The 54930-nt window shown below is 71.5% G+C and carries 54 protein-coding genes and 1 riboswitch (2 of these 55 cut by a window edge); of the genes, 26 read left to right on the top strand and 28 right to left on the bottom strand.

Going from position 1 to position 54930, the window contains the following annotated elements:
* Together AA0Y20_RS05060 and AA0Y20_RS05055 are read right to left on the bottom strand one after the other, a co-directional pair.
* On the bottom strand, positions 1-156 hold the beginning of the coding sequence (locus tag AA0Y20_RS05060) for an MIP/aquaporin family protein (RefSeq protein WP_274178264.1). 597 nt of this gene lie to the left of the window's left edge; 156 of the gene's 753 nt are visible here — the first part of the coding sequence; its start codon is at positions 154-156; its stop codon lies off the left edge, out of view.
* Positions 157-256: 100 nt separating this feature from the next.
* Positions 257-1975 carry a glycerol-3-phosphate dehydrogenase/oxidase gene (locus AA0Y20_RS05055; RefSeq protein WP_412937835.1) on the bottom strand — a complete coding sequence of 573 codons (1719 nt, stop codon included), beginning with the start codon at positions 1973-1975 and terminating at the stop codon, positions 257-259.
* 121 nt (positions 1976-2096) lie between these two features.
* On the opposite strand from AA0Y20_RS05055, the gene AA0Y20_RS05050 reads away from it, so the two are divergent.
* Positions 2097-3077 carry a sugar-binding transcriptional regulator gene (locus tag AA0Y20_RS05050; protein WP_412937834.1) on the top strand — a complete coding sequence of 327 codons (981 nt, stop codon included), beginning with the start codon at positions 2097-2099 and terminating at the stop codon, positions 3075-3077.
* Between the two features lie 9 nt (positions 3078-3086).
* Here AA0Y20_RS05050 and AA0Y20_RS05045 read toward each other — a convergent pair whose 3' ends face one another.
* From AA0Y20_RS05045 to AA0Y20_RS05035, 3 genes are all read right to left on the bottom strand, one after another.
* Positions 3087-3878: an energy-coupling factor transporter transmembrane component T family protein gene (locus AA0Y20_RS05045; protein ID WP_412937833.1), complete on the bottom strand. Its 792-nt coding sequence runs from the start codon at positions 3876-3878 to the stop codon at positions 3087-3089.
* Positions 3875-5392, bottom strand: a complete 1518-nt coding sequence (locus tag AA0Y20_RS05040) for an ABC transporter ATP-binding protein (RefSeq protein ID WP_412937832.1) — start codon at positions 5390-5392, stop codon at positions 3875-3877. The genes AA0Y20_RS05045 and AA0Y20_RS05040 overlap by 4 nt, the downstream gene beginning before the upstream one ends.
* Before the next feature lie 2 nt (positions 5393-5394).
* Complete coding sequence (locus AA0Y20_RS05035) at positions 5395-6033, bottom strand: ECF transporter S component (RefSeq protein ID WP_412937830.1); 639 nt, start codon at positions 6031-6033, stop codon at positions 5395-5397.
* Positions 6026-6135: riboswitch (TPP riboswitch) on the bottom strand. (Overlaps the previous gene by 8 nt.)
* A gap of 37 nt (positions 6136-6172) precedes the next feature.
* Between AA0Y20_RS05035 and AA0Y20_RS05030 the strand changes: the two genes are divergently transcribed.
* On the top strand, positions 6173-7525 hold the full coding sequence (locus tag AA0Y20_RS05030) for a D-alanyl-D-alanine carboxypeptidase family protein (protein ID WP_412937829.1): 1353 nt from the start codon (positions 6173-6175) through the stop codon (positions 7523-7525).
* A 24-nt stretch (positions 7526-7549) separates the two neighbouring features.
* Here the strand turns inward: AA0Y20_RS05030 and AA0Y20_RS05025 are convergent, their stop codons facing one another.
* Both AA0Y20_RS05025 and AA0Y20_RS05020 read right to left on the bottom strand, forming a co-directional pair.
* Positions 7550-8473 carry a DnaJ domain-containing protein gene (locus AA0Y20_RS05025; RefSeq protein WP_412937828.1) on the bottom strand — a complete coding sequence of 308 codons (924 nt, stop codon included), beginning with the start codon at positions 8471-8473 and terminating at the stop codon, positions 7550-7552.
* Positions 8474-8573: 100 nt separating this feature from the next.
* A complete protein-coding gene (locus tag AA0Y20_RS05020; RefSeq protein WP_412937827.1) occupies positions 8574-9644 on the bottom strand; it encodes an enoyl-CoA hydratase/isomerase family protein in 1071 nt (356 codons plus the stop codon).
* 86 nt (positions 9645-9730) lie between these two features.
* Here AA0Y20_RS05020 and AA0Y20_RS05015 point away from each other — a divergent pair, with 86 nt between their 5' ends.
* Both AA0Y20_RS05015 and AA0Y20_RS05010 read left to right on the top strand, forming a co-directional pair.
* Positions 9731-10663 (top strand): ATP-binding cassette domain-containing protein, encoded by a 933-nt coding sequence (locus AA0Y20_RS05015; RefSeq protein WP_412937826.1) that lies wholly within the window; start codon positions 9731-9733, stop codon positions 10661-10663.
* Positions 10660-11481 (top strand): ABC transporter permease, encoded by an 822-nt coding sequence (locus AA0Y20_RS05010; protein ID WP_412937825.1) that lies wholly within the window; start codon positions 10660-10662, stop codon positions 11479-11481. Before AA0Y20_RS05015 ends, AA0Y20_RS05010 begins: the two co-directional genes overlap by 4 nt.
* Here AA0Y20_RS05010 and AA0Y20_RS05005 read toward each other — a convergent pair.
* From AA0Y20_RS05005 to AA0Y20_RS04980, 6 genes are all read right to left on the bottom strand, one after another.
* Positions 11448-11867 carry a hypothetical protein gene (locus AA0Y20_RS05005; protein WP_412937824.1) on the bottom strand — a complete coding sequence of 140 codons (420 nt, stop codon included), beginning with the start codon at positions 11865-11867 and terminating at the stop codon, positions 11448-11450. The genes AA0Y20_RS05010 and AA0Y20_RS05005 overlap by 34 nt on opposite strands.
* 81 nt (positions 11868-11948) lie before the next feature.
* The gene (locus AA0Y20_RS05000; protein WP_412937823.1) at positions 11949-12749 is read right to left on the bottom strand and encodes a uroporphyrinogen-III synthase; all 801 of its coding nucleotides are present in this window, start codon (positions 12747-12749) and stop codon (positions 11949-11951) included.
* 228 nt (positions 12750-12977) lie between these two features.
* Complete coding sequence (locus AA0Y20_RS04995; protein WP_412937822.1) at positions 12978-13244, bottom strand: hypothetical protein; 267 nt, start codon at positions 13242-13244, stop codon at positions 12978-12980.
* Entirely contained in the window at positions 13234-13644 is a 411-nt protein-coding gene (locus AA0Y20_RS04990; RefSeq protein ID WP_023952744.1) for a phage holin family protein, read from the bottom strand. The genes AA0Y20_RS04995 and AA0Y20_RS04990 overlap by 11 nt, the downstream gene beginning before the upstream one ends.
* Position 13645: 1 nt before the next feature.
* Positions 13646-14005, bottom strand: coding sequence for a hypothetical protein (locus AA0Y20_RS04985; protein ID WP_112616169.1), 360 nt, complete (start codon positions 14003-14005; stop codon positions 13646-13648).
* Between the two features lie 94 nt (positions 14006-14099).
* Positions 14100-15533, bottom strand: coding sequence for a protoporphyrinogen/coproporphyrinogen oxidase (locus tag AA0Y20_RS04980; RefSeq protein ID WP_412937821.1), 1434 nt, complete (start codon positions 15531-15533; stop codon positions 14100-14102).
* Between the two features lie 7 nt (positions 15534-15540).
* Here AA0Y20_RS04980 and AA0Y20_RS04975 point away from each other — a divergent pair, with 7 nt between their 5' ends.
* From AA0Y20_RS04975 to AA0Y20_RS04965, 3 genes are all read left to right on the top strand, one after another.
* Positions 15541-15939, top strand: a complete 399-nt coding sequence (locus AA0Y20_RS04975) for a hypothetical protein (RefSeq protein ID WP_412937820.1) — start codon at positions 15541-15543, stop codon at positions 15937-15939.
* A complete protein-coding gene (locus AA0Y20_RS04970; RefSeq protein ID WP_412937819.1) occupies positions 15936-16514 on the top strand; it encodes an HhH-GPD-type base excision DNA repair protein in 579 nt (192 codons plus the stop codon). The genes AA0Y20_RS04975 and AA0Y20_RS04970 overlap by 4 nt, the downstream gene beginning before the upstream one ends.
* 96 nt (positions 16515-16610) lie before the next feature.
* On the top strand, positions 16611-20201 hold the full coding sequence (locus AA0Y20_RS04965) for an endo-1,4-beta-xylanase (protein ID WP_412937817.1): 3591 nt from the start codon (positions 16611-16613) through the stop codon (positions 20199-20201).
* 101 nt (positions 20202-20302) lie between these two features.
* Here AA0Y20_RS04965 and AA0Y20_RS04960 read toward each other — a convergent pair whose 3' ends face one another.
* Positions 20303-21691: a glycine--tRNA ligase gene (locus AA0Y20_RS04960; protein ID WP_412937816.1), complete on the bottom strand. Its 1389-nt coding sequence runs from the start codon at positions 21689-21691 to the stop codon at positions 20303-20305.
* A 140-nt stretch (positions 21692-21831) separates the two neighbouring features.
* On the opposite strand from AA0Y20_RS04960, the gene AA0Y20_RS04955 reads away from it, so the two are divergent.
* Both AA0Y20_RS04955 and AA0Y20_RS04950 read left to right on the top strand, forming a co-directional pair.
* The gene (locus AA0Y20_RS04955) at positions 21832-23250 is read left to right on the top strand and encodes an SPFH domain-containing protein (protein ID WP_412937814.1); all 1419 of its coding nucleotides are present in this window, start codon (positions 21832-21834) and stop codon (positions 23248-23250) included.
* Positions 23251-23403: 153 nt separating this feature from the next.
* Complete coding sequence (locus tag AA0Y20_RS04950; RefSeq protein WP_412937812.1) at positions 23404-24210, top strand: SDR family oxidoreductase; 807 nt, start codon at positions 23404-23406, stop codon at positions 24208-24210.
* A gap of 47 nt (positions 24211-24257) precedes the next feature.
* Here AA0Y20_RS04950 and AA0Y20_RS04945 read toward each other — a convergent pair whose 3' ends face one another.
* Positions 24258-24989, bottom strand: coding sequence for a GNAT family N-acetyltransferase (locus AA0Y20_RS04945; RefSeq protein ID WP_412937810.1), 732 nt, complete (start codon positions 24987-24989; stop codon positions 24258-24260).
* Between the two features lie 75 nt (positions 24990-25064).
* On the opposite strand from AA0Y20_RS04945, the gene AA0Y20_RS04940 reads away from it, so the two are divergent.
* The 6 genes from AA0Y20_RS04940 (at position 25065) to purU (ending at position 31381) form a co-directional block, all read left to right on the top strand.
* Positions 25065-26462 (top strand): MFS transporter, encoded by a 1398-nt coding sequence (locus AA0Y20_RS04940; protein WP_412939706.1) that lies wholly within the window; start codon positions 25065-25067, stop codon positions 26460-26462.
* 20 nt (positions 26463-26482) lie between these two features.
* The gene (locus AA0Y20_RS04935; protein ID WP_412937809.1) at positions 26483-27976 is read left to right on the top strand and encodes a peptide MFS transporter; all 1494 of its coding nucleotides are present in this window, start codon (positions 26483-26485) and stop codon (positions 27974-27976) included.
* A 21-nt stretch (positions 27977-27997) separates the two neighbouring features.
* Positions 27998-28267 (top strand): hypothetical protein, encoded by a 270-nt coding sequence (locus AA0Y20_RS04930; protein WP_412937807.1) that lies wholly within the window; start codon positions 27998-28000, stop codon positions 28265-28267.
* 102 nt (positions 28268-28369) lie between these two features.
* The gene (locus tag AA0Y20_RS04925) at positions 28370-29563 is read left to right on the top strand and encodes a cobalamin-independent methionine synthase II family protein (protein ID WP_412937805.1); all 1194 of its coding nucleotides are present in this window, start codon (positions 28370-28372) and stop codon (positions 29561-29563) included.
* A 166-nt stretch (positions 29564-29729) separates the two neighbouring features.
* Complete coding sequence (locus AA0Y20_RS04920) at positions 29730-30365, top strand: alpha/beta fold hydrolase (protein ID WP_412937803.1); 636 nt, start codon at positions 29730-29732, stop codon at positions 30363-30365.
* A gap of 143 nt (positions 30366-30508) precedes the next feature.
* A complete protein-coding gene (gene purU / locus AA0Y20_RS04915; RefSeq protein ID WP_412937801.1) occupies positions 30509-31381 on the top strand; it encodes a formyltetrahydrofolate deformylase in 873 nt (290 codons plus the stop codon).
* A 40-nt stretch (positions 31382-31421) separates the two neighbouring features.
* Here the strand turns inward: purU and AA0Y20_RS04910 are convergent, their stop codons facing one another.
* The 5 genes from AA0Y20_RS04910 to AA0Y20_RS04890 are packed head-to-tail and all read right to left on the bottom strand — an operon-like array spanning position 31422 to position 37992.
* Positions 31422-32294 (bottom strand): hypothetical protein, encoded by an 873-nt coding sequence (locus AA0Y20_RS04910; protein ID WP_412937800.1) that lies wholly within the window; start codon positions 32292-32294, stop codon positions 31422-31424.
* A 31-nt stretch (positions 32295-32325) separates the two neighbouring features.
* Positions 32326-33123 carry a MerR family transcriptional regulator gene (locus AA0Y20_RS04905; protein WP_412937799.1) on the bottom strand — a complete coding sequence of 266 codons (798 nt, stop codon included), beginning with the start codon at positions 33121-33123 and terminating at the stop codon, positions 32326-32328.
* Positions 33124-33181: 58 nt separating this feature from the next.
* Complete coding sequence (locus tag AA0Y20_RS04900; RefSeq protein WP_412937798.1) at positions 33182-34105, bottom strand: serine hydrolase; 924 nt, start codon at positions 34103-34105, stop codon at positions 33182-33184.
* A gap of 46 nt (positions 34106-34151) precedes the next feature.
* On the bottom strand, positions 34152-36149 hold the full coding sequence (locus AA0Y20_RS04895; RefSeq protein ID WP_412937797.1) for a M13 family metallopeptidase: 1998 nt from the start codon (positions 36147-36149) through the stop codon (positions 34152-34154).
* 46 nt (positions 36150-36195) lie between these two features.
* The gene (locus tag AA0Y20_RS04890; RefSeq protein ID WP_412937795.1) at positions 36196-37992 is read right to left on the bottom strand and encodes a lipase family protein; all 1797 of its coding nucleotides are present in this window, start codon (positions 37990-37992) and stop codon (positions 36196-36198) included.
* 126 nt (positions 37993-38118) lie between these two features.
* On the opposite strand from AA0Y20_RS04890, the gene AA0Y20_RS04885 reads away from it, so the two are divergent.
* Together AA0Y20_RS04885 and AA0Y20_RS04880 are read left to right on the top strand one after the other, a co-directional pair.
* On the top strand, positions 38119-39435 hold the full coding sequence (locus AA0Y20_RS04885; protein ID WP_413332121.1) for an MATE family efflux transporter: 1317 nt from the start codon (positions 38119-38121) through the stop codon (positions 39433-39435).
* Between the two features lie 84 nt (positions 39436-39519).
* Complete coding sequence (locus tag AA0Y20_RS04880; RefSeq protein ID WP_412937793.1) at positions 39520-40029, top strand: hypothetical protein; 510 nt, start codon at positions 39520-39522, stop codon at positions 40027-40029.
* 18 nt (positions 40030-40047) lie between these two features.
* Here AA0Y20_RS04880 and AA0Y20_RS04875 read toward each other — a convergent pair whose 3' ends face one another.
* Positions 40048-40689, bottom strand: coding sequence for a TrmH family RNA methyltransferase (locus AA0Y20_RS04875; RefSeq protein WP_412937792.1), 642 nt, complete (start codon positions 40687-40689; stop codon positions 40048-40050).
* 38 nt (positions 40690-40727) lie between these two features.
* On the opposite strand from AA0Y20_RS04875, the gene AA0Y20_RS04870 reads away from it, so the two are divergent.
* Positions 40728-41366 (top strand): metal-dependent transcriptional regulator, encoded by a 639-nt coding sequence (locus tag AA0Y20_RS04870; protein WP_412937791.1) that lies wholly within the window; start codon positions 40728-40730, stop codon positions 41364-41366.
* A 6-nt stretch (positions 41367-41372) separates the two neighbouring features.
* Here AA0Y20_RS04870 and AA0Y20_RS04865 read toward each other — a convergent pair whose 3' ends face one another.
* Complete coding sequence (locus AA0Y20_RS04865; protein WP_412937790.1) at positions 41373-42335, bottom strand: SDR family NAD(P)-dependent oxidoreductase; 963 nt, start codon at positions 42333-42335, stop codon at positions 41373-41375.
* Between the two features lie 42 nt (positions 42336-42377).
* Between AA0Y20_RS04865 and AA0Y20_RS04860 the strand changes: the two genes are divergently transcribed.
* Both AA0Y20_RS04860 and AA0Y20_RS04855 read left to right on the top strand, forming a co-directional pair.
* Positions 42378-43187, top strand: coding sequence for an HAD-IIA family hydrolase (locus AA0Y20_RS04860; protein WP_412937789.1), 810 nt, complete (start codon positions 42378-42380; stop codon positions 43185-43187).
* Positions 43188-43299: 112 nt separating this feature from the next.
* Positions 43300-43485 carry a hypothetical protein gene (locus tag AA0Y20_RS04855; RefSeq protein ID WP_412937788.1) on the top strand — a complete coding sequence of 62 codons (186 nt, stop codon included), beginning with the start codon at positions 43300-43302 and terminating at the stop codon, positions 43483-43485.
* A 32-nt stretch (positions 43486-43517) separates the two neighbouring features.
* Here AA0Y20_RS04855 and AA0Y20_RS04850 read toward each other — a convergent pair whose 3' ends face one another.
* A complete protein-coding gene (locus AA0Y20_RS04850) occupies positions 43518-43928 on the bottom strand; it encodes a RidA family protein (protein WP_412937787.1) in 411 nt (136 codons plus the stop codon).
* A gap of 76 nt (positions 43929-44004) precedes the next feature.
* Between AA0Y20_RS04850 and AA0Y20_RS04845 the strand changes: the two genes are divergently transcribed.
* Positions 44005-44415: a winged helix-turn-helix transcriptional regulator gene (locus tag AA0Y20_RS04845; protein WP_412937786.1), complete on the top strand. Its 411-nt coding sequence runs from the start codon at positions 44005-44007 to the stop codon at positions 44413-44415.
* Positions 44416-44772: 357 nt separating this feature from the next.
* On the opposite strand, the gene AA0Y20_RS04840 is transcribed toward AA0Y20_RS04845, so the two are convergent.
* The 3 genes from AA0Y20_RS04840 to AA0Y20_RS04830 form a co-directional block, all read right to left on the bottom strand.
* Positions 44773-45864 carry an alkene reductase gene (locus AA0Y20_RS04840; protein WP_412937785.1) on the bottom strand — a complete coding sequence of 364 codons (1092 nt, stop codon included), beginning with the start codon at positions 45862-45864 and terminating at the stop codon, positions 44773-44775.
* A gap of 167 nt (positions 45865-46031) precedes the next feature.
* Complete coding sequence (gene pyrE, locus AA0Y20_RS04835) at positions 46032-46610, bottom strand: orotate phosphoribosyltransferase (RefSeq protein ID WP_412937784.1); 579 nt, start codon at positions 46608-46610, stop codon at positions 46032-46034.
* A gap of 53 nt (positions 46611-46663) precedes the next feature.
* Entirely contained in the window at positions 46664-47158 is a 495-nt protein-coding gene (locus AA0Y20_RS04830) for a metallophosphoesterase family protein (protein WP_412937783.1), read from the bottom strand.
* Positions 47159-47371: 213 nt separating this feature from the next.
* Between AA0Y20_RS04830 and AA0Y20_RS04825 the strand changes: the two genes are divergently transcribed.
* From AA0Y20_RS04825 to AA0Y20_RS04815, 3 genes are all read left to right on the top strand, one after another.
* Positions 47372-48211 (top strand): exodeoxyribonuclease III, encoded by an 840-nt coding sequence (locus tag AA0Y20_RS04825; protein ID WP_412937782.1) that lies wholly within the window; start codon positions 47372-47374, stop codon positions 48209-48211.
* A 73-nt stretch (positions 48212-48284) separates the two neighbouring features.
* Positions 48285-49571, top strand: coding sequence for a sensor histidine kinase (locus tag AA0Y20_RS04820; protein ID WP_412937780.1), 1287 nt, complete (start codon positions 48285-48287; stop codon positions 49569-49571).
* Positions 49568-50263: a response regulator gene (locus AA0Y20_RS04815; protein WP_412937778.1), complete on the top strand. Its 696-nt coding sequence runs from the start codon at positions 49568-49570 to the stop codon at positions 50261-50263. The genes AA0Y20_RS04820 and AA0Y20_RS04815 overlap by 4 nt, the downstream gene beginning before the upstream one ends.
* A 9-nt stretch (positions 50264-50272) precedes the next feature.
* On the opposite strand, the gene AA0Y20_RS04810 is transcribed toward AA0Y20_RS04815, so the two are convergent.
* Both AA0Y20_RS04810 and AA0Y20_RS04805 read right to left on the bottom strand, forming a co-directional pair.
* Positions 50273-51604, bottom strand: a complete 1332-nt coding sequence (locus AA0Y20_RS04810) for a glycosyltransferase 87 family protein (protein ID WP_412937776.1) — start codon at positions 51602-51604, stop codon at positions 50273-50275.
* Between the two features lie 73 nt (positions 51605-51677).
* Entirely contained in the window at positions 51678-53489 is a 1812-nt protein-coding gene (locus AA0Y20_RS04805; protein ID WP_412937775.1) for a glycoside hydrolase family 15 protein, read from the bottom strand.
* Positions 53490-53682: 193 nt separating this feature from the next.
* Between AA0Y20_RS04805 and AA0Y20_RS04800 the strand changes: the two genes are divergently transcribed.
* Both AA0Y20_RS04800 and AA0Y20_RS04795 read left to right on the top strand, forming a co-directional pair.
* Positions 53683-54579, top strand: coding sequence for an ABC transporter ATP-binding protein (locus tag AA0Y20_RS04800; protein ID WP_412937774.1), 897 nt, complete (start codon positions 53683-53685; stop codon positions 54577-54579).
* Positions 54576-54930 carry the 5' portion of an ABC transporter permease gene (locus AA0Y20_RS04795; RefSeq protein WP_412937773.1) on the top strand. It continues 734 nt past the right edge of the window, so 355 of the gene's 1089 nt are visible here — the first part of the coding sequence; its start codon is at positions 54576-54578; its stop codon lies beyond the right edge, outside the window. Before AA0Y20_RS04800 ends, AA0Y20_RS04795 begins: the two co-directional genes overlap by 4 nt.

Here is a 54930-nt window from a genome sequence, read left to right as displayed (position 1 = left end):
CAGACCCCAGCCCCAGTTGATCATCAATGTCCCGCCGCCGAGGCCCTTCGACTTGGCGAGGATGACGTTGGCGACCACGCCACCGCCGAGCAGGAGCAGCATCGCCGTTCCCACGAGCTCTGACACGAAGTAGAGCCCGAGATTGATGTCGTGCATGTCAGCGTCGACCTTTCTGCAGAATCATCGCGGGCGACGTCGCCGCGCGAGAGGGTGGCCCGAGGGTGATCCGGCGTCGGGCCTCGCCGGGTCGATCGGCTCAGGCGTCGAGCGGCGCCAGGTGCGACGTGCGCACGTCGATGCGGTGAGCGTCCTCGAGCGCCTGCGCGGCCTCATCGGCCTGGCTGCGCACGGTCTCGGCGTCCCAGCCGAGGACGGGCGCGGCCGCTTCGGCGACCTCCGCGAGCGTCTCCATCGAGACGCCCCCGACGAAGGCGATCGAGGTGCGGCGCAGCAGCAGATCCATGAGCGTGACGACCTCTTCGCGCTCGGCGAGGAACGCGATCTCCTCGACCGAGTAGCCCGGGGCGTGGGCGAGCTCCTGCTGCGCGACGGGGAGAGCGGCCAGCACCTCCTGCGCGTAGGTGCCGTAGCGCTCCAGCATCCGATCGGCGAACTCCGCGGAGTGCGCGCCGCGGTGGGCCTCGATCCAGCGCCGACGCTGGGCGACGCTGCGGGGGTACCCGGCACCGCCCCCGATCGCGAGGTCGGTTGTGGCGACCCGGCGCGGACGCCGCATCAGGCCGAGCACGTCGGTGGCGAGGTGCTCCGCGAGCGCGCGGAACGTCGTCCACTTGCCGCCGACGAGGCTGAGGACGGGGATGTCGCCGAGCCGGTCCTTCTCGATCCGGTAGTCGCGCGAGACGAACCCGGGGGCGAGGTCGTCATGTCGCGGAAGGGGTCGGATGCCGGAGAACGTGTAGACGATCTGCGACCGGTCGACGGCGATGTCGGGGAAGACCTGCGCGATCAGATCGAAGAAGTAGTCGATCTCGTCGTCGGTGCAGACCGTGGGGCGGCTCGGGTCGGCGTCGATGTCGGTCGTCCCGACCATGACCCGGCCCTTGAGCGGGTAGATGAGGACGATGCGGCCGTCGGCGGCCTCGAAGAAGATCTCGTTGCCGCCGGTGGCCTCGAGCAGCGACGTGTTGTCGAGGACGATGTGCGACCCCTTGGTGCCGCCCATGAAGCGCGTCGGCGAGCCGAGCGCGGTGTTGGTCAGGTCGGTCCAGGGTCCGCTCGTGTTCACGACGACGTCGGCCGTGAACGGGAACTCCTCGCCCGTGACGTCGTCGCGGATGATGACCGACGACCCGTCCGCCCCGACGACGGGGGCGTAGTTGGCCGCCCGCGCCGAATCCTCGCGGACGCCGTCGCGCAGGACGTCGAGAGCGAGGCGCTCGGGGTCGTGCATGGAGGCGTCGTAGTAGGTGGCGGTGTAGCGGAACCGCTCGTCGAGGTCGGGGAACTGCGCCCGCGAGCTGCGACGCCCGCGGAAGCGATGACGCGGCACCGCTCCGCCGTCGCGCGAGAAGGTGTCGTACATGATGAGGCCGACCTTGATCAGCAGGGCGCCGCGCTCGCGCGGCTTGCCGCGGCCGTGCGTGACGAGGAGGCGGAACGGCGCCGCGAGGATGCCGGAGAAGGTGCGGTGGATCGGGATGGTCGTCGGCAGCGGCTTGACGAAGTGGGGAGCGTTGCGCACGAGCCGGTTGCGCTCGGTCACCGACTCCTTTACGAGGCGGAACTCGCCGTTCTCGAGGTAGCGGACCCCGCCGTGGATCATGTGGCTCGAGGCGGAGGAAGCCCCGCTGACGTAGTCGCCGCGCTCGACGAGGGCGACGTCGACCCCCTGCAGGGCGAGGTCGCGGAACGTCGCGATTCCGTTGATGCCACCGCCGATAACGAGCACCTCGGCATGGGGGCGCTCACGCAGGGCTCGGATGTTCGCTCGGGTGGTCGGCGTCGACTCGGTCATCATGCATCCTTTTCCACGGCTGTCCCGATCTACACTGGGGTCCACCGCACGAATGCGCAACGGTTATGCACGAACGTGCACCGACGACGCGGGGATGCACGAACGTGCAGGACGGATGACGATGAGCGCGGACGCCGAGGCCGAGGCACGGACACGCGACGCGCTGCGCGCCGCCCAGCTGTACTACGTGCAGGACCGCACGATGGACCAGATCGCGGCCGAGATGACGCTCTCGCGCTCGTCGGTCTCGCGGCTGCTCGCCCACGCCCGCGAGATCGGGCTCGTCGAGATCACCGTGCACTCCCCCCACGAGGCGAACTCGGTCGTCGCCCGCCGCCTGTCCGAGCGCTTCGGCATCTCCGTTCACGTCGTCAGCACGCCGCCGCGCACGAACGACGCGGAGCGACTCGAGCGCACCGCGCGGACGGCGGCCCACGTCCTGTCGTCGACGCTCGATCCCGACGCCAGCATCGGCATCGCGTGGGGGGCGACGGTGTCGGCGATCGCCCGCCACCTGCCGACGAAACGGCTGCACGACTCGCAGATCGTGCAGATGAACGGCGCCGCGAACGAATCGACCTCCGGCATCTCGTACTCCGGCGCGATCCTCGAACGGTTCGGGCAGGCGTTCGGCACCGACGTGCAGCAGTTCCCCGTCCCGGCCCTGTTCGACGACCCGCTGACGAAGCAGCTGCTCTGGCGCGAGCGGTCGATCCGCCGCGTCCTCGACGCGCAGTCCCGCGTGCAGGTGTTCGTCTTCGGGCTCGGCTCTCCCCACGCCGACGTCCCGTCGCACGTCTACGCCGGTGGGTACCTCACGGGCGAGGATCTGCGCTCGCTGCTGCGCGACGGCGTCGTCGGCGACTGCGCGACGGTGTTCTACCGCATCGACGGCTCCGCGACCGGCATCGAACTCAACGCGCGCTCGAGCGGGCCGTCGCTCGAAGCGATCCGCCGCATCCCGCGTCGCCTGTGCGCGGTGTCGAGCCTGACCAAGCTCGACGCGCTGCGCGGCGCCCTCGCAGCCGGCCTCATCACCGAGCTCGTCGTGGAAGAGGCCCTCGCCCGCCGCTTGGCGGAGACGACGGTCGGAGCCGCCTGATCCTCGAGCTCAGGACGGGCCGAAGATCGGGTGGAAGGCGCCGACCGCGACCGACACCGCGATCGCCGTCGCTGAGATCGCGAGCCCGCCGACGATGATCGCGACGTCGGATGCCGCGAGCCGCGACTCTCGCGCCCACGTGCGGCGACCGGGCGCGCCGAAGGCCCGAGCCTCCATCGCGGTCGCGAGCGCGGAGCCACGCCGGATCGCCAACACGAGGAGGGCGAACGCCATGCCCAGCGTGCGCCGGAGCCGACCCGCGTCGGCGACGCCACGGGCACGGCGCGCGAGCGCGAGCGCACGCCAGTCCTCGGCGAGCAGGCCGAGCATCCGCATCCCCGCGAGCCCGCCGATGACGAACCGTGCCGGCAGCCTCAGGATCTGCGCGAGCCCGTCGGCGAGGTCGGTCGGGTCGACGGTGATGAACAGCACCACGGCGGGCAGGCCGATCGCCAGGACGCGGAGCGCCGCCGCGAGGCCGAGCGCGAGCGACCCTTCGCTGACATGCACGAACGCCCAGGAGAAGACCTCGGCTCCGCTCCGCTCCCCGTAGAGCGAGATCGTCACCGCGGCGGCGGGGGCGGCGATCCACAGCGGCAGTGTCCGCGCCCAGAACCGCCGCCACCCGACGCCCGACGCGAGCAGAATCGGCAGTTCGAGAAGCAGCGCGACGCCCGCGGAGACCGGGTCGATCGTGATGACGAGCGGCAACGCGATGAGGAGGGCCGCCAGCAGCTTCGCGACGGGATTGAGCGTGGCGACGCCGCGGGTCGGCGTCGCCACCGGCGCTGCCGACGTCATGCCGTCACCCCGGCCGGGGCCGCCAGCGAGAATCGGCGGGCCGCGAGCGCATCGAGCACGCCCTCGTCGTGGGTGATCGTGACGACACCGAGGGGCCCGCGGTCGTCGACGCCGTCGCGGAGGGCGGCGATGATCGCGACGAGCTCCGCCCACGTACGTGCGTCCTGCCCGTAGGTCGGCTCGTCGAGGACCACGATCCGGGGACGTGCCGCGAGCATGGCCGCGACGGTCAGGCGACGCTTCTCACCACCGGACAGCGTGTACGGATTGGCCGCGGCGAGCGAGGCGAGCCGCAGCCGCTCGAGCAGCTCGTCGACGCGCCCGGCGATCTCGCCCGCCGGCACCCCCAGGGCTCGGGGCCCGACCTCGAGCTCGTCGCGCACCGTGGAGCGGAGGATCTGATGCTCGGGCTCCTGCAGAACGGTTCCGATGCGCGTCAGCAGAGCGGTCGAGGTCCACGCCGCGGGGTCGCTGCGTCGCCGTCGCCGCGACCGACCCGCGAGCGAAGCGCCTGCCGTCAGGCCGTCCGCCGCGCTCACGGCGCCGCCCTGCGCGGGCAGCAGCCCGGCGAGCGTGAGCCCGAGTGTCGACTTGCCGGCGCCGTTCGGCCCGACGACACCGAGCACTTCACCCGCGCGCACATCGAGGTCGAGCGGTCCCGCGGCGGGCGAGGCGGCGGCGCGTCCGACGACGAGGCTGTCGGCCGACAGCAGGGTGTCGCCGGGCGAGGCCACCGGGCGCAGCGGGAGAAGCGGACGGATGCCGGGCACCCACACACCTGCCGCCGCGAGTTCCGGGCCCCGTTCGGTCAGCACCGTCCGCGGATCGCCGTCCGCGACGACACCGCCGCCGGGGGCGAGCACGATCACGCGGTCGACGAGCGGGAGCCACGCGTCGATCCGGTGCTCGATCACGACGAGGGTGGCCCCCGTGGCGTCGAGCGCTCGGGCGACGGCATCCCGCACGTCGATCACGCCCTCGGGATCGAGGTTCGCCGTGGGCTCGTCCAGGAGCACGGCGCCCGGCTGCATCGCGACGACGCCGGCGAGCGCGAGGCGCTGCTTCTGCCCACCCGACAGGGCCGCGGTCGAGCGATCGAGGGGAACATCGAGCCCGACGGCGTCGAGAGCAGCGCGCACCCGACGCCAGATCTCGTCGCGGGGCACACCGAGGTTCTCGCACCCGAAGGCGACGTCGTCACCCACCCGCGCGAGGATCGTCTGGCTGTCCGGGTCCTGGAGGACCAGCCCGACACGGCCCCGGGCATCGGATGCCGGCCGGCCGTCGACGAGGAGCGCACCCTCCTGTTCGCCCTCGTCCGCCCCCCCGAGGACGCCCGCGAGGCCCTGCAGCAGCGTCGACTTGCCCGACCCCGATGCCCCGAGCAGCAGGACGCGTTCACCGGCCTCGATCCGGAACGAGGTCTCACGCGCCGCCCACGCACGACGTGTCGCGTAGCGCCACCCCCATCCGCGGGCCTCGAGGGCCGCGGATCGCACCCCGGCGTCGCCCACCGTCAGACGCGGGTGGCGGCTTCGCGTCCGGCCGCGAATCGGCTGAGGGCTCCCGTCCGCGCGAGGGCGCGCGTGATGAGCCAGCCGCCGAGGCCGGCGATGACCGCTCCCGAGACCGTGGTCGAGGCGATGTAGACCGACGTGAACAGCGTGTCGGCACCGGGGTACCAGAGGATGCGGTCGTTGATGCCGCCCGCGAGACCGGCGCCGGCGCCCGCGAGGAGCGCGACCGGGAGACGCCACGACGCGTAGAGGAAGACCAGGAAGATCAGCTCCGCGCCGAGACCCTGGACGAGACCGGAGACGATCGTCAAGGGCCCCCACTGATTGCCGACGAGCGCGGAGATCACGGCAGCGAGCAGTTCGGTGTACAGCGCCGCGCCGGGCTTGCGGATGATGAGGCCGCCGAGCACGCCGGCGATGAGCCACGGCCCCGCGAGCAGGCCCTGCAGGCCGGGAAGCAGCGGCGTCAGCGCGGCCGACGGCCCCTGGTAGGCGACGTTCCACAGCAGGAACACCGCGGCGCACGCGACGCCGATGACGCTCGCGATGACGATGTCGACGACGCGCCAGCGGAAACGGCCGGGCGCTCGCCCCGGTCGACGACCGGTGGACTCGGTGGTGGACGCAGCAGTGTGCATTCTCTCTCCTCCCTGCGCCGGCATGATCCGGATCAGGTTCGACGGTCGAAGCGTGGATCGCTTCCTCTCAGCCCGGCTCACCGGACTCCCGTGGTTGTCGATGAAGTATATCGGCGCGCACGCGCTGTACGTTGGGCGGGTGACATCTCCCGACTCGCGCGTCGCCCTCGCGTGGGTCGACGACGATGCCGTTGCGAGCGGAAGCGGTCGTCGTGAGGCCGCCGCCTCCGCCGGCCCCTACGCGCTCGCTCACGCCGAGCTGCTCACCGAGCGCCCCCGACGCTCCGCGGCGCCGGCCGTGATCTCGACGCTGGCGGTGGTCCTCCTCGCCGCGGGCGGGTACACCGGCGCGACGCTGCTGTGGCCGCTGGATGCCGTCGCCCCCGACGTCCTGCCCGCCGCCATCACGGCTCCCGCCGCAGGCATCGCTCAGCCGGCCTGGCCCGCCGAGGGCGCCGGCGCCACCGCCGTCGGCGGCTTCTCGGCCGTGTCGGCGTCGTCGGGCGAACCGGAGTCGATCGCGAGCATCACCAAGCTCGTCACCGCGCTCGTGGTCCTCGACCGGATGCCGCTCGCCGAAGGCGATCAGGGACCGGAGTTCGCCTTCACCGCGGCCGACCGACGGGAGTACCGCGCGTACCTGGCCGACGACCAGTCGGCACTCGACGTGCCCGTCGACGGAGTGCTGACCCAGTACCAGCTGCTGCAGGGCGTGCTGATCGGTTCGGCCAACAACTACGCCGACCGTCTCGTGTTCGACCTCTGGCCCGACGAGGAGGCCTACGTCGAGGCGGCGAACGCCTGGCTGCAGGCGCACGACCTCGGCGGCGTCATCGTCGTCGATTCGAGCGGCATCGATCCGGAGAACACAGCCTCACCGGCATCCGTCATCGCCCTCGCCGAGACCGCGATGTCGAACCCGGTCATCGCGGGCATCGTGGCCCAGCGCTCCGTCGAGCTGCCGGGTGCCGGGTTCGTCGAGAACACGAACGCCCTGCTCGCCGATCCCGCCGTCGTCGGGGTGAAGACGGGCAGCCTGTTCGGCTCGTACAACCTCGTCGCAGCCGAAGACACCGACGTCGACGGGATCAACGTCCGCGTGTACGCGACCGCCCTCGACCAGCCCGACGACGAGACCCGCCACTCGGCGACGGCTGCGCTGCTCGATCGCACGATCGCCGAGATCGCTGCCTCCCCGTCCCTGCCCGCGGGAACCGTCGCCGGCACCGCGACGACCCTGTGGGGGGCGACGTCCGAGATCGTCACCGAGTCGGACGTCCGTGTGGCGCTCTGGAACACCCAGTCGTCTCAGGCTGCGGCGAGCGTCGAGGTCGGCGACGCGCGCGACGCGGGCGACCGAGCGGGCGAGCTGACCCTCACCGGACCGCTCGGCTCGGCGACGACGACGCTGCGCCTGACCGCGGACATCCCGGATCCCGACGTCTGGTGGCGCCTCAGCCACCCGCTGCAGCTGTGGGGCCTTGCGGGCTGACCCCCCGCCGCGCGAGCACGAACATCACACGAATCGCACCGTCTGCTGCAGGCGGGTGCGGACGTCGAAGAGCTCGTTGCCGCCGATCTCGCGTGCGCCGGCGACCCCGCGACGGAGCACCGTGGCCAACGCCGAACGTCCCACCACTGCGACCGCGAGACCGCGCACCCGGCCGAGCTCCTCAATGGCCTGCACGACGTCGTCGTCGGGCAGCACCACGATCGCGCCGCTGAACTTCACCCGGGCCGCGCGACTGAGGGCCCGCGCCCGATGCACGAGCGTCGCGATCGGCGAGTCGACGCCCTCGCCGATCAGCTCGCCGCGCCGCGTGCGGACGGGGGCGCCGAAGTCCTCCGACAGCACGGCGTACAGGCCCGAGGGACCGAGCACGACGTGGTCGAGCTTCACGTCGGGGTCGCGGGGGTCGGCGGCGACGTCGTGCCAGACCGTGTAGCCCATCCCGAGGTCGGCGACCACGCGCGCCGTCGCCTCCTCGGCGAGCGCATCGGCCAGCAGGCGTCTGATCTCGTGCGGCGCCGTGCGGACGAGGGCGGGGTCGTACGGATCGTCGAGAGGTGCGCCGCGGCCGACCCACTCCCGGATGAGGGTCAGATAGCGCTCACGGCGCCATCCGCCGGGCTGACCGAAGGAACGCGCCCGCGGTCGCGTGTCGGTGGGACGCTGCGGCGGCCGCCACGTCGCGGCGTCGGGCGAGAACGACGGGGCATCCGTGAAACCGTGACCGCGGTCGTACGCGGCGCGCGCCGCAGCGGTGCCCACGAGGTCCCAGGCGCGCTGCACCTGAACGAATTCCGCGGCATCCCCGCCGGTGTCGGGATGGGTCTGCCGGAGCCGCAGCCGGTAGGCGCGGCGAAGCTCCTCGTCGTCGGCGTCGGGCGCCACCCCGAGCACGTCGTACGCCGAGGCGGACAGCGGACTGTCGAACACGAACCCTCCCTCGCGCGTCGCGGCCCCGGGACGGCGCGGACGCACAGCATCCCGAGACTATTACCTCGCCGCGCACCGCGGCCCGGGCGGCCGGGGGAACTCAGTCAGTCCATAGGACGGGTGCGGGCTCGAAGGCGAAGGCCCGCGTGACGATGTCGGGGTCGAGCTCGTCGCGCGACGCCGGCGACCACGACGGCGCCCCGTCCTTGTCGACGAGTCGCGCCCGGATGCCCTCGACGAGGTCGGGCTGCGTCGTGGCGAACCACAGCACCAAGCCGTACTCCTGCGCCAGGACGGCTCGGAGCTCGTCGCGCTCGCGCGCCGCGCGGACGGCCGCGAGCGTCACGGCGAGAGCGGTCGGCGGGAGGGAGTCGAGCAGGTCGGCCGTGGCGCGGGCGTCCGCCTCGTCGCGCTCGCGCAGCCGCCCGATGATCTCCGCGACGGAGTCGGCGGAGAAGGCATCGTCGATCCACGCCCGCGCCGCCTCCAGCCGGGCGGGCCCCGCGGTCTCGTCGAACAGCAGGACGAGCTCGGTCGCCGTCTGCGGATCGGCACGGCTGACGAGGGCGTCGCGCAGGTCGTCGAGCCGGTCCGAGGGAACGAGGTGGTCGGCGAACCCGGCGTAGATCGCGTCGGCGGCGTCCATCGACTCGCCGGTCAGAGCGAGGTACTCCCCCACGCGTCCCGGCGCGCGGGCGAGCAGCAGGCTGCCGCCCACGTCGGGCGTGAAGCCGATCCGCACCTCGGGCATCGCGAGGCGCGACCGTTCGGTCACCACCCGCACCGCGGCATGACCGGCGAGCCCGATGCCGCCGCCCATGGTGACACCGTCGGCGAACACGACGACCGGCTTCGGGTACGACGCGATACGGGCGTTGAGCGCGTACTCGGCCCGGAAGAAGTGCGCGGTCTCGGCCACGTCGCCCGCGACGATCTGGTCGTACAGGCCGCGGACGTCGCCGCCGGCGCACAGCCCGCGCTCACCCGCCCCGTCGAGCAGGACGGCATCCACACCGGGGTCGCGCTCCCACGCGTCGAGAGCCGCGGAGAGGCTCTGGATCATGCCGAGGTCGAGCGCGTTGATGGCTCGCGGCCGGTCGAGCGTGAGGTGTCCGAGGGCGCGATCGACACGGGCCCGGACACGCGAATCGGATGCAGCGGCGTCGGTCACCCTCGCCACGCTACCGCCCGGAGTTCGCGGTGAACGCGGCGTGTCGGGCAGGATGGGAGCCGAACCACCCGGCGAGAGGGGGCGCGATGGCGGACGGACAGGTGCTGGAGTTCACCGACGTGGCCAAACGTTTCGGTCCCGTCGCGGCGGTCGACGGCCTGACGGCACGGGTCGAACCGGGCGTGGTCACGGGCTTCCTGGGCCCCAACGGCGCCGGCAAGACCACGACGCTGCGCATGCTCCTCGGCCTCATCTCGCCCACGTCGGGCTCCGCGACGATCGGCGGACAGCGCTACCGCGACCTGGAGCACCCGCTGCAGACCGTCGGCGCCGTCCTCGAGTCGTCGAGCTTCCACCCCGGCCGATCGGCTGCGGCGCACCTGCGGGTCTACGCCCACGCGGCGGGCATCGCCGCCTCCCGCGTCGACGATGCGCTCGGCATCGTCGGTCTCGGCGATGTCGCCGGGCGCAAGGTCGGCGGGTTCTCGCTCGGGATGCGGCAGCGCCTGGGTCTCGCTTACGCCCTGCTGGGCGACCCCGGGGTGCTGGTCCTCGACGAGCCGACGAACGGGCTCGACCCCGAAGGCATCCGCTGGATCCGCCGCTTCCTCCGCGACCTCGCCGCCGAGGGCCGCACCGTGCTGGTCTCGTCGCACCTGCTCGCCGAGGTCCAGCAGTCGGTCGACTCGCTCATGATCATCACGCGCGGACGCCTCGTCTACCAGGGCGGCATCGAGCACGTCGTCCCGCAGGACGAGATCGCGACCGTCGTCGACGCGGAGGACCGCGACGCGCTTCGTCGGGCCCTCTCCGAGGCGGGGTACGAGAGCGACGAACGTCGCACGGGTCTCGCCGTACGCGGTGCCGATGCCCCGACGGTCGGACGCATCGCCGCCGACGCCGGCATCGCTCTGATCGCCCTGCAGCGCAAGGGTCCGGCGTTCGAGGAGGTCTTCCTCGAGCTCGTCAGCGGTGCGCGCGTCCACCCGTCGGCCGAGAGCAGCGAGGAGACGCGATGAACCTCGTGAACGCGACCCGATCGGAACTGACGAAGCAGTTCTCCACCTCGGTCTGGTGGGTGCTCCTGATCGTCCTCGTCCTGTACATCGGCGGAACGGCCGGCGGCATGGCCGCCGTCTTCGCGGCGGGCGAGAACGGTTCCCTTCCCGGCACGACGTCGCTGCCCACCGGGCTCGGCGACCGGCTGCCGAGCCTCATCTACGGACTCGCGACCGCGATGGGATACGTCTTCCCCCTGGTCGTGGGGTCGCTGCTCGTGACCGGCGAGTATCGCCACAAGACCCTCACACCGACCTTCCTGGCCACGCCCCGACGCGGCGTCGCATTGTCGGCGAAGATGCTCGCGGGCGTCGTCATGGGCCTCGTCTTCGGCGTCGCGGCCGTCGGCTCGACGGTCGCCGCGGGCGGCGGGATGCTGGCGCTGTTCGGCGTCGACCCGCAACTGGGACGTCCCGAGACCTGGGCCTTCCTCGCGCGCATGCTGCTCGCCCTCGTGCTCTGGGTGCTCGTGGGCATCGCGCTCGGCACCCTCATCCGCAACCAGATCGCCGCGGTGGTCGGCATCCTCGCGTTCACCCAGTTCGTCGAGCCGATCGCTCGCGTGGGCGCGAGCATGGTCGAGGGACTCGCCGACGTCGTGCGCTTCCTCCCGGGGGCGGCGTCGGATGCGCTCGCGGGTGACAGCATCTACGCCGCGATGGGCGGAAGCGCCGGCCAGCCCCTGGAATGGTGGGCGGGCGGACTCGTGCTCGCCGGCTACGCGGTGGTGTTCGCCGTGATCGGCTACGCCGTGTCGTGGCGGCGCGACGTCGCCTGATCGACCAGGTCGACGACGTCGGCGGGCTCGTCCTCGACGTCGAGCCGCAGCGCCCGAACGAGCGCGACCCCGTGCCGGGTCGTCAGGATCAGGCGCTGGAACTCGTCGTCGCCCTCGAGGTCGACGACCACCGACGGCCGGCGACGTCGCACGAGCACGAAGTCGGTACCGCCCGCCGACTCGAAGGAGCCCGCCGCGATGACGGCGGGCACGAGAAGGCCCGGACGAGGCACACCGCGCAGCCACGACCACGCGTCGTCCGTCAGCTGGACGCGGACGATGTTCTCTCGCGAGACCGAGACATTCCGCTGCCGGAATGCCGCAGCACGCTCGGTCGCCAAGAGCACGACCTCGAGCTGTGCGGAGTCGAGCAGCAGGGTGACCATGCGATCCAGTCTGCCAGTCGCACACTCACGAAATGCTTACAGACCGGCAACGATCGTGGCCGGGGTCGTGTGCGGGTCTCGTCACGACGCGGGAGCGTCGGGTGCCGGTGACGGCTGACGTGCGATCGCCTCGATGAGCGAGGAGATGGTGGTCTCCGCGGCGACCACATCGACGCTGAGACCGAGCTTGCGCGCGTCGCGCGCCGTGCGCGGGCCGATAGCCGCGATCAGGGTCGTCGGCGGGAGCTCGGGGAACTGCTCGCTCACCTGCTCGGCGACCGAGCCGCTGGTGACGAGCACCGCGTTGATGCGCCCGCTCGCGACGTCCGCGGCGATGCGGTCGGTGACCGGGACGCCGACGGTCCGGTAGGCCACGACGCTGCGGACGTCGTGTCCGGCCTCGACGAGCATGCGCGTCAGCACGGGCTTGGCGACCTCGCTGCGCAGCGCGAGCACGCGCGTGGGTTCGGCCTCGATCGCGAGGATCTGCTCGGCGAGTCCCGCGGCCGAGTCGTCCTCGTCGGGAACCAGGTCGACGCGGTACCCGACGGCCGTCAGCGCGGCCGCCGTGGTCTCGCCGACGGCCGCCACACGCGTCTGCGCCGGGATCTCGGCGCGATAGGCGTACAGGACGTCGACGGTCGTCGCGCTGGTCAGGGTGATCCAGTCGAAGGCTCCGGCCGCGAGTTCGGCGAGTGCTCCCTCGAGGTCGGCCACGTCGGTCGTGGGCGCGAAATTCACGAGCGGCGCGATGACCGGCGTGGCTCCGTGGGAGCGGAGGAGAGCTGCGACCTGGTCGCCCCAGGGGCCCCCGCGGGGCACGAGCACACGCCACCCCCGAAGGGGCTTCTGCGGCTCGGCGGGGCCGGGATCGACATGCATATGGTGGCTCTCGTGAGGCGCGACCGCCCCCGGAAGAGCGGCCGACGCACGTTCCTTGTCCGGGCGGTGCAGGCCCGGATCCGCAACATCGGCAGCATCCGCTCCATTGCCGCTGCCTCGAGTCCGAGCATACTCCGCTACGGACGCGAGGCGGCGGCGGGAGGTATCGATCCGGACTCGGTTGACCGAGAACGGATCACCGCTCGCGCGATGTGCGAGCGGACGGGGTCAGCGGGCGATCAGCCGCGCGATGCCCCAGACCACGGCGCCCACGGCGACGGCGACGCCCACGGCTGCCGCGGTGGCACCGGCCGGGTTGCGCTGCGCATACGCACGCGCCTCGCGGCTTGCGCGGTCGGTCGCGATGACGGCCCGCTTGGGGAGGTTCGCCTTGTGCTCGATCGCGGCGAGCGCAGCCTTCAATTCAGCGCGCGCCTTCTCGACCGGGTCGGTGATGCCCAGCGGCACGGCGGTGTCGGGGACCTCAGAACTCATCGGCCACTTCCTTCACGATCTTGGCGTCGGTGGAGATCGCCTGAGCGGGGTTCTGTCGCGAGCTCAACCGCTTGAAGCGGAGGAGCCCGAGCACGGCGAACACGGCCGCGATGACGAGCAGAATGCCGATCACGATGAGCGACGCGGCCCACGCGGGCAGCCACGACGACAGACCGATGATCGCGAAGGCGCCGATCGCGGGGATGGTCCAGAAGAGGAAGAACAGGGCGACGATGAACCAGACGCCGCCGAGGCCGGCATCCTTTCCGGTCTTCTTCGCCCACGCCTTGGCCGAGTCGATCTCGGCGACGACGAGGTTGCGGACCAGTTCGGGAATCTCACCGATCAGGGTGAACAGGCTGTCGTCGGCGCGGTCGCGGAATCCGCGGGGCGTGCTCATCTCAGCTGTCCGCCACGGCGCTCGCGTCGGCGACCTTGCGTGCGTCACGCTCGGCGGCCTTGCGCACGTCGCCGGCAGCCTTCTCGCCCTCGGCGACAGCCGCGTCGAGCTTCTCACCGGGGGTACCGCTCTTGCTCGCGGCCTTCACGACCTTCTTCGCGCTGTCCCAGACGACGCTGGGGACGGCGAGAGCGGCGGACTTGCCGAGCTCGGTGACCTTGCCCACCTGCTTCTGCACGGGGTCGAGCTCCCAGACCTGCTGGGCCTTCTCTTTGATCTGCTCGTAGCGCTGACGCCCGGCGCGTGCCCCGAGCACGTAGCCCGCGGCGAGTCCGACGGCGATGCCAATCTTGCCCCTCATGGGGTCTCCTCACGTTCGACGTTGCTGCGTGGTCCCAGGCTATCGCCGTATGCCGCCTCAGGTATCCACTCCCGTAACCCGGCGGAGCCGACTATCATGCCGGATCGACCCCGTGCCACAGCACCGCGTGACGGGCGCGATCGGCCTCGGTGGCGGCGTCGGATGCGACACGCTCGAGGCTGTTTCCCGAGAGCCAGCCGCCGACGAGGGCGAGGCCGGGCAGCGACCGGGCTCGCTCGCGCACGGCATCCGCCGCCTCGGCGTGGCCGAGCAGCGTCCCGGGAGCCGCACGCGAGTAGGTCACGCGGGCTGCGGCGCGCACGGCATCCGCATCGACCGCGACGCCGAGCAGATCGGATGCCGCCTGACGCGCCGATGCGACGACCGCACCGTCATCCGCGTCCGTGTACGGCAGCGTGACGCGCAGCACCTCGTCGCCTTCGGGCAGCTGCTCGCGAAGCCCGCGCCACGTCTGCGAGACCGGACGCACCGAGGCCGGCGCCTCTCCTCCGCCGATCACGAGCGATCCGCGCGCGGGCAGCGTGACGCCGCGGAGGCGCAGCATGACCACATCGAGCGGGGCGGGGCGCGGCTCCGCGCTCGGCGGCAGATCGACGTGCGGGGCGAGCAGGGAGCGCGCGGCATCTTCGTCACACGCCATCACCAGCAGGTCGGCGGAGAGCGGGGCGGTCTCCTCGCCCGCGGCCTCGACGATCCAGGTCCGGCCGTCGCGGCCGATCGTGATGACGCGGGCGCCCGTGCGCACGTCCACGTCGTAGTCGGCGAGCCGGGCGACGAGACCGTCGATCAGCCGGTGGAGCCCGCCGCGCGGGGCGCGGCGCTCGGGTGGGGCCGATCGCACCGTCTGGGCGACGGCGCCGCTGAGCGAGCCGGTGCGCGTGAGGGCGGGGTTCAGGCCTGGAGCCGCGGCGTCGACGTCGATGAACTCCGGGGCGACGCCGTGAACGGCGAGGACGTAGGGCGCGACGAGCCGGTCGCGCACGCGCTCTCCCATGCGCGACTCGACGAGCTCGCCGAGGCTGCGGCGGCGGCCGACGGTGAGCGGCGGCCGCAGGCGGTCGAGGTACGCCCGCCACGCCCCGCGCATCTCGATGTGGCGACGCACGTCTTCGGCCCACGGATTCGCGGGGATGCCGAGCACGGTCTCGGCGGGAGCGGGCGCCGCGCCCTTCGGACCCGCGGCGAGCCAGAGCCGGTCGTCGCGCGCCGTCTCGACCTCGCCGGCCAGCCCGACCTCGTCGATGAGTGCAGCTATGGTCTTCGACGTCGCCGGGTACGCATCCGCCGCGGCGTCCACCGTGATGTCGCCGAGGACGACCCGGTCGAGCGAACCGCCCGCGTGCGGGCCGGCCTCGAGCAGCGTCACCGTCAGACCGAGCCGCGCGCACTCCAGCGCGGCGACGAGCCCGGCGATGCCCCCGCCCACCACGACGACGCGGGTGTCCTGGGCGTGCGTCACGAGATCCGTCATCCCTCCATCCTGCCGCCTCGCGGTCGATGAGAGCATGGATGCCATGAGCCTGCGCCGGCCGCCCCGAGACCCGCGATGGGACGACGACGTCCGTGAGGCGATGAAAGGTCGATCGAACTTCACCGTGAACGCACCGATCACGCTGATCGCCGCCTGCCTCTGGGACTGCGGCGAGGACGAGCTCGCCGATCGTGCGCTCGCGATGAGCCCCGACGACCACGCGGCCATTCTGCGCATCGCCGCCGTCTACGAGGATCCGCGCTACCCGCTTCCGGTCGAAGGACAGAACATCACGCACCGGCATGTCAACGCCCTCGCGGCGATCGCCTATTTCGAGGGCCGACTGCGGCCGCTCGCGCGCAACCGGAGCCGCCCGCGCAGCGCACGACCGGCCCGGTTCGACACGCATCCCCCCGCCCCGCACCACGAAGGAGAGGCATGAGCCTGCACATCACCGACGACGCCGACGCCGATCGGCTGCTGACCGAGAATCCGCTCGCCCTCCTGATCGGGATGCTGCTCGACCAGCAGATCGCGATGGAGACGGCCTTCACGGGACCGCTGAAGATCCGCGAGCGAGCGGGCGCCGTCGACGCCGCGACGATCGCCGGCTACGACCCCGAGGAGTTCGTCGAGGTCTTCCGGCAGACGCCGGCCGTTCACCGGTTCCCCGGGTCGATGGCGGGCCGCGTCCAGACCCTCTGCCAGACGATCGTCGACGACTGGGGCGGCGATGCCGCGGCGATCTGGACCTCCGGCGACCCGGATGGAGCGACCGTGCTGAAGCGGCTCAAGGCGTTGCCCGGGTTCGGAGAGCAGAAGGCGAAGATCTTCCTCGCTCTGCTCGGCAAGCAGTACGGCTTCACCGGATCCGGTTGGCGCGAGGCGGCCGGCTCCTACGGTGACGAGGGCTCGTTCCGCTCGGTGGCCGACATCGTCTCTCCCGAGTCGCTGACGAAGGTGCGCGAGTACAAGCGCGCCGCGAAGGCGGCCGCGAAGGGCGCAGCGAGCTCCTGATCAGCGCGGTTTTCGAAAAAGCTGGCGGAAAGCGGCGGATATGTTTGAGTAGTCGACATTCCGTTCCCCCGGTCTGCGCAAAGGAGCGCTTGAACCATGCGAATTCGTCGACCCCGAATACTGGCAGCCGCGGCGACCGCGGCCCTCGCCGCACCGTTACTCGTCGCGACGGGAGCCACCGCCGCCCCCACCGCAACACGCACCGTCGTCGCCAACGACTTCTCCGCGCCGACGCTCGGCGACGCGCTCACGCAGAGCGGCGGTGACGGCTCGACCCTCGACTTCGCCGACGGAGCCCTCGTGGTGCAAGGCCGCGACGCCGACTACGTCGGCATTCAGACGGCGCCGGGGGTCCTCGAACCCGAGACGACCTACACCGTGAGCGCCCGCGTCCGGCTCGCGCCCGGCACACCCGACACCCAGGCGCGCTGGGTCGGAGTGCCCGGGTACACGTGGATCGGTGACACGACGGTCTCCGCCGACGACTGGACGACGGTCACCGGCACCTGGACGTCGCCCGCGACCACGGAGGCCGTCAGGCTCTACCTCGGCACCGCCGACATCGCGGATGCCGCGCCCTACACGTACCTCGTGGACGACGTCACGATCACCGCCCCGGACGGCGACCCGGGCACGGATCCGGGCACGGCACCCCAGACCCCCGGCACCGTGCTGATCGAGAGCACGTTCGACGACGGCGCCCTCGGCGCCTGGCTGCCTCGCGTCGGTTCGAGCGGCGCCGGCCCGACCGTCCAGGTCGTGCCGGGCGGAGCCGACGAATCGTCGCACGCGGCTCTCGTCACCGACCGGACGCACGAAGGCGACGGCATCCTCCTGGATGCCACCGACACCCTGCTCGCAGGACAGACCTACGCGTTCTCGGCGGCCCTGCGCTTCGCGCCCGGCGCGGACCCCGGCCAGGGCCTCACCGTCTCGATGCGCACCGACGACGGCGGCACGGTCACCTACACCAACCTGCTGCAGGCCGAGAGCGTCTCGGCAACCGGATGGACGACCGTGGCCGGCAACATCACCATCCCCGGTTACGACGCCGCGGCCGAGCTCTACATCGAGGCCCGCTACAACTCGGGAAACACCTCACCCTTCCTCGTCGACCAGATCCGGATCGCGGTGCCCGAGACCGGCGCAGGCGACCTCGATCTCACGCCGCTGAAGGACACGACCGACTTCCCCGTCGGCGTCGCGGTCGACCAGCGCGAGACCAGCGGAGCGGCATCCGACCTGCTCCGGCACCACTTCGACCAGATCACGCCCGAGAACCACATGAAGGTCGAGGCCTGGTACGACGACCAGCAGCGGTTCCAGCGCCACCCGCAGGCCACCGCTCTGCTCGACTACGCGGCCGCGAACGACCTGCGCCTCTACGGGCACGTGCTGCTGTGGCACGCTCAGACCCCCGACTGGTTCTTCCAGGATGCGTCGGGGCGCGAGCTGACCGACGCCCCGGCCGACAAGCAGCTACTGCGCGACCGGCTCGCCACGCACATCGACGATGTCGCACGGTCGATCGCCGACGACTACGGCCTGTTCGGGTCCGAGACCAACCCGCTCGTCGCGTGGGACGTCGTCAACGAGGTCATCTCCGACCAGGCGACGCCCGACGGCCTGCGGACCAGCCGGTGGCACGACATCCTCGGCGAGGAGTTCATCCACCTCGCCTTCCAGCTCGCCGACCAGGCGTTCAACCGCGACTACGCGGCCCCGGGCTCGGATCGCCCCGTGAAGCTGTTCATCAACGACTACAACACCGAGCAGGACGCCAAAGGAACGCAGTACGAGGCCCTCATCCGCCGGATGCTGGATGCCGGGACGCCGCTCGACGGGGTGGGCCACCAGTTCCACGTCTCGATCAACACCCCCGTCAGCGCTCTCGAGAACACGCTCGACCGGTTCGCCGGTCTCGGCCTCATGCAGGCGGTCACCGAGCTCGACGTCACGGTCAACCCCGCCACGGACGCGAACATCGCACGGCAGGGCTACTACTACCACGACGCGTTCGAGATTTTCCGCGAGTACCACGCCGGGGCGCCGGCATCCGAGGGGCTCTACTCGGTCACCGTCTGGGGTCTCACCGACGCGCGCTCGTGGCGCTCGGAGCAGGCGCCGCTCCTGTTCGCGAGCGACCTCGGCGCCAAGCCCGCGTTCTACGGCGCGATCGGCCAGGACGACGGCCTGCCGCCGCTCGTGACGACCGCGGATGTGTTCCGCGGCGACGTCGACCTCGACGGGGCGATCGTCGATTCCCCCGCGTGGCGCAACCTGCCCGAGCATCCGCTCACCGGCGACGCCGGCGGCTTCCAGACGCGCTGGAGCGACGACCATCTCACGCTGCTCGTCCGGTCGAACGTACGGCCGGAACGGATCGAGTTCACGTACGGCGACGACCAGGCCGTCTTCGGCACCGGCGGCGACCTCGCAGGACGGACCGTCGAGGCCGAGGGCGCGTTCTCCTCCGTCGTCCGGCTGCCGCACCCGGCGACCCCGACCGTCGGATCCACCGCCGCATTCGACGTCCGCGTATTCGGTGCCGACGGCCTCGCCGGATCGTGGAACTCGGCGGGAGCGACGGGCCAGCTGACCTTCTACGAGGAGCTGTCGTACCTCGAGATCCCCCGGACCGACGAGATCACGGCCGACACGGTCGACGCGGTCGTGGACGACGCCTGGGCGGCCGCTCCGCGGATCGCGACCGCCAAGCGGGTCGAGGGCGACGCCGCCGGCGCCACCGCGACGGTTCGCGCGCTCTGGCGCGACAACGTGCTCCACACGCTGTTCGAGGTCGTCGACCCCGAGATCGACACGTCGAACAGCGATCCGTGGAACCGCGACGGCGTCGAGATCTTCCTCGACCTCGGCAACACGAAGAGCGGCGCTTACGGCCCCAACGACACGCAGATCCGCATCACGGTCGACGGCGACGTCACCTTCGGGACCGGCAACGAGGCACTCCAGCGCTCACGGCTGCTGGCGAGCGCGACCACCCGCACCGACGACGGCTACATCGTCGAGGCGGCGATCGACCTCGTCGGCCAGTCGGGCGGACAGAGCGACGTTCCGCTCGGTGGCGCGGGCACCTTCCAGGGCTTCGACGCGCAGGTCAACGACGCCCGCGGCGGCTCGCGCTTCGCCGTGCACACGTGGGCCGAGCCGACCGGCACCGGCTACCAGACCACGTCGCGATGGGGTGTCATCCGCCTCGCAGAGGCCGCGACCGAGCCCGGAGAGCCCGGAGAACCGGGTGAGCCCGGTGTGTGGGCGACGGTCGACATCGGCGACGGCCGCGTCGCGCAGGGCGGCTCGCTGCCCGTACGGGTCACCGGCCTCGAGCCGCAGCAGCAGATCGGAGCCACGCTCTACAGCGATCCCATCGTCGTCAGCGGCATCCCCGCGGCCGACGCTTCGGGCGACGTGCGCTTCGCCGTCTCGATCCCCCGCGACCTCCCGACCGGAGAGCACACGCTCGTGGTCACGTCGCCCGGGTTCGACGACATCCGCGTGGCCGTGACGGTCGTGAGCGCGGCCGGCGGCGCCGCGGGCGGCACGGCCAGCCGCGGCGGCCTCAGCGCGACCGGCGGCGAGCTGCCGTGGGGCGCCGCGCTCGCGGCCGCGGTGCTTCTGACGGCGGGCGGGCTGTTCATGGCGCTGCGGCGACGACGCACCCCCTGACCCGCGAGCGCGAACCTCGGAGAAAAGCGCGAACCTCGGAGTCCATCGCAGGATGGCTCCGAGGTTCGCGTCGTTCTCCGCCCGCAGGCGCGTCAGGCGCGTCAGGCGCCGCGCAGGCGCTCGGCGAGGTAGCCCTCGAGCGCGTCGAGCGCGATGCGCTCCTGCGCCATCGTGTCGCGGTCGCGCACGGTGACGGCGCGGTCGTCGAGCGAGTCGAAGTCGACGGTGACGCAGAACGGCGTGCCGACCTCGTCCTGACGACGGTAGCGACGGCCGATCGCGCCCGCATCGTCGAAGTCGATGTTCCAGCCGCGGCCGCGCAGCGTGTCGGCGACCTCGCGCGCCAGCGGCGAGAGACGCTCGTTGCGGCTGAGGGGCAGCACGGCTACCTTGACGGGCGCCAGGCGCGGGTCGAGGCGCAGCACGGTGCGGGTGTCGACGCCGCCCTTCGCGTTGGGCACCTCTTCTTCGTCGTACGCGTCGACGAGGAAGGCCATCATGGCCCGCGTCAGACCGAACGAGGGCTCGATGACGTACGGCGTGTACTTCTCGCCGGATGCCTGGTCGAAGTAGGTCAGCGACTGACCGGATGCCTCGGAGTGGCTGCCCAGGTCGTAGTCGGTGCGGTTCGCGACGCCCATGAGCTCGCCCCACTCCTTGCCCGGGAACCCGAAGCGGTACTCGACGTCGATCGTGCCGGCGGAGTAGTGGGCACGGTCGTCCTCCGGAACGTCGAAGCGCCGCATGTTGTCGGCGTCGATGCCCAGCTCGGTGAACCAGTTCCAGCAGGCCTCGACCCAGTGCTCGAACCACTCCTGCGCCTCGGCGGGCGGCGTGAAGAACTCGATCTCCATCTGCTCGAACTCGCGGGTGCGGAAGATGAAGTTGCCCGGCGTGATCTCGTTGCGGAACGCCTTGCCGACCTGGCCGATGCCGAACGGCGGCTTCTTGCGGCTCGCCGTCAGCACGTTCGAGAAGTTGACGAAGATGCCCTGCGCGGTCTCGGGGCGGAGGAAGTACAGGCCGGTCTCGTCGTCGACGACACCGAGGTAGGTCTTCACGAGGCCCGAGAACGACTTGGGCTCGGTGTACTGGCCCTTCGTGCCGCAGTTCGGGCACGGGACGTCGCCGAGGCCGTTCTCGGCCTTGCGTCCCTTGCGCGCCTCGAAGTCCTCGATGAGGGTGTCCTCGCGGAAGCGCTTGTGGCACTGCAGGCACTCGACCAGGGGGTCGGTGAAGGTCGCGACGTGGCCGGAGGCCTCCCAGACGCGCTTGGGCAGGATGATCGACGAGTCGAGACCGACCATGTCGCCGCGGCCGCGCACGAACGTCTGCCACCACTGGCGACGGATGTTCTCCTTGAGCTCGGTGCCGAGGGGGCCGTAGTCCCACGCGGAGCGCGAACCGCCGTAGATCTCCCCCGCCTGGAAGACGAACCCGCGATGGCGGGCGAGGGCGATGACTTTGTCGAGGCGGGACTGCTCGGCCACAGGTGGCTCCTCATGGTCGTTTTCGGGATGCGCGAACGGCGCGGATGCCGCAGACAACGGCATCCTCGATTCTAGTCGCGCCGGGCGGGCCGACCCCGATACGGTCGAAGCACACATCGTTACGCACGGGAAAGGTCAGCATGGAAGCTCTATTCGCCGGAGGCGCGCTCGTGATCGGCGGCATCGCCGTGGTCGCCGTCATCATCCTTCTGATCTTCCTGCTGATCATGGTGCGGGCCTGGTACAAGGTCGCCAAGGCCGACCAGGCGCTCGTCGTCGTCGGACGCAACCAGAAGAACGCGGCGGGCGACTCCTCGCGCATCTCGATCATCACGGGCGGCGGTGCCCTCGTGAACCCGCTGACGCAGCGCGCCGAGATGATCTCGCTGCGCGCGCGGCAGATCAAGATGGAGCCCACGGCGCAGGCATCCAACGGCGTCACCGTCTCGGTGGCGGGCGTCGCTCTCGTGAAGATCGGCTCGGACCCCGAGTTCGTCCGCCGCGCCGCCGAGCGCTTCCTGTCGCAGGACGGCGCCATCGAGCAGTTCACGACCGAGCAGCTCGAGGGCGCGCTCCGCGGCGTCGTCGCGACCCTGACCGTCGAGCAGCTCATGAAGGACCGGCAGAAGCTGTCGGACCAGATCGCCGAAGGCATCAAGAGCGACCTGCTCGCCCAGGGCCTCATCCTCGACTCGTTCCAGATCCAGGGCATCACCGACAAGAACGGCTACATCGACGCCCTCGGCGCGACCGAGGTCGAGCGTGTGCGTCGCGAGGCGGACGTCGCCCGCATCAACGCCGCCCGCGAGGTGCGCGCCCGTCAGCTCGCGACCGACGAGGCGAACCTGATCGAGCAGACCGCGTACGACAAGAACTCCGCCGCCGCCTCCGCCGAGGTCGGCCGTGCGCGCGCCGAGGCCGAGCAGGCCGAGGCCCTCGCCCGCGCGCAGCGCGAGCAGGACGTGCTGCTGCAGGCCGCCGAGAACCGGCAGGCCCAGCTCGACGCCGACATCAAGAAGGTCGCCGACGCCTCGCTCTACGAGCGCCAGCGCAAGGCCGACGCCGACGCGTACGCCGAGGTGAAGGCCGCAGAGGCCCGCGCGCAGATCGCCGCCCAGGAGGCCGAGGCCACCCGCCTGCGCGCCCAGGCCGAGGCCGACGCCGTGCGCCTGGCCGGTGAGGCCCGCGCCGAGGCGATCGAGGCCGAGGCCGCCGCCATCGCCCAGAACCAGGAGGCGCTGCTCGCCCAGCGCGCGATCGAGGCTCTCGTGCCGCTCATGACCGAGTTCGCCCGCGGCTTCGACAAGGTCGGGTCGATCACGGTGCTCGGCGGCGACGGCGCGTCGAGCCACATCGCCTCGGAGAGCGCGTCGAGCATGCGCGCCACCTTCGACGCGGTGCAGGCGACGACCGGCATCGACCTGCGTCAGATCATCCAGGGTCAGGCAACCGGCCGCGGCGTCGCCCAGGGCCTGCGCGCCGACGACGCCGCCGCGGCGCCGGCGCCGACTCCGGCTGCTGCTCCGGCTCCGGCTCCGGAGGGCACCTCCGCGGAGTGACGCCGCGCTAACTCCTCAGATCCGACGACGCCCCGTCTCACCTCTCACGTGAAGACGGGGCGTCGTCGTTCGCGGGCCCGCGGATCCGAGGAGTTGCCGCGCGGGCTTGTCAACCGGGTGCGGCGCGGTGGCGCCGGTTCGTAGCGTCAGGGCATGACGTTCACTCCTCGCCGTGCCATCGTGACCGCTTCCGACTCGGGGATCGGCCGCGCGACCGCCCTCGCCCTCGCCGACGCCGGCATGGACGTCGGCGTCACGTGGCATTCCGACGAGGAGGGCGCCAACGAGACCGCTGAAGGTGTGCGCGCCCGCGGACGCAAGGCCGTCGTCGCGCAGTTCGACGCGACCGAGTTCGACCAGGTCCCGGGCGTCATCGAGCACCTCGCCTCGGAGCTCGGCGGCCTCGACGTATTCGTCAACAACGCCGGCGGCGGCACCGGCGGCCCCGTGCTCGACCTCGACCTCGACGGCTGGCGCACGGTCGTCGCGCTCAACCTCGACGGCGCCTTCCTCGGCATGCAGACCGCCGCGAAGCTCATGGCGGATGCCGGCGACGGCGGCCGCATCATCGCGGTCACGAGCGTCCACGGGTCGCAGCCGCGCGTCGGCTCGGCCGCCTACGTCGCCTCGAAGCACGGCCTCGAGGGGCTCGTGAAGACGATGGCGCAGGAGCTCGGACCTCGCGACATCACCGTCAACTCCGTCGCCCCCGGCGAGATCGCGACGCCCATCAACGACATGGAGGGCGACGAGGCCGAGAAGACGCACCGCCCTGGCATCCCGATCCCGCGTCCGGGCAAGCCCGAGGAGATCGCCGCGGTCGTGGCGTTCCTCGCGTCGCCGGCCTCGTCGTACGTCACCGGCGCGACGTGGGTCGTCGACGGCGGGATGCTTCAGATGGGGCCGCAGGCCGGCTCGCACATGGAGTCCGACGACTGGCGCGACGCCGGCGCCGAGTAACCGCGCCCACACACCCCGAGCGGGGTTTCAGCGGCGCGGGGCGCGGGTCAGGCGCGGACGAGGAGGTAGCCGCGCTCGTCGTCGAAGCCGCCGACGGTGAGGCCGGCCGCGAAGTGCTCGAGGAACTGCTGGCGCACGCGGTCGCGCCACGCATCGGCCTCGGCCGGTGAGGCCGCACGGATGGCGTGGATGTCGTCGGGGACAGCGATCGTCGCGACGATCCGGTCGTCGGACGGGCGCTCCTGCGGCGGCGCGGCGAGCGGCCACGTCACCATGAGCCGGTCGGTGACCTCGCCGCGATTGATGCCGTCGTCCATGAGGCCGTACTGATCGACGAGGTAGTCGCTGATGCGGGCGCCGAGCACCTGCAGGTTGAAGTGCGCGTTGCGTGCGAACAGCGGGTCGAACGTCCAGGTGATGGTTCCGACCTCGCGGGCGAAGGCCCACGCCCGCTGGTGCTGCTTGAGCACCCGCCCCAGCCCCTGCTGCTGGTACTCGGGCAGCACGCCGGTGACGTGCGAGTGCATCGACCGCGCTCCCGGCTCGGCGAAGAAGGCCACCGACGCGCCGACGACCCGGTCGCCGTCGAAGAGGCCGACCACGTAGTTGCCGGAGTACGCCAGCGCGCGCATGAGGTTCGTGGGCACCGAATCGCGGTCGCCGCCCCACACCTCGCGCAGCACCGCAGCGCCGGCGAAGATGTCGGCGACGGTCTCGAGGGGGCGGATGTCGATCCCCGCGGGCACGTCGGCTGGGGTCGGGGGAACGCTCTCGCTCATGAGCCCACCCTACGCCGCCGCGGATAGCCTGAAGGGATGGCATCGGGCGACGACGGACGACGAAGACTCACCCGGATGCCGCGGCAGGGCGCGATCGTCGCCGTGCTGGCGATCGCGGGACTGGCGTCGTCGTTCATGTTCACGCTCGTGGTGCCGATCCAGTCGAAGCTGCCCGAGCTGCTCGACGCGAGCCGCGAGGACACCGCGTGGGTCGTCACGGCCACCCTCCTCGCCGCCGCAGTCTTCACCCCCATCGCGGGCCGGCTCGGCGACATGTACGGCAAACGCCGCATCGTGCTCGTCCTCCTCGGGCTGCTCATCGTCGGGTCGGTCGTCGCGGCGCTGTCGACGGACATCGTCGGGGTCATCGTCGGGCGCGCCCTCCAGGGCGCGGTGACGGGCGTCGTGCCGCTCGGGATCTCGATCATGCGCGACGTGCTGCACGAGAACCGGGTCGACGCGGCGATCGCCCTGATGTCGGCGACCCTCGGCGTCGGCGGCGCCGTCGGCATGCCGGTGAGCGCGCTCATCACCGAGACGAGCGACTGGCACGTGCTGTTCTGGATGTCGGCGGGGCTCGGCGCCGTCGTCCTGGTCCTCGTCGTGCTCATCGTGCCGCCGAGCGTGCTGCGGACGCCCGGCCGCTTCGACGTCGTCGGAGCGATCGGACTCGCCATCGGTCTGACGGGAGTGCTCCTCGCGGTCTCGCGCGGCAACACGTGGGGCTGGACGTCGGCGGCGACTCTCGCGTGCGGCCTCGGCGGCCTCGTCGTGCTGCTCGTGTGGGGCTGGTTCGAGCTGCGGATCGCCGATCCGCTGCTCGATCTGCGCGTCGCGGCCCGCCCGGCGGTGCTGCTGACGAACCTCGCGTCGGTCGCGATCGGCTTCTCGCTGTTCGCGTCGAACGTCTCGTATCCCCAGATGCTCGAGCTCCCCGAGGCCGTCGGCGGCTTCGGCCTGACGCTGCTGCAGGCGAGCCTCATCGTGATGCCCGCGGGTCTCGTGATGATGGTGCTGTCCCCCTTCTCAGGGCGACTCGCCCGGACGGTCGGCCCGCGCCTGCTGCTCGTCCTCGGCTCTGTCGCGCTGATCCTCGCCTACGGCTTCTCGCTGCTGTGGGCCTCAGAGGTGTGGCACCTGCTGGTGGCGAACCTCCTCATCGGCGTCGGCATCGGGTTCGGGTACGCCGGCATGCCGATGCTCATCATGCGCTCCGTACCGCCGACCGAGACCGGGGCGTCGAACGGGCTCAACGCCCTCTTCCGTTCACTCGGGACGAGCACCGCGGCCGCACTGATCGGCGCCGTGCTCGCCGCGTTCTCCCTCGAACGCGACGGCGTGGCGGTGCCGACACCCGCCGCGTTCCAGGTCTCGTTCGCGCTCGGCCTGGGAGCCGCCGTCATCGCCCTGGCCGTGGCACTGTGCATACCGCAACGCCGCGATCCGCACGAGACGCGCCCTTCGCTCCCCTGAGCGGCGTATCGTCGGCGTCCATGAGCCACGAGGACGCAGCCACCACCGCATCCCGCACCCGTCCCTCCGACGACGGCCGGAACGACCGCCGCTTCTTCGGGCAGCCGTGGGCGCTCACGCACATCTTCGGCGTCGAGCTGTGGGAGCGGTTCAGCTTCTACGGCATGCAGATCGTGCTGGTCTACTACCTGTACTTCTCGGTCTCCGACGGCGGTGCGGGCCTGCCGCAGGCGACCGCGGTCGGCATCGTCGGTGCCTACGGCGGGGCGGTCTACCTCTCCACGATCCTCGGGGCCTGGGTCGCCGACCGCCTGCTGGGCTCCGAGCGCGTGCTGTTCTTCAGCGCGATGATCATCGTCGCCGGCCACGTCGCTCTCGCTGTGCTCCCCGGGCTGCTCTCGGTCGCGGTCGGACTCGTGCTCGTCGCCCTCGGCTCGGGCGGGCTGAAGGCCAACGCCACGGCGGTCGTCGGGACCCTCTACTCCGAGCACGATCCCCGGCGCGACGCCGGGTTCTCGCTGTTCTATCTCGGCATCAACCTCGGCGCCTTCGCGGGTCCGCTGCTGACCGGTTTCCTGCGCACGAGCCTCGGGTTCCACTGGGCCTTCGGCGCTGCCGCGGTCGGCATGACCATCGGCCTGATCCAGTACGCGATCGGGCGTCGGTCGCTGCCCGAGGCGGCCCGCCGCGTTCCCAACCCGCTGCCGCGGTCGCGCTACCCGATGGTCATCGGCATCACGGTCGCGGCCGTCGCGGCCACCGCGCTCCTCATCGCCCTCGGGGTCATCCGGGCCGACAACCTCTCGCTCGCCGTCGTCATCGTCGTCATCGCGGCGACGATCGCCTACTTCGCCGTGATCATCTCGAGCTCCCGCATCACTGCGACCGAGCGGTCGCGGGTGTTCGGCTTCATCCCGCTGTTCATCGTGAGCGTCGCGTTCTGGTCGCTGTACCAGCAGCAGTTCACCGTCATCCCGATCTACGCCGAGAAGCGGCTCGACCTGAACCTCCTCGGGTGGCAGATGCCGCCCGACTGGGTGCAGTCCATCAATCCGGTGTTCATCATCATCCTCTCGGGCGTCTTCGCGGCCCTGTGGACGAAGCTCGGAACGCGGCAGCCCTCGACGCCGATCAAGTTCGCCGCCGGTGTCGTCGTGATGGGTCTGGCCTTCCTGCTCTTCCTGCCGTTCGCCGCCGACGGCCCGTCGGCCACCCCGCTGCTCGGCATCGTCGGCATCCTGTTCGTCTTCACCGTCGCCGAGCTGCTGATCTCACCCGTCGGGCTGTCAGCGGCGACGAAGCTCGCCCCGGCCAGGTTCCAGACGCAGATGGTCGCGCTCTTCTTCCTCTCGGTGTCGCTGGGAACGGCCATCTCGGGACTGCTCGCACCTCTCTACGACCCCGAGAACGAGGTGCCCTACTTCTCGATCCTCGGCGCCATCGCGATCGTCCTCGGTCTCGCCCTGGTCGCTGCCCGGAAGCCTGTGCTCGCGCTCATGCGAGACGTCCGCTGACACACGCGAGAGGATGGAGGCATGTCCTCCTCCGCCGTGCGTCGTTCCAACCCCACCGCCTGGGCCGCCTTCTGGGTCGGTCTCCTCGGGCTCATCCTCATGCCGATCCCGCTGTTCATCGGCTTCGTCCTCGGCGGCGGCCTCTCGCTCGTGGCGGCCGTGCTGGTGGTCATCGCCCTGCTCAAGGGCCTCGCGCGGGGCGGCGCGGGTATCGCTCCCGTCGTCTTCGCGGCGATCTTCGTGCTGCTCACCTGGGGAGGCATCTCGCTCGGCGGCGGCATCGTCTGGTGATCCGCCCGGCGGGTGGCAGCGTCACACGATGACGGACGGATGCCGGGCCGACGCGGGCCCGGCGCTAGAGTCGCGGGCGCACCCGATGAGAAAGCGACGCTCATGACCGAGATCACCACGACCACCGCCGGCAGCCTCCCCCGCACCCCGGCGCTCATCGACGCGAACCGCGTGCGCTCGTTCGCCGACGACGGGTTCACGCTGCAGTCGACGCCCGAGTTCGCGGAGCTCACCGCCCAGGCGGTCGCCGATGTGGTCGAACGCCAGCGTCAGGCCGGCGTGACGCAGGTCGGCGACGGCGAGTTCGGCAAGGCGATGTCGAACGCCGTCGACTACGGCGCCTGGTGGTCGTACTCCTTCCAGCGGGCGAGCGGCCTGTCGCTGACCGAGGTGAACGCGTTCAACGAGCCGCCCGTGCGGTCGGAGCCGGGCCGCATCCGGCTGACCTCGTTCCTCGACCGGCGCGACCGGCAGCTCTTCCCCGACGTGTACGCCGAGGCGGTCGAGGCCGGCGCGACCGCGACCGCGTTCCCCACCACGACCGGACCGATCTCCTACCGAGGTCACGCGGCCGTGGCCTCCGACATCGCCCACCTGAAGGCGACGCTGCGCGAGGGCGAGCAGGGGTTCCTCACCGCCATCGCACCCGGCTCGGCCTCCCGCGTGCGCAACGAGTACTACGCCACCGACGAGGAGCACATCTTCGCCTGGGCCGAGGCCCTGCGCGAGGAGTACAAGGCCATCACCGGCGCGGGGCTCATCGTGCAGCTCGACGACCCGTCGCTCGCCGAGAACTTCGACCAGATCAACCCGGAGCCCGCGATCGCCGACTACCAGGCGTTCACCCGCATCCGGGTCGAGGCGATCAACCACGCCATCGCGGGACTCCCGAAGGAGCTCGTGCGACTGCACGTGTGCTGGGGCTCGTGGCACGGACCGCACACGACCGACGTCGCGCTGGCCGACATCCTGCCGGTCGTCCTCGAGGCGAACGTCGGGTCGATCTCGTTCGAGGCGGGCAACGTGCGGCACGAGCATGAGTCGGGCGTGTGGGCGGATGCCGCCGTGCCGGACGACCTCGTGCTCGTACCCGGCGTGGTCAGCCACGCGACCAACGTCGTCGAGCACCCCGAGCTCGTCGCGCAGCGCATCGAACGCTTCGCGAGCATCGTCGGGGCCGACCGGGTCATCGCCTCGACCGACTGCGGTCTCGGCGGCCGCATCCACCCCGACATCGCGTGGGCCAAGCTCGCCTCGCTCGGCGAGGGCGCCCGCATCGCCGCCTCGCGCGCCTGACTCTCCCCCGCGGGCGGGCAGCCCGCGATGCAAGGGATCGTCGCCGACACCCCGGTTCGCGGCATCCACCCACGGGGTGTCGAGCGGGATCCATTGCACCCGCGACCGCGCCCGCTCAGCGGATTCGACTAGCGTGAAAGACCGCAGGACACCGCGAGAGGGAGACATGACCGACACACAGCCGCAGATCTTCGAGCCCGAGGGCCGCGCCATCCCCTACGTCGAGGATGCCGGCAGCGAGCCCGTCCTGGTGCTGATCCCGGGATACAGCAACGTCGCGGCGCTCGGCACGCTCGCGCACGTGCTGGCCGAGGAGGACTTCCGCATCCTGCGGGTCGGCTACCGCACGGCGCAGACCGAGGGCGTCACGCTTCACGATCTGGCGCAGGATGTCGTCGACGTCATGGACCACGTCGGACTCGGCGACGCGTGGGTCGGCGGGCACGCCTTCGGCGGCGCCGTCGCGCGCACCGTGTCGATCGACCACACCGAGCGCGTCGACGGCGTGCTGCTGCTCGGCGCCGAGGGCGACGAGCCCCGCACTGACCTCGAGCCGCTGCAGGCCGCCGCCGCGGCATCCGTCTCGGCCGATGAGTGGCGTGCGCTGGCACCGACGGTCCCCGTCATGCTCATCCAGGGCGCCGACGACGACGTGCTGCCGCCCGCGAACGGCGAACACCTGAGGGCGGCTGCGCCCGGTCTGGTCAGCCTCGTGACCCTCGAGGGCGGCGGGCACCTCTTCCCGGCGACGCACGCCGGCGAGGCCGCCTTCGTCATCGAGGACTACCTAGACGTCGACTGACCCCCCTTCCCCCCTCCCCCCTCCCCCTTTCCCCGTCGACTCGCCAAGAAACGCGGATGCCGCCCCTGCCGCATCCGCAGAATCTGGCGAGTCGACCGGGTGAGCGTGCCGGCACCGCCCGGCGGACAGGGCAGAATCGAAGGATGACCGACTCTGCGCTCCACCCCGCCCACGCCTGCCTCATCGTGCACGGGCAGGACCAGCCGGGCATCATCGCCGCGCTGTCGGCGATGGTCACCCGCGTGGGCGGCAACATCGTCGCGTTCGACCAGTACTCGGACGACCCGACGGGCGGCGCCTACTTCTGCCGCGTCGTGTTCCACCGGCCGAACTTCGCGGTCGACCGGCCGTCGATCGAAGCCGAGATCGGCGAGACCCTCGCGGGGTTCGATCTGCAGTGGTCGCTCACCGATCAGTCGGTGCCCAAGCGCATGGCGATCCTGTCGTCGAAGCAGGACCACTGCCTGCTCGACCTGCTCTGGCGCCACCGCCGTGGCGACCTGCCCGTGACGGTGCCGATGGTCGTATCGAACCACACCACCTCGGCCGAGGACGTGAGGTCGTTCAACGTCCCGTTCTTCCACGTCCCCTCGACGCCCGGCCCCGACAAGTCGGCGTCCGAGGCCGAGATCCTGAAGCTGCTCGTCGGCAACGTCGACTTCGTCGTCCTCGCCCGCTACATGCAGATCCTGTCGTCCGACTTCCTCGAGAAGCTCGGCGTACCCGTGATCAACATCCACCACTCGTTCCTCCCCGCCTTCATCGGCGCCGAGCCCTACAAGAAGGCCAAGGAACGGGGCGTCAAGCTGATCGGCGCGACGAGCCACTACGTCACGACCGACCTCGATGAGGGACCGATCATCGAGCAGGACACGATCCGGGTCACCCACGCCGAGACGGCCACGGAACTCGCCCGCCGCGGCGCCGACGTCGAACGTCAGGTGCTCTCGCGCGCCGTGCTGTGGCACGCACAGGACCGTGTCATCCGGCACGGCAACCACACGATCGTCTTCTGACCGCGCGCGCCCGCCCGGCCTCGCCCGGATGTACGGGCGCTCAGCTCGCGGGCTGCACCGGCTCGAAGTCGTCGGGACCCGTCGCGCCCGTCGGCGACAGGAAGATGCGCGTCGTGTCACCGGGGTCGGCGGGATCGAAGACGAGCGGGCGCGTGTCACCGACCGCCGGCACCTCACGGGGCGCGATGAGCACCATGGTCGTGACCCACCGATCCGTGCCGACGGCGTCGGTGAATCTCGCGACGAGCGAGGCGGCCATGCGCGACGCGTCATGGGCGGGCAACGGCGCCTGCACGATCTCCGCGTCGACGCGCGACCCCGAGGCGAGAAGGCGCGCGACGACCGCGGAGTTGCGGCGACGCGTCGCAAGTGATCGCACGCGCGCGATGTAGCTGAACACGGCGAGCAGCGCGAAGAGGCCGGGAAGCCACCACTGTCCGGCGTACAGGATCCACTCACCGACCCCCCAGGGCTCGCTGCCGCCGAACGTCGGGTCGACGGCGACGCCGACCGCGTCGGGCGCGTTCCACATCGTCGTCGCCGCCCACGTGCCGAGGGCCAGCCCGGCGAGGGTGATCGTGAGCGGCCCGACCGCCGAATAGCCCTTCTCCCGGGCGCTGAACCGGTGGTTCCACTTGCCGTACTGCCCGATGCAGACCAGCAGTACGAGGATGCCGACGGGCAGGCCCCAGCCGCGGACGGCCACCGGGATACCGGTGTCCCAGGTGCCGAAGACGCTGTTGATGTTCACGGCCCGGAGCTGCTCGAAGATGCCGCCGACCGCGAACCCGACGACACCCGCGGCGGCGACCGAGAGGATGCCCCAGATCAGGCTCGCGACCAGAGCCGAGGTGGTCCCCCGATACTTGGCTTGCTCACGTCGTGCGGCTTCTCGGGGGTCCAGCAAACTCACCCTTCCAGGCTAGCGCGGCCCGGGAGAAGGCTCAGGACACGGGCTGCTGCAGATCGACGATCCACCGGTCGCCGTCGTAGGGCGTCTGCAGGTAGATCTCGCGGCACGCGCCGTCGGACTGCAACCCCCGCCGCTCCGCCTCGGCGACGAGCGCCTGCCACGCGCTCTGGATGCCGGCGAGATCGTCGGACTCGTAGCGGAGGGTGAGCGCTCGCGGTTCGGCCGCCACGACGGTGCGCTCGAGGCCCTCGGGCACCGGGGCGTCACCGATCTGTTCGGCCGCGGCGGCGATCATGCCGTCGTCTGTCGTCGTGTAGACCGCGACGCCGGGCCCGACCCGCTGCGCGCCCGCGGCCTCGATGAGGTCGTTCACGCTCTGGAACATGACGCTGATCTCGTCTTCGATCTGGGCCATCTCGTCGATGCGGACCGAAAGCTGGGTGAGGGTCAGCTCGGGCAGCGCGGTCTCGATGAATGTGGACACGGGTATCTCCTTCTCGATCGATCGGAGTCTCGCCTCGACCTCGTTCAACCGCCGACCGTCAGCGGCGATCTGGCCGCTCAGCTCAGCCCTCCGCTCCCGCAGGAGCGCGGCCACCGATGCCGACGACATTCCGTCGTCGAGCAGTCGGCCGACCTGTTCGAGGGTGAAGCCGAGGTCCTTCAGCGCGATCAGCCGATTCGCCCGATCGAGCTGCGACGCGGCGTACGAGCGGTAGCCCGAGGCCGGATCGACCCGATGCGGACGCAGCAGACCGAGCTGGTCGTAATGGCGCAGCATCCGCACCGATACGCCGGCCAGCCGGGCGAACTCTCCGATACTCAACATGGTGATCCCAGCCGACAGCCTGACACGGTGTGAGGGTCAAGCGCACGGCCGGATCGGATCAGAAGACGTACTCCATGAGGTCGAGCCCGAACGCCCGGAACGCCTCGTGGGCGCGCAGGCGGTCGCTCATCGACAGGTCGTCGAACCCGACCAGCAGCGCGTACGAGACGCCGGCGCGCGGACCGGCGAGCACGCCCGCCTCGGCACGGATGCCGTCAGCCCGGCCGGTCTTGTTCACGAAGAGCAGTTCGTGCTTGTCGTCGTCGTGTGCGAACGGATCGAGGCCGGTCACCGATCCGACGAGCGACAGATCGTGGTTGAGGCTCAGCCATTCGGACACCTGGGCGCTCACGCCGGGTGAGACGACGTCGGTGTTGACGAGCGCCGCGAACATCGCCGCGAGTTCGCGAGCCGTGCCGAGGGCGTAGTGCGGTGCGTCGTCGGGTCCGCGGCTGTCTCGGAATCGGTCGAGCAGCGCCGTGCGCGGCATCCCGAGGCTCCCGAGCCGTGCGCGCACGGCGTCGAGGCCGACGCGGCCGAGCAGGGCATTGGCGGCGAGGGCGTCTCCCGTCGACGCGGCGAGCACCGCGAGGTCGCCGAGCGGCAGGGCCGGGGCCACGAGATGACGCCAGATGCCGGCGACCGAGACCTCGCCGACGGTCGACCGGTCGACGATCTCGAGCGGGTCGAGGGTTCCGGCATCGAACCGCGCCGCCACCTCGATCAGCAGCGGGACGATGCCCATGCCCGCGACCGGCAGCGTGACGAAGTCGTCGCCCGCCAGCACGGGCGTTCCGCGATCGAGGTCGCTGACCCGCACCGACACCCGCGCGCCGGATGCGGCGAGGGCGTCGAGCGCCTTCTCGGTCGATGCGAACCCTCGACGCTGCGTACCGGAACGACGACGCGGACGCGCGGCACCCCGCCGCTCCGCACGCGAGCGGGCGGTCTCGGAGGAGGACTCGGATCCATCCACCGTCATGTTCTCGTCTCCGTCGGAGTCAGTCTGAGCGATTCGGTTCGGGTGGTCACCAGATCGTGACGCGGCGCTCGGGCGCGAGCCAGAGCTCGTCCGCCTCGGTGACCCCGAATGCGTCGTAGAACGCATCGATGTTACGGACGATCTGGTTGCAGCGGAACTCGTTCGGAGCGTGCGGGTCGATCGTCAGAAGCCGGATGGTCTCGGCGTCGCGTCCCTTCTGCTGCCAGATCTGTCCCCAGCTGAGCAGGAGGCGCTGCACACCCGTGAAACCGTCGATGACCGGGCCGTCGGGCGCCCCGGCGAGCTCGTCCGCCGACATCGTGGCGGCGAGGTGCAGCCGGTACGCCTTCAGGGCGATGCCGAGACCGCCCAGGTCGCCGATGTTCTCGCCGATCGTGAGCGCTCCGTTGACCGTGTGCTCGTCGCCGAGGCCCCGCGGCACCAGCGCGTTGTACTGATCGATCAGCGCACCCGTGCGCTCCTCGAACGCGGCGCGGTCGGCGTCGGTCCACCAGTCGTTGAGCGCCCCGGTGCCGTCGTAGGCGCTGCCCTGGTCGTCGAATCCGTGGCCGATCTCGTGGCCGATGACCGCGCCGATACCCCCGTAGTTCGCTGCCGCGTCGCGCTCGGACGAGAAGAAGGGCAGCTGCAGGATGGCCGCGGGGAAGACGATCTCGTTCATCAGCGGGTTGTAGTACGCGTTGACCGTCTGCGGTGTCATGTGCCACTCGTCGCGGTCGATCGGCTGACCGAGCTTCGCCAGCTGGCGCTCGTACTCCCACTCGGTCGAGCGCAGGACGTTGCCGAGCAGGTCTGTGGGGTCGATCTCGAGCGCCGAGTAGTCCTTCCAGCGGTCGGGGTAGCCGATCTTCGGGGTGAAGGCCGCGAGCTTCTCGAGGGCGCGCTCGCGCGTGGCCGGGGTCATCCACTCGAGCCCCGTGATCGACTGCCGGTACGCCTCGATGAGGTTCTCGACCAGCGCGTCCATCTCGACCTTGGCCTGCGGCGGGAAGTGGCGCTCGACGTAGATCTCGCCGACCGCTTCGCCGAGAGCGGCCTGCACGATGCTCACGCCGCGCTTCCAGCGCTCGCGGTTCACGGGCACGCCCGTGAGCTGGGTGCCGTAGAAGGCGAAGTTCTCGGCGACGAAGGCCTCGGGCAGGAACGGAGCAGACGCGCGGACGACCTGCAGCCGCAGCCAGGCCTTCCAGTCGTCGAGGTGCTCGTCGGTCAGCAGCTGCCCGAGCCCGGCGAGGAAGCTCGGCTGGTTGACGTTGATCTCGGCGAAGCCGTCGCGGTGCCGGGGTGCGAGGCCGTCGAGCCACGGGTCGAGGTCGACACCGGCGAGCGTCCGCACCTCGTCCCAGGTGTGCAGGTTGTAGGTCGCGACCGCGTCGCGGTTGCGGACGTTGTCCCAGTGATGCGCGGCGAGCTCGGTCTCGAGCCGCACGATGCCGTCGGCCTGGTCCGCCGCGTTCTCGACACCGGCGAGCTCGAGCATGCGCTCGGCGTAACCGTGGAACGCGTCGCGCGTCGCGGCGAAGCCGTCGAGGCGGTAGTAGCTCTCGTCGGGCAGCGACAGGCCTCCCTGCACGAAGAACACCACGTAGCGCTCGGGGTTGCCGGGGTCGGGCTCGATGAACGTGCCGATCATGCCGCCGATGCCCTCGCGCTCGAGCTCGCCGACCGTGCTCAGCAGCGCGGGGATCGAATCGATCGCGTCGACCCGTGCCAGCTGGGGACGAAGCGGCTCGGCGCCGAGCTCGTCGATGCGAGCCGTGTCCATGAAGCTCGTGAACAGGTCGCCGATCTTGCGCTGCACCGTGCCGGGCTCGGCGGTCGTGGCCTCGTCGATGATCGCGCGGACGTCGCTCTCGGCCTGCTCGGCGATGAGGTGGAACGAGCCCCACCGCGCCTTGTCGTCGGGGATCTCGGTGCGCTCGAGCCAGCTGCCGTTGACGTGTCGGAACAGGTCGTCCTGCGGTCGGATCTCGGGGCTCAGCTCGGCGATGTCGATACCGGAGGGGAGGACGGGGTCGGTCATGGCACCCATGCTAGGCCGACCGGACGACACGAACTTCCGAGCGCATTCAGCGTTCCGTGGTGGTACATCCCTCGGCAACCGGAATGCCGGCGAAGCGGTCCCTCGTCCAGTCGAACAGCTCGTCGATGAGGGGCGACGGACGCTCGACGACACCGGCGTGCTCGAACCCCGCGTACGTGCGGAAATCGACGTCCTGGCCCGCCGCGCACATCCGGTCGACGAAGGCGGCCTGGGTCTGGACGGGTATGACGCTGTCGGCTCCGCCGTGCGCGAGCAGCACGGGCGCGGTGGAGCGCAGCGGCGCCGTGTTCTCGCGCAGATGGCGACCGAGCACCCCGGATGCCGGCGAGCGTGAGAACAGCGCCGGATCGCGACTCATGCCGAGCGCCGCGGCGACCGAGAGCACGATCGTCGGATCGGACAGGCACCGCTCCGACATCTGCCGCAGCACCGTCTCAGCGCCCGGTCGCACGTAGTCGCGGTACTCGATCTCGGGGTAGATCGCCGAGAACGAGGCGAACGCGTAGGAGGCGAAGATACTGCCGCCGGTGACGCTCGAGATGCCCTGCACGAGGGCGGCGGGGTCGCTCGCGGGAGCGAGGGCCGCGACGCCGCGAACCCAGACCTCGGGTGCGTACTCGCGAGCGATCGCGCCCGTCCACAGTGCCGCCGCGCCGCCTTGCGAGTGTCCCCACACGACGGTCCGCGCACCGAGGTCGGCCTCGTCGAGCTCGCGGGCCGCGCGCACGGCGTCGAGCGAGGCGTGCGCGCTCGGCAGACCCACGAGGTACGGATGCGGGCCCTCGGTGCCGAGACCGATGTAGTCGGTGCCGACGACGGCCCAGCCCTCTTTGATCGCGCGCGGCAGCATGTAGAACGCGCCCGCCCACAGTCCCCGCGGCTGCAGCGACGGGGCGCAGTGCTGAGCGAACCCGGTGGTGCCGTGATTCCAGTCGATCACCGGCCACTGCCCGTCTCCCTCGCGCGGCACCGCCACGATGGCGCTCGCGACGCGGACCTCCCCCTCGACTCCCGTCGTGGTGTAGAGGATGCGCCATCCCTGGGCGCTCGCCGGGATGCCCGCCTCGAACGGCTCGGCGCGCACGAGTCGTCCGGGCTCGTCGGGCAGGTCGCGCGGTGCCGCGTAGAAGTCGTCGACGACCGTCGAACCGTCGCGCAGCGGCGCGGTCACGATCGTCGTCGTGACCGCGAGCGCGACGGAGGCGATCGCGACCACCGTGCGACCCCATCGCCGGCGCGGGCGCCCGTCGGCCCCCAGCCGTTCGGCCGTGCGGTCGTCGCGGCGACGGCGCAACCGCGTCCAGAGGTCGACCACGCCGCTCATGATCAACCGCGCGCCGAAGACGACGGCGGTCACGAGCAGGGTGATGTCGGGCCAGAACAGTGCGAGCGCGCCGAAGATGACCCCCGATGCGCCGAATGCCGCATCGGCGATCCGCGCGTCCCACGTGCGCCCGCGTCCGAACGCGGCGATGACGCCGAGGATGCCGCCGCCGAGAAGGAGGATGCCGACGACGATCGCGACCACGCGGACCGTCAGTCCCGGCGCGAGGAGGACGATCGCGCCGCCGACCAGCCAGGCGACGCCGGTCGCCGTGCGCCAGCGCGGGCGGTGCGACTCCCCCTCCCGCCCGGTGAGCTCGAGCAGTCCCGTCAGCGCCATGCCGCCGCCGATCAGCCAGGCGAGGACGTCGAGGGCGGTCGTGGGCCGGATGACGATGACGACGCCGAGCACGACGGCCGCCACGGCCACGACGATGCGGACCCACGTCGGCAGCCGCGCGTGCAGGCGCGCGATCGCCAGGCGTTTCAGCAGCCGCATCCCCGTCCTTTCCCTCCGGTCGATGATCAACGCTAGTCGGGGACGCGGTGCTGCTCCGCGCGCTCGACAGCGACCCGGCCCGCGTGCAAGGCCGGCCCGGCGGCGGTCCGCCTCTAGGCTCGACTCATGGCGCCCACGCTCAACCGCGAGATCCTGCGGCTGGCCGTTCCCGCGCTCGGAGCGCTCATCGCGGAGCCGATGTTCCTCATCGTCGACGCCGCCCTCATCGGCCACCTCGGGGTCGTGCCGCTCGCGGCCCTCGGCATCGCCGGCGCGGTGCTGCAGACGATCGTGGGCCTGATGGTCTTCCTCGCGTATGCGACGACGCCCGCCGTGGCGCGCCGCTTCGGCGCTGGCGACTCCACGAGCGCGGTGAGCGCGGGGATCGACGGGTTGTGGCTCGCGCTCGGCCTCGGCGCCGTGCTCGCGGCCGTGGGCTCGCTCACGACCCCGCTGCTGATCGGCATGTTCGGCGCCGGCGAGGCCGTCGCGACCGACGCCGAGACCTACCTGCGGCTGTCGATGTGGGGTCTGCCGGCGATGCTCATCGTCTTCGCGGCGACCGGACTGCTGCGCGGGATGCAGGACACCGTCACCCCGTTGTGGATCGCCGGTCTCGGATTCGGCGCCAACGCTCTGCTGAACGTCCTCTTCATCTACGGCTTCGGCTGGGGTATCGCCGGATCGGCCCTCGGCACCGTGATCGCCCAGTGGGGCATGGTCGGCGCCTTCGTGGTCGTCATCGGTCGTCTCGCCCGGCGCCACTCTGCCTCGCTCCGGCCGCGCGCCGACGGCATGCGCGGGTCGGCGCGGCTGGGCGGCTGGCTGTTCCTGCGCACGGTCTCGCTGCGTGCGGCTCTCCTGGCGACGGTCGCGGTGGCGACGGGGCTCGGCACGAGCGAGCTCGCCGGCTGGCAGGTCGCGTTCACGATCTTCTCGACCGCGGCCTTCGCGCTCGACGCCCTGGCGATCGCGGCGCAGGCATTGATCGGCCGCGGGCTCGGCGCCGGCGACAAGGGGTTCGTCCGCCGCGTCCTCGGGCGGACCGTCGCGTGGGGCGCGTGGTTCGGTGTACTCGTCGGAGGACTGATCGCGGCGACCTCGGGGGTCATCGGGCTGCTGTTCACCGGCGACCCCGACGTCGCCGCGCTGGTGCAGCCCGCCCTGCTCGTCCTCGCGATCGCCCAGCCCGTGTGCGGCGTCGTGTTCGTCCTCGACGGCGTCCTGATGGGCGCCGGCGATGCGCGCTACCTCGCCTTCGCGGGCGGGCTCAACCTCGTGCCCTTCGTCCCCGCGCTGCTCGTGATCGGCTCGCTGCACCCCGGCGGCGCGGCCGGACTGGCCTGGCTCTCGGCCGCGTTCTTCGGCGTCTACATGATCGCCCGGCTGCTGACGCTCGGCTGGCGCGTCCGCCGGGGCGCATGGCTGCGCATCGACGTCTGAACCGAATCCGTCGCGAGACGGACTGTGATCGGGTCGAAACCCCTTTCACGTGCGAACCACAGCCTCGGCCCGTACGGTGGCGTCATGCCGAAGCCCACCTCGTTCGCCGCCGCCGGCATCGCCGTGCTCGCGGTCGGGATGCTCGCTTCCGGCTGCGCGGAGCGGACTCCGCCGGTCGAGATCCCGACCCCGTCTGACGATGCGCGCACGCTGCCGCGTCCCACCGCCGACGACGCCCAGCGGTGGGCCGACACCGTCATCCCCGAGAACGCGCTCGGCGGGGCGTCGTGGACCCAGCGCGAGGCGGGCGTGCTCCAGCCCGGCGGCGAGCCGATCATCTCGGTCGCGGCGGGCGAGGCTCCCGCCCTCGTGAGCATCGCCTGCGTCACCGGGTCGGGCAGCCGGATGACCTACACCGTCACCGCCGGCGGCGAGGCCGTCGACAGCGGCGACGTGGCATGCGCCGCGGTCGACGAGAACGCCGAGGTGCACAGCATCCACGACGTCCCCGCCGACGCCACGGTCGAGCTCAGCGCGTCGGCGACCGGCCTGTTCGTCTACGCCGTCACGCCGGACCGGCATCCGGAGCGATGACGGCGAGACGGTCCCCGCTCAGCGAGCCCAGCGCCGGCACCACTCGTACATGACGACGGCGCCCGCGGCCGACGCGTTGATCGACCGCGTCGAGCCGTACTGGGTGATCTCGACGATGACGGATGCCGCGGCCACCGCCTCGGCCGAGAGACCCGGACCCTCCTGGCCGAACATCAGCACGGCTCGCTCGGGCAGGTCGGCACGATCGACCGGGACCGACCCCGCGACGTTGTCGACCGCCACGATCGGGAGGTCGTTCTCGCGTGCCCAGGCGGCGAACGAGGCCACATCCTCGTGGTGACGGACGTGCTGGTAGCGGTCGGTCACCATCGCGCCGCGTCGGTTCCATCGCCGGCGTCCGACGATGTGCACCTCGGCCGCCCCGAACGCGTTCGCGCTGCGGACGATCGATCCGATGTTCATGTCGTGCTGCCAGTTCTCGATCGCGACGTGGAACGGATGCCGGTGCTCGTCGAGGTCCGCCACGATCGCCTCGAGGCGCCAGTAGCGGTAGTGGTCGACGACATTCCGCCGGTCGCCGTCGGCGAGGAGCTCCGGGTCGTACCGGGGATCGTCGGGCCAGGCCTCCGGACCGCCCGGCCACGGCCCCACGCCCACCGGCAGCTGCGGTTCCGCGTCGGCGGGGTCGGGGCGAGTCACCGGGACAGGCTATCCCGCCGCCGCGGATAACCTGGAGTGTGCCCTCACCCGCCGTCGACGACTACCTGAAGACGATCTACCACCACACCGAGTGGCAGCCGGCGCCCATCACCCCGTCGCAGCTCGCGGCGATGCTCGGACTCGCACCGTCGACCGTCACCGAGATGGTGCGCAAGCTCGCCGCGCAGGACCTCGTGTCACATCGTCCCTACGGTCCGGTCGCACTGACCGAGACGGGCCGCCGCCGCGCGGCATCCATCATCCGGCGCCACCGGCTCATCGAGACGTGGCTCGTGCGCGAGTTCGGATACGCCTGGGACGAGGTGCACGACGAGGCCGAGGTGCTCGAGCACACGATCAGCGACCGGCTGCTCGCGGGCATCGCCGAGCGGCTCGGCGACCCGCGCTTCGACCCGCACGGCGACGCGATCCCCGACGTCGACGGCGAGGTCCATCGCGAGCCCTTCGTCCTGCTCGCCGAGGCCACGATCGGCCACGAGGGCCGCATCCTCCGCGTGAGCGACCGCGACCCAGCGCTCCTGCGAGCGCTCGAGGAGCGCGGCATCGACGTCGGCCACACCCTGATCGTCAGCGGACGCGACAGCGTGCAGCTCGACGGCGGCGGCTCCGTCGTACTGCCGCCCGGTGCTGCCGCCGCGATCTGGGTCACCGCCTGAGCGCGATCAGCTCTTCGCGCGCGTCCGACTCGCCTTCAGGTACGGCCACGGCGTGCGGGTCGTGTGCTCGCAGTACGTCCACAGGCGTGCCGCGACCTCCGGATCGCGGGTGATCGACGCAGGGGTCGCGACGCGCGGCCCGCCCCGCAGGACGCCCGAGGGCCCGTAGAACTCGCCGCCCGCGGCATCCGGATCCACCAGAGCACGGACGAGCGGCCAAGCGCCGCGCTCCTTCGACTGCGTCACGGCGACCTGCAGGTTGTCGGTGAACCGCGTCATGCGGGTGGGCTCGTTGATGCCCACGATGCCGCGGGTGCGACCGCTCGTGGAGTAGCCGGGATGGGCCACGAGGCTCGAGACGGGCACGCTCGCCGCCCGCAGCCTCTCGTCGGCCTCGAGGCCGAGCGAGGTCGTCGCGACCTTCGACTGCACGTACGCACGCCAGGGCGAGTAGTCGCTCTCGAGCTCGATGTCGACCGGGTCGTACTTCCAGATCGAGGTCGACACCGACCCGACCCACACCATGCGGCCGCGGCCGGCCGCCAGCGCGATGAGCAGCTCACCGGCGAGCGCGTAGTGACCGAGCACGTTGGTCGCGAACACCAGCTCGTGGCCGTCGGGCGTCGTGCGCCGCTGACGCGGCGGGTGGACGACGCCGGCGTTCAGGAGCAGCCCGTGGAGGGGCTTGCGTCCCCGCGCGGTCGCCGCGGCCGCACGCACGGAACCGAGGTTGCTGGTGTCGAGCAGCAGCGTCTCGATCGATCCGACGCCCTCGGGCAGGGCGCGATCCACCGAAGCACGCGCGGTCGCGAGCCGCTGCGGGCTGCGGCCGGTCATGATGACGTGAGCCCCGGCGGAGGCGAGCTGGAGCGTCGAGAAGTAGCCAAGACCCGCGTTGGAACCCGTGACGAGATACCGCCTGCCCGAGAGGTCGGGCAGCTTGCGGGGATTCCAGTCGTCGTGGGCCACGAGTGAAGACTACGGCTGGATCGCCGCAGCTAGGCTGGGACCATGCGGACACGCGCCGATATCGAGTGCTGGCTCACGGACATGGACGGCGTTCTCGTCCACGAGAACCACCCCATCCCGGGTGCGGCGGAACTGCTCGCGCAGTGGCGCGAGACGGGTACGCCGTTCCTCGTGCTGACCAACAACCCCTTCTTCACGCCTCGCGACCTCAGCGCGCGGCTCGCGCGGTCGGGACTCGAGGTGCCGGAGGACCGCATCTGGACGTCGGCGCTCGCGACGGCCGACTTCCTGCGCTCGCAGCATCCGGGCGGCTCGGCGTTCGTCATCGGCGAGGCGGGCCTCACCACCGCGCTCCACGAGGCCGGCTACATCATGACCGAGACCGACCCCGACTACGTCGTCGTGGGCGAGACCCGGAACTACTCGTTCGACGCCATCACGAAGGCGATCCGGTTCATCAACGCCGGCGCGCGGTTCATCATCACGAACCCGGATGCCACGGGCCCGACCCCCGAGGGCGTCGTTCCGGCGACCGGGTCGTTCGCGGCCCTCATCTCGCACGCGACCGGCAAGAGCCCGTACGTCGTCGGCAAGCCGAACCCCATGATGTTCCGTTCGGCGATGAACCGCATCGGGGCCCACTCCGAGAACACCGGGATGATCGGCGACCGTATGGACACCGACGTCGTGGCGGGCATCGAGGCGGGGCTGCACACCGTCCTCGTGCGGACCGGCATCTCGGACGACGCCGAGATCGAGCGCTACCCGTTCCGCCCCGACGAGATCCTCGACTCCGTCGCCGACCTGCTCGAGGCGGAGCCGTACGAGGCCGAGGACCCGGGCATCCTGTGAACGAGTTCGAGCAGAACCTGCTGCTGATCAGCGTCGCGCTCATGCTGACGACGAGCCTCGTCGTCGTCGTCGTGCAGATGGTGCGGCGACGCCGGGGCGGGGACGACGACTGATGTCGATCGTGCTGGCGCTGACGGGGCTCGCGGTGCTGCTGATCGCCCTCGTCATCTTCGTGCGCAACCAGCGGATCGGCGCCGACGGAACCAACCGCGGGTCGACTCGCCGCGGCATCATCCTGCTGATGTTCTTCGGGCTGCTGCTCGGACTCGCCTCTCAGCTGCCCGTCTTCCGCGGCTGACCTCCGGGGCCGAGCCGGGTCGGACGCAGGAGTCAGTCGAGGATCGCGGTCGCCTCGACCTCGACGAGGACGTCGGGCTCGAAGAGGTAGTCGACCCCGATGAGCGATGCCGGCGGCATCGGTGCGGGCAGGCCGATCTCCTCGGCCACCTCCTGGACACCCGCCATGAAGTCGGCGATGCGCTCGGGGGCCCACCCCGTCACGTAGAACGTCAAGCGGACGACGTCGCCGAGCCCCGCGCCCGCGCTGGCCAGCCCGGCATGGGTATTGCGCAGGGCGTGGGCGACCTGACCGGCGAGATCGCCCGGAGCGACGCGCCTGCCGTCGGCGGTGCGGGCGATCTGGCCCGCGACGTGGACGTGGCGGGTCCCCGTGGCGACGGCGACATGGTGGTACGGAACGGGCTGCATCAGCGAGTCGGGGGACGACAGGTGGACGGTCATGTGTGGCTCCTTGCATCGACGCGGGTATCTCATGGATACCTGGTGGCCGGAGGTCACTTCAACGAGACTGGGTAGCGTGACCGATACCGCCCGCGCCGCCCTGGATCGATTCGAGATCACGGCCCCGCATCGCGAGCTGCTCGACCAGGTGCTCGACCGGTGGTCGCTCGCGGTGCTGAACGAGCTGTGCGAGGCGCCCGCCCGGTTCAGCACCCTCAGGCGGGCGATCCCGGCCGTGACGCAGAAGTCGCTCACCGCGACCCTCCGGCGCCTCGAGCGCAACGGGATCGTCGAGCGCGTGGTCCTCAGCACCCGACCTGTCGCCGTGGAGTACCGGATCACGCCGCTCGGCAAGACGCTGCGTCCGCCCGTCGACGTCATCCTCGCCTGGGCGCACGAGCACATGCCCCGCATCGAGGCCGCACGTCGGCGCTTCGACGACGAGATGGACGAAACACCCCGGGCCGAGGCCGGGGCCGAGGCCTAGGCCGAGGCCGGGGCCGGGGCCGGGGCCTAGGCCGGGGACGGGACCCCGGAGCGCGATGGCCGTGCCGCCGACAGGCTCAGCGGCGATAAGCCTGGGCCGGGGCGGGCCTCCCCCGGTTCATCCTGTCGACGGGACGGAGCCGACCGGCGGGCACAGCGTCGGGTCGGACCGCGACGCGACGTCGGCACGGGGCCGAGCCGCCGACTGTTCGTCCCGCGGACAGGCTCGGCGGCACCCGGGACGGCCCCAGCCACGCCGCCTCGCGGGTGAGCCTGCGCACGGGACGGGTCCGGCTCGGGCATCCGGTGCGCCCGCGAACCGGAGAGTCCGGGCAGCCCGCGCCCCGAGGGGGCCGGGTCAGACCACGCCCGCGCGCACCTCGTCCAGGAACGGGTAGTCGATGTATCCCTCGGCGGTCGAACCGTAGAACAGCTCGGGCCGCGCCTCGTTCAGCTCGGCCCGCTGTTCCCACCGCGCCACCAGGTCGGGGTTGGCGATGACGGGGCGGCCGACGGCGACGGCATCCGCCCAGTCCGCCGTGACGAGCGTCTCGGCCTCTTCGCGAGTCGTGGGCGATCCGAAGCCCGAGTTCAGGATGAAAGGCGCCGCGGCCGTGCGACGGATGTGCTGCACGAGATCGCCCGTCGGGTCGGCGCTCAGCACGTCGACGAACGCGAGCCCCAACGGGGCGAGCCCCTCCGCCACCGCCGTGTAGGTGGCACGCGCATCGACGTCGTCGTGTTCGAGCACTCCCTGGATGTTGTGCTGCGGCGACAGCCGGATGCCGGTACGGTCGGCTCCCACGGCAGCGGCAACGGCCCGCGTGACCTCGATCGCGAACCGCGCGCGGTTCTCGGGCGATCCGCCGTACGCGTCCTCGCGCACGTTCGAGACGGGCGAGAGGAACTCGTGCACGAGATATCCGTTCGCGCCGTGCACCTCGACGCCGTCGAGCCCGGCGGCGAGGGCGTTCCGCGCGGCCTGCGCGAACTGCTCGACGACCTCGGGGATCTCGGCCTCGGTGAGGGCGTGCGCGATCGGCATGTCGACCTTGCCGTGGGGAGTGCGGGTCTGCCCGGGTGCGGCCAGGGCGCTCGGTCCGACCACCCGATCGGCGCCGGTGATGTCGGGGTGCGACACGCGCCCGCCGTGCATGAGCTGCATGACGATGGTTCCGCCCGCTTCGTGGACGGCGTCGGCGATGCGCCGCCATCCCGCGATCTGCTCGTCGGTCTGGATGCCGGGCTGCCCGGGGTACGACTTGCCTTCGACAACGGGCCACGTGCCCTCCGTCACGATGAGACCCTGCCCCGCACGCTGGCGGTAGTACTCGACCATGACGTCGGTGGGAACGCCGTCCTCGCCCGCGCGGGTGCGGGTGAGCGGCGCCATGACGACACGGTTCGAGAGGTTCAGGGCACCGAAGACGGCGGGTTCGTACAGGCTCATACCCCAGCGCAACCGCCCCGACCCCGCACGCTATTCCCCCCGGCGTTGTCGACGGCGTTTCTCGAAGGCGGCGGTTCGCTTGGCAGCTCGCGCCCACTCACGTGCGCGGAAGCGGCGGATGCTGCCAACCCGGGCCCGACGACCGGCGCGAAGCGCGCCGGGTACGACTACTGCGGGGCGAGGCCCAGGTCGTCGAGGTCGATCGCGGCGAGCCACTGCAGACCGGCCTCCTCGACGGCCGCCTGCGCACCGGTCTTGCGGTCGACGATGACGGCCACCGCGACGGGCTCGGCGCCCTCGCGCCGCAACGCCTCGACGGCCTTGAGCGCGGACTGCCCGGTGGTCGAGGTGTCCTCGACGACGACGACCCGCTTGCCCGCGACATCCGCGCCCTCGATCTGACGGCCGCGGCCGTGGTCCTTCGGCTCCTTGCGCACGACGAACGCGTCGAGGGGGGTCCCCGTGCGCACCGACTCGTGCATCACGGCGTTCGCGATCGGGTCGGCGCCGAGGGTGAGCCCGCCGACGGCGACGATGCCATTGATGTCGGAGATGAGGTCGAGCATGATGCGGCCGATCGCGGGCGCGGCGCGGTGATCGAGCGTCAGCCGGCGCATGTCGACGTAGTAGGTCGCCTTCTTGCCGCTCGAGAGGGTGAAGTCGCCGTGGAACACCGCCTCGTCCTGGATCAGCCGGATGAGGTCCTGGCGGTCGGCTTCGAGCTCGGGCGTGCCTGCGACGGTCATGCCCCGATTCTACGAGCGCGTCGCCCGCGCCCCGCGCCGCGCATCCCGGTCGTTCACACCACGACGAGCTCGACGTCGCGCAGCTCGCCCGCGTCGACCGTGAGCGTGAGCAGGGTCTTGTGCGGCTGGCGGCGCCGGTCGGTCGGCGAGCCGGGGTTCAGCAGCCGGAGTCCGCGCGGGGTCGTCGTGTCCCAGGGGATGTGGCTGTGACCGAAGACGAGCACGTCGTCGTCGGGGTATGCGGCATCCATCCGTCGCTCGCGTCCCGTGGCGGCGCCGGTCTCGTGCACGACTGCGAACCGCACCCCCTCGATCGTGCGGCGCGCCACCTCGGGCAGCCGGGACCTCAGGTCGGCTCCGTCGTTGTTGCCCCACACGCCCAGCACCTCGCCGTGCCGTTCGAGCTCGTCGAGAACGGATGCCGCGACCCAGTCGCCGGCGTGCACGATGAGATCGGCCGCATCGGCGGCGGCGAGCACGGCCTCCGGCAGCATCCGCGCCCGCCCGGGAACGTGGGTGTCTGCGATGAGCAGCAGTCGCGTGGCCATCCCCCGACGGTATCGCCCTATCCGCCCGGCATCCCGGATGCCGCGGCGGTCGCGGCGGTCGCGGATGCAAGGGATCGTGGGCGACGGGCCGCGGCGCGGGCCGCCTCGCCGGGGTGTCGGACACGATCCCTTGCATCGCGGCACGGGGCCAGGCGCGGGCCCAGGCCCGGACCGGGGCGCGGGGACGTCGGGGGCGCCGAATAGGCTGGGGGCATGCGTCTTGCCACCTGGAACGTCAACTCGGTCCGCGCTCGCGTCGACCGCATCGTGGGCTTCGCTGTGAACGAGGACGTCGACGTCCTGGCGATGCAGGAGATCAAGTGCAAGCCCGAGCAGTTCCCGATGGAGCAGTTCGAGGCCGCCGGCTACCACGTCGAGCTCCACGGCCTGAACCAGTGGAACGGCGTCGCGATCGCCAGCCGCGAGCCGATGACCGACGTCCAGATCGGGTTCCCCGGCATGCCGGGCTTCCTGAAGGGCCACGAGGGCCCCGACGCCCCCCAGGAGGCACGGGCCATCGCCGCGACGGTCGGCGGCGTGCGCGTCTGGAGCCTGTACGTCCCGAACGGCCGGTCGCTCGACGACCCGCACTACGTCTACAAGCTGCACTGGCTGCAAGCGCTCGAACAGTACACGCGCGACACGCTCGCCGCCTCGCCGGGCCTGCCCCTCGCCCTCACGGGTGACTTCAACATCTGCCCCACACCCGAGGATGTCGGCGACCCGACCCTCGTCGAGGGCGTCACGACGCACGTCTCGCCGCCCGAGCGCGCCGCCTTCCAGGCGCTGCTCGACGCCGGGCTGACCGACACGGTCCGACCGCTGGTGCCCACCGGTTTCACCTACTGGGACTACAAGCAGCTCCGGTTCCCCCGCAACGAGGGGCTGCGCATCGACTTCATCCTCGGCTCGCCGGCCTTCGCCGACGCCGTCGCCGGCGCCGCGATCCACCGCGATCAGCGCAAGGGCGAGGCACCGAGCGATCACGTTCCCGTCGTCGTCGACCTCGACCTGGACGGCGACGACGACGACGATCGCCCGATGATCTTCTGACCCTCGCGCCGGCCGTCCGGCTCCCCCGCACGGGGGATGCCGCACCCCCGGCGCGCGCCGTAGCGTGGAGGGCATGTCCGTGGCCTCCCCCGTACCCGACGAGCGTCTCGCCGCGACCCCCGAACAGCTGCGCAACGACGTGTGGCTCGCCGCCGCGCTGCTCGTGAGCGCGATCCTCAGCACCTGGCTCGGCAGCGTCGCCCAGGTCTGGGGCGACGACTCGCCCCACCTCGGCTGGGGCCTGCTGTACTGCGTGGCGCTGACGGTGCCCCTCGCGGTTCGTCGTCGCATCCCGGAGGTCGCGCTGATCGTCGTCGCGATCGTCTACTTCGTCGGCATGTCCGTGCACATCCCCGAGATGTACGTCGGCAGCATCGCCCTCTTCATCGCGATGTACTCGGTCGGCGCATGGGTGGTCGACCGCCGCCGGGCCATGATCGTCCGCGTCGTGGTGATCATCGGCATGTTCATGTGGCTGCTGGCGGCGATGTTCCAGGCGGCGAGCGAGCAGGGGAGCGACAGCGCCGCGGAGTTCTCGCTGTTCTCGCCCGTCGCGGCGATGATGATGCTGCAGTTCCTCTTCAACGTCGTCTTCTTCGCGGGCGCCTTCGCCTTCGGTGAGCGGGCCTACGCCGGCGCGCTCAGCCGTGAGGAGCTCGAACAGCGCACCCGCGAACTCGAGCACGAGCGCGAGATCACCGCTGCCCAGGCGGTCGCGCTCGACCGCGTGCGGATCGCACGCGAGCTGCACGACGTCGTCGCCCACCATGTCTCGGCGATGGGCGTGCAGGCCGGCGCCGCCCGCACGGTGCTCGACCGAGATCCCGACGCGGCGCGACGCGCGCTCACCGTCGTCGAAGAGTCGGCACGGGCGTCGTTGACCGAGCTGCGCCAGCTGCTCGAGACGCTGCGGACACCGGATGCCGCGGCCCCGCACGACTCCACGCTGCGACTGGAAGCGATCGCCGAGCTCGTCCGCTACGCGCAGGAGAACGGGATGCCGACGACCTTCAGCGTCGTGGGTGAGCCGGTCGCGGCATCCGAGGTCGCCCAGGTGAACCTCTACCGCATCGCGCAGGAGGCGCTCACGAACGCTCGCCGCCACGGTGGACCCGATGCCCGTGCCGATGTCCGCCTGCGGTTCGACGGCGACGAGATCGAGCTGGAGGTCGCCAACGACGGTCGCGTGCGGTTCGGGGCGACGCCGGGACTCGGCCTCGTGGGCATGCGTGAGCGAGCGGCGGCATCGGGCGGCTGGCTCGAGGCAGCGCCGCGGCCGCGCGGGGGCTTCCTCGTCCGCGCGCGCGTTCCCGTGGGCTCGCGGACCGCGCAGCCCGCCACCGCGGAGGCTCTCGCATGACCACGGCGTCCTCCCCCACCTCGGTCGTGCTCGTCGACGACCATGCCGTCATGCGTGCGGGTTTCCGCATGATCCTCGAGGCCAGCGGCGACATCGTCGTCGTCGGAGAGGCCGGCGACGGCGCGGAGGCCGTCGACACGGTCGCCCGGCTGCAGCCCGACGTCGTCTTCATGGACGTCCAGATGCCGGTCCTCGACGGCCTGGAGGCGACCCGTCGTATCGTCGCCGACCCCCGGAACTCCAGCGCGGTCGTCGTCGTGACCACCTTCGACCGTGACGACTACCTGTTCCAGGCGCTGCAGGCGGGCGCGAGCGGCTTCCTGCTGAAGAACGCCGGCCCCGAGGAGCTGGCCGCCGCCGTCCGGGTGGCGGCCGCCGGCGACGCCCTCCTCGCCCCGGAGGTGACGCGCCGGGTGATCGAGCGCTTCGCGGTGCGCCCGGACGACGCGGATGCCGCCCCGGCCGAAGCGCCCGCCGCACCGCCGTCCTCTCCCGCTGATCATGGCCTGACGGAGCGCGAGGCCGAGGTGCTCCGCCTGCTGGCGCGGGCGCTCAGCAACGCCGAGATCGCCCGCGAGCTGTTCATCGGCGACGCGACGGTGAAGACGCACGTGTCGAACATCCTCGTCAAGCTGGGCGCGCGCGACCGCGTGGCGGCCGTCGTCCTGGCGCACCGCAACGGGTGGGCCTGACCAGCTGTCTCAGGCCGGGTCGGAGACGGGCGAGAGCGTAGGCCGCGGCACCGGCACCGAGATGTCCCGCGCCGCGCGCGGCACGGCGACACGCCACAGCGCCTGGATGCTCCAGACGAACAGGGCGACGAGCAGCACGTTCCGCGCGAGGAGCAGACTCGCCGCGAACGGATCCGCGTGCACGAGCGGCATGTAAAAGATCGGGAAGACGAGGGTCGTCAGGAAGCTCGTCACCGCCATCCACTTCGCCGGCGTCCGCCACCTGTCGGGGTCGACGAGCAGCCCGACGACGACGATCGGGGCGAGCCACAGCATGTACTGCGGCGAGCCGACCTTGTTGAAGACGATGAGGGCAGCGGTGAGGGCGAAGGCCCCGAGCACCGCGAGGCGCCCCTCCGCGAGCTCGGTGCGCTGCGCGCCGGCGACCCAGGTCATCCGGGCACGCACCAGCAGGAGGGCGATCGCCACGAACGCCGCGATCATGAGCCACCCGACGATCTCGCCGGCGGCCATGGCCCCGTGTCCGATGACCTCGCGCGTCGCGAGCTCGTAGTTCTGCTGGATGCGCGCGCCCGGGATCTCCCAGATCGTCGCCCAGACCCAGGGCGTCGCGACGGGCGCTTCGAGCTGCGGCGCTCGTGTCCCCTGGATCGTCAGGAAGCTGAAGAGGTTCGAGGCACCGCCGGCGAGGACGACGGCGACCATGATGACGACGCTCGCCGCGATGCCGCCCAGGGCGACCCGCCAGCGACGGCGGCTCACCGCGACCACGGCGGCGGCGATCGCGGCGGGCCAGACCTTGATCCAGGTGGCCAGCGCGATGAGCGCTCCGGCGACGACGGGCCGCCGCGAGACCCAGACGAGCCCGGCGATGGCCAGGGGCGCGGCGAAGCCCTCGAGACGCAGCATCGACACGGGGGCGAGGAGGAGGATGCTGAGCAGCCAGTACCACGCCGCCGGATAGGCCGAACGCCGCTGCAGCCGGGCGCCGGCGATCGCGGCGAGCGCGAGCCAGTTGGCCCCCGCGAGCATGAGCAGCCAGACGAGCTGGTACAGGTAGGGCCCGAGCGCGATCGGCGCGACGATCGGCAACAGCGCACCGGCCGGGTACACCCATTCGAAGTCGATGATGGGCCAGGTGCCCTGCACGGCATCCTGCGCCCACTGCCGGTACAGCGGCAGATCGCCCTCCGTGCCGCCGGCGATGATGAGGGGCAGGAGGGCGAGGATGTAGGCCGCATGGAAGGCCACGAATCCGGTGACGAGACCTCGACGGGTCCGGCCGAAGGCCACGATCCGCTGGCGCCGGGTCGGGCGGGGGGATGCCGGAAGAGACGTCACCCGGGCATCATAGGCCCCGCGCATATCTGCGCGATGAACGCCGGGACGGCGCCCCGGGGTGCCGCCGCCCGGGTCAGCGACGGTGCGCTGCGCGCCCGCCGTGGCCGGCCAGCGCGTCGGCCGCCCCGACGAGCGCGAGGTGCGACAGCGCCTGGGGCGTGTTGCCTGCTTGCCGCCCGACGGTGACGTCGTACTCCTCCGACAGCAGCCCGACGTCGTTCGCGAGCCCGCACAGCCGGTCCATGAGGCGCGTGGCGTCGTCGATGCGTCCGGTCGCCGCGTACTGCTCGACGAGCCAGAAGGAGCATGCGAGGAAAGGGTGCTCGGCTCCGGCGATCCCATCGACGCCTGCTTCGGTGCGGTAGCGCATCACCAGGCCGTCGCGCAGCAGCGTGTCCTCGATACGCGCGACGGTCGCGAGCATGCGGGGGTCGTCGGGGGCGCAGAATCCGACGGCGGGGAGCAGCAGCAGCGAGGCGTCGACCTCGGCCGTGCGGAAGTGCTGCGTGAAGTGCCCGCCGGCGGCATCCACTCCCTGTTCGTCGATCTCGGCGTGCACACGGTCGCGCAGGGTACGCCAGACACCGGGGTCGCCGTCGAGTCCGTGCTCCTCGACGGCGCGGACCCCGCGGTCGAGCGCGGCCCAGATCATCGCGCGGGAATGAGTGAACATCTGCGGTTCGCCGCGTATCTCCCAGATGCCGTGATCGGGTCGGTCGAGCCAGGCGACGGCCTGATCGAGCAGCGCCCGCTGCAGTGCCCACGAGAACGCCGTCTCGGTGACGCCGGCCAGACGCGCGGCCTCGAGCGCGACCATCACCTCGCCGATGACGTCGGCCTGATACTGGTCCACCGCACCGTTGCCCACGCGTACCGGTGCGGATCCCGCGTAGCCGGGAAGGCTGTCGAGCTCGCGCTCGGGAAGGTCGCGCTCCCCCGCGATGCCGTACATGATCTGGACGTCGGCGGGGTCACCCGCCACCGCCCGCAGCAGCCAGTCGCGCCACCGTGCCGCGGCGTCGAGGTATCCGTGCGAGATGTACGCCTCGAGGGTGAGGGCGGCGTCGCGCAGCCAGACGTACCGGTAGTCCCAGTTGCGCGAGCCGCCGAAGTCCTCGGGCAGCGAGGTCGTCGCAGCGGCGACGATGCCGCCCGTCTCGGAGTGCGTGAGGGCGCGGAGAACAAGCATGGAGCGCAGCACGCGGTCGCCCCATCGGCCCCCGTCGCGGATGCGCCGCGCCCAGGTCGTCCACCACGTACGGGTGCGCTCGTGGGCGTCGTCGACGTCGAAGGGCTGGGGCACGTCGAGGTACGAGGGCTCCCACCGCAGGACCGAGTCGACGGTCCGCCCCGCCTCGACACGGAACTCGCCCCGGTGCATCGTGTCGTCGGCGACGAGCCGAGGGCCGCGCAGCGTGACGGCGTCCGGCCCGGCGACCGCGAGCAGCACGCCCGTCGGCAGGGCGTCGGAGCTGTTCGCCGCGCCGATCTGCCGCACCCATGGCACGGCCCGCGCGTAGTCGAACCGCAGCCGCACCTCGCTGACGAAGTCGAGCTCGCCGGCGACACCGACGACCCGGCGCACCACCGCCTCGACGCCGTCGAGGACGGGCATGAACTCGTGCACCTCGGCGATGCCGTCGGCGCACTCCCACCGCGTCACGAGCACGAACGTGTCGCCGTCGTAGCGCCGCGTCGCGGTGGCGCGCGGGTCGCGGGGGCGCAGGCTCCAGCATCCGTGCGAATGGTCGCCGAGCAGCGCGCCGAAGATCGAGCCCGAGTCGTAACGAGGAAGGCACAGCCAGTCGAGATCGCCTCCGTCGGAGACGAGGGCGGCGCTGCGGCAGTTGCTGAGAAGGGCGTAGCGCTCGATCGGTGCGGGCATCCTCGCATCATCGCGCCCGAGGGTCCGATCCGCCAACACCACGATCGGCGGATGCCGGTGATGTTCTCGCCCGCGCGGCTCCCCCATGCGGCTCCCCCACGGGGTGGGGCGCATCCCCACACGATCCGCCGTACGGGGGATCCGCCCGGCCCGGCCCGCTCCCTAGCGTGGAGTCATCGGCTAAGGAGGCGGAATGCTCGAACTGAGCGGCATCACCAAGAACTACGGCACGCACCGCGTGCTCGACGACGTGGGGTTCCGGGTGCCCGACGGGCGCCTGACCGGTTTCGTCGGCGGCAACGGGGCCGGCAAGACGACGACGATGCGCATCATGCTCGGCGTGCTGTCACGTGATCGCGGCGCCGTCACGCTGAACGGATCGCCGGTGACCGCAGCCGATCGCCGCCGCTTCGGCTACATGCCCGAGGAGCGCGGGCTGTACCCCAAGATGAAGGTGCTCGAGCAGATCGTCTATCTGGCACGGCTGCACGGCTTCTCCAAAGCGGATGCCGCGTCGCGCGCTCGCGCCCTGCTCGAGGAGCTCGGCCTCGGCGAGCGCCTGAACGACAACATCGAGACCCTGTCGCTCGGCAACCAGCAGCGCGCGCAGATCGCCGCCGCCCTCGTGCACGACCCCGAGGTGTTGATCCTCGACGAGCCGTTCTCGGGCCTCGACCCTCTCGCCGTCGACGTCGTGGCGGGCGTCCTGCAGACGCGGGCAGCCCAGGGCGTCGGCGTGCTGTTCTCGTCGCACCAGCTCGACGTCGTCGAGCGCCTCTGCGACGACCTCGTCATCATCGCGAACGGCACCATCCGCGCCGCCGGCACCCGCGAGGGGCTCCGCCGCGAGCACCAGGGTCACCGCTACGAGCTGGTCTCCACGGGAGACGCCGGCTGGATCCGCACCGAGCCCGGCGTCGAGGTCGTCGAGTTCGACGGCGGCTACGCCCTGTTCGACGTCGACGCCGACGAGACCGCGCAGCGTGTGCTGCGGCGCGCCGTCGAGCACGGCGATGTCGCGAGCTTCACGCCGCGGCATCCCTCCCTCGCCCAGATCTTCACCGAAGTCATCCAGGAGGTCGCTCCGTGAGCACCGCATCCCCCTCGTTCGCCCAGAGCACCTGGCTCGTCGCCGAGCGCGAGATCGGCTCGAAGCTGCGCAGCAAGTCGTTCGTCATCTCGTTCGCCATCCTCTTCCTCGGCGCCCTCGCGCTCGTGATCTGGGGCGGCTTCTCAGCCGGGAACGACAGCGGCTCGCCCGTCGCGGTGACCCCGGACGCGGCGGCGTTCGTGCAGAACGCGCCGGGCCTCGACGTGCAGGACGTCGCCGACCGAGCCGCCGCCGAGACCGCCGTGCGCGACGGCGACGTCGACGCCGCGGTCGTCGCCGACGCATCGGCGCCGAGCGGTTACGTCGTCATCGGCGACACGTCGGTGTCGA

It is taken from the genome of Microbacterium pratiae (assembly GCF_047302165.1).
In the GTDB taxonomy this organism is placed as follows: domain Bacteria; phylum Actinomycetota; class Actinomycetes; order Actinomycetales; family Microbacteriaceae; genus Microbacterium.
Note: the sequence above shows the minus strand (reverse complement) of the source record. Positions and strands in the feature narration are given on the sequence as shown.

What these genes read in the sequence shown, in the direction of transcription:
- AA0Y20_RS04950 (WP_412937812.1), top strand. Translation starts at nt 23,404, where the DNA reads ATGACGTTCACTCCTCGCCGTGCCATCGTGACCGCTTCCGACTCGGGG.
- AA0Y20_RS05010 (WP_412937825.1), top strand. Translation starts at nt 10,660, where the DNA reads ATGAACCTCGTGAACGCGACCCGATCGGAACTGACGAAGCAGTTCTCC.
- AA0Y20_RS04880 (WP_412937793.1), top strand. Translation starts at nt 39,520, where the DNA reads ATGCCGAAGCCCACCTCGTTCGCCGCCGCCGGCATCGCCGTGCTCGCG.
- AA0Y20_RS04930 (WP_412937807.1), top strand. Translation starts at nt 27,998, where the DNA reads ATGTCCTCCTCCGCCGTGCGTCGTTCCAACCCCACCGCCTGGGCCGCC.
- AA0Y20_RS04995 (WP_412937822.1), bottom strand. Translation starts at nt 13,244, where the DNA reads ATGAGTTCTGAGGTCCCCGACACCGCCGTGCCGCTGGGCATCACCGAC.
- AA0Y20_RS04945 (WP_412937810.1), bottom strand. Translation starts at nt 24,989, where the DNA reads ATGAGCGAGAGCGTTCCCCCGACCCCAGCCGACGTGCCCGCGGGGATC.
- AA0Y20_RS04965 (WP_412937817.1), top strand. Translation starts at nt 16,611, where the DNA reads ATGCGAATTCGTCGACCCCGAATACTGGCAGCCGCGGCGACCGCGGCC.
- AA0Y20_RS04900 (WP_412937798.1), bottom strand. Translation starts at nt 34,105, where the DNA reads ATGACGGTGGATGGATCCGAGTCCTCCTCCGAGACCGCCCGCTCGCGT.
- AA0Y20_RS05050 (WP_412937834.1), top strand. Translation starts at nt 2,097, where the DNA reads ATGAGCGCGGACGCCGAGGCCGAGGCACGGACACGCGACGCGCTGCGC.
- AA0Y20_RS04925 (WP_412937805.1), top strand. Translation starts at nt 28,370, where the DNA reads ATGACCGAGATCACCACGACCACCGCCGGCAGCCTCCCCCGCACCCCG.
- AA0Y20_RS04895 (WP_412937797.1), bottom strand. Translation starts at nt 36,149, where the DNA reads ATGACCGACCCCGTCCTCCCCTCCGGTATCGACATCGCCGAGCTGAGC.
- AA0Y20_RS04975 (WP_412937820.1), top strand. Translation starts at nt 15,541, where the DNA reads ATGAGCCTGCGCCGGCCGCCCCGAGACCCGCGATGGGACGACGACGTC.
- AA0Y20_RS04940 (WP_412939706.1), top strand. Translation starts at nt 25,065, where the DNA reads ATGCCGCGGCAGGGCGCGATCGTCGCCGTGCTGGCGATCGCGGGACTG.
- AA0Y20_RS04955 (WP_412937814.1), top strand. Translation starts at nt 21,832, where the DNA reads ATGGAAGCTCTATTCGCCGGAGGCGCGCTCGTGATCGGCGGCATCGCC.
- AA0Y20_RS04840 (WP_412937785.1), bottom strand. Translation starts at nt 45,864, where the DNA reads ATGAGCCTGTACGAACCCGCCGTCTTCGGTGCCCTGAACCTCTCGAAC.
- AA0Y20_RS04905 (WP_412937799.1), bottom strand. Translation starts at nt 33,123, where the DNA reads ATGTTGAGTATCGGAGAGTTCGCCCGGCTGGCCGGCGTATCGGTGCGG.
- AA0Y20_RS04815 (WP_412937778.1), top strand. Translation starts at nt 49,568, where the DNA reads ATGACCACGGCGTCCTCCCCCACCTCGGTCGTGCTCGTCGACGACCAT.
- purU (WP_412937801.1), top strand. Translation starts at nt 30,509, where the DNA reads ATGACCGACTCTGCGCTCCACCCCGCCCACGCCTGCCTCATCGTGCAC.
- AA0Y20_RS05055 (WP_412937835.1), bottom strand. Translation starts at nt 1,975, where the DNA reads ATGACCGAGTCGACGCCGACCACCCGAGCGAACATCCGAGCCCTGCGT.
- AA0Y20_RS04890 (WP_412937795.1), bottom strand. Translation starts at nt 37,992, where the DNA reads ATGCGGCTGCTGAAACGCCTGGCGATCGCGCGCCTGCACGCGCGGCTG.
- AA0Y20_RS04920 (WP_412937803.1), top strand. Translation starts at nt 29,730, where the DNA reads ATGACCGACACACAGCCGCAGATCTTCGAGCCCGAGGGCCGCGCCATC.
- AA0Y20_RS04885 (WP_413332121.1), top strand. Translation starts at nt 38,119, where the DNA reads ATGGCGCCCACGCTCAACCGCGAGATCCTGCGGCTGGCCGTTCCCGCG.
- AA0Y20_RS04935 (WP_412937809.1), top strand. Translation starts at nt 26,483, where the DNA reads ATGAGCCACGAGGACGCAGCCACCACCGCATCCCGCACCCGTCCCTCC.
- pyrE (WP_412937784.1), bottom strand. Translation starts at nt 46,610, where the DNA reads ATGACCGTCGCAGGCACGCCCGAGCTCGAAGCCGACCGCCAGGACCTC.
- AA0Y20_RS04855 (WP_412937788.1), top strand. Translation starts at nt 43,300, where the DNA reads ATGTCGATCGTGCTGGCGCTGACGGGGCTCGCGGTGCTGCTGATCGCC.
- AA0Y20_RS04985 (WP_112616169.1), bottom strand. Translation starts at nt 14,005, where the DNA reads ATGAGGGGCAAGATTGGCATCGCCGTCGGACTCGCCGCGGGCTACGTG.
- AA0Y20_RS04980 (WP_412937821.1), bottom strand. Translation starts at nt 15,533, where the DNA reads ATGCTCTCATCGACCGCGAGGCGGCAGGATGGAGGGATGACGGATCTC.
- AA0Y20_RS04830 (WP_412937783.1), bottom strand. Translation starts at nt 47,158, where the DNA reads ATGGCCACGCGACTGCTGCTCATCGCAGACACCCACGTTCCCGGGCGG.
- AA0Y20_RS04805 (WP_412937775.1), bottom strand. Translation starts at nt 53,489, where the DNA reads ATGCCCGCACCGATCGAGCGCTACGCCCTTCTCAGCAACTGCCGCAGC.
- AA0Y20_RS05035 (WP_412937830.1), bottom strand. Translation starts at nt 6,033, where the DNA reads ATGCACACTGCTGCGTCCACCACCGAGTCCACCGGTCGTCGACCGGGG.
- AA0Y20_RS04970 (WP_412937819.1), top strand. Translation starts at nt 15,936, where the DNA reads ATGAGCCTGCACATCACCGACGACGCCGACGCCGATCGGCTGCTGACC.
- AA0Y20_RS04990 (WP_023952744.1), bottom strand. Translation starts at nt 13,644, where the DNA reads ATGAGCACGCCCCGCGGATTCCGCGACCGCGCCGACGACAGCCTGTTC.
- AA0Y20_RS04800 (WP_412937774.1), top strand. Translation starts at nt 53,683, where the DNA reads ATGCTCGAACTGAGCGGCATCACCAAGAACTACGGCACGCACCGCGTG.
- AA0Y20_RS04825 (WP_412937782.1), top strand. Translation starts at nt 47,372, where the DNA reads ATGCGTCTTGCCACCTGGAACGTCAACTCGGTCCGCGCTCGCGTCGAC.
- AA0Y20_RS05000 (WP_412937823.1), bottom strand. Translation starts at nt 12,749, where the DNA reads ATGCATGTCGATCCCGGCCCCGCCGAGCCGCAGAAGCCCCTTCGGGGG.
- AA0Y20_RS04820 (WP_412937780.1), top strand. Translation starts at nt 48,285, where the DNA reads ATGTCCGTGGCCTCCCCCGTACCCGACGAGCGTCTCGCCGCGACCCCC.
- AA0Y20_RS05015 (WP_412937826.1), top strand. Translation starts at nt 9,731, where the DNA reads ATGGCGGACGGACAGGTGCTGGAGTTCACCGACGTGGCCAAACGTTTC.
- AA0Y20_RS05005 (WP_412937824.1), bottom strand. Translation starts at nt 11,867, where the DNA reads ATGGTCACCCTGCTGCTCGACTCCGCACAGCTCGAGGTCGTGCTCTTG.
- AA0Y20_RS04850 (WP_412937787.1), bottom strand. Translation starts at nt 43,928, where the DNA reads ATGACCGTCCACCTGTCGTCCCCCGACTCGCTGATGCAGCCCGTTCCG.
- AA0Y20_RS05045 (WP_412937833.1), bottom strand. Translation starts at nt 3,878, where the DNA reads ATGACGTCGGCAGCGCCGGTGGCGACGCCGACCCGCGGCGTCGCCACG.
- AA0Y20_RS04860 (WP_412937789.1), top strand. Translation starts at nt 42,378, where the DNA reads ATGCGGACACGCGCCGATATCGAGTGCTGGCTCACGGACATGGACGGC.